This is a genomic window from Chloroflexota bacterium (assembly GCA_015478725.1).
GTDB lineage: Bacteria > Chloroflexota > Limnocylindria > Limnocylindrales > CSP1-4 > C-114.
In genome coordinates, this window is the sequence record JADMIG010000010.1 from 1 (window position 1) to 57,671 (window position 57,671).

Annotated in this window: 53 protein-coding genes and 1 riboswitch (1 of these 54 running past the window's edge); of the genes, 42 read left to right on the top strand and 11 right to left on the bottom strand. The window is 70.7% G+C overall.

Annotated elements, in window-relative coordinates; translation table 11 throughout:
• Positions 1–137: 137 nt before the first annotated feature.
• Positions 138–1,289: a Gfo/Idh/MocA family oxidoreductase gene (locus IVW53_08315; GenBank protein ID MBF6605566.1), complete on the bottom strand. Its 1,152-nt coding sequence runs from the start codon at positions 1,287–1,289 to the stop codon at positions 138–140.
• Positions 1,286–2,134, bottom strand: a complete 849-nt coding sequence (locus tag IVW53_08320) for an aldolase (GenBank protein ID MBF6605567.1) — start codon at positions 2,132–2,134, stop codon at positions 1,286–1,288. The genes IVW53_08315 and IVW53_08320 overlap by 4 nt, the downstream gene beginning before the upstream one ends.
• A 160-nt stretch (positions 2,135–2,294) precedes the next feature.
• Between IVW53_08320 and IVW53_08325 the strand changes: the two genes are divergently transcribed.
• Together IVW53_08325 and IVW53_08330 are read left to right on the top strand one after the other, a co-directional pair.
• Positions 2,295–3,251: a bifunctional hydroxymethylpyrimidine kinase/phosphomethylpyrimidine kinase gene (locus IVW53_08325; GenBank protein MBF6605568.1), complete on the top strand. Its 957-nt coding sequence runs from the start codon at positions 2,295–2,297 to the stop codon at positions 3,249–3,251.
• Positions 3,248–4,660: a hypothetical protein gene (locus tag IVW53_08330; protein ID MBF6605569.1), complete on the top strand. Its 1,413-nt coding sequence runs from the start codon at positions 3,248–3,250 to the stop codon at positions 4,658–4,660. The genes IVW53_08325 and IVW53_08330 overlap by 4 nt, the downstream gene beginning before the upstream one ends.
• A gap of 36 nt (positions 4,661–4,696) precedes the next feature.
• Here the strand turns inward: IVW53_08330 and IVW53_08335 are convergent, their stop codons facing one another.
• The gene (locus IVW53_08335; protein ID MBF6605570.1) at positions 4,697–5,608 is read right to left on the bottom strand and encodes a hypothetical protein; all 912 of its coding nucleotides are present in this window, start codon (positions 5,606–5,608) and stop codon (positions 4,697–4,699) included.
• Positions 5,609–5,971: 363 nt separating this feature from the next.
• On the opposite strand from IVW53_08335, the gene IVW53_08340 reads away from it, so the two are divergent.
• From IVW53_08340 to IVW53_08390, 11 genes are all read left to right on the top strand, one after another.
• Positions 5,972–7,012, top strand: coding sequence for a mannose-6-phosphate isomerase (locus IVW53_08340; GenBank protein ID MBF6605571.1), 1,041 nt, complete (start codon positions 5,972–5,974; stop codon positions 7,010–7,012).
• Between the two features lie 12 nt (positions 7,013–7,024).
• Positions 7,025–7,792 (top strand): sugar ABC transporter ATP-binding protein, encoded by a 768-nt coding sequence (locus IVW53_08345; GenBank protein ID MBF6605572.1) that lies wholly within the window; start codon positions 7,025–7,027, stop codon positions 7,790–7,792.
• Between the two features lie 101 nt (positions 7,793–7,893).
• On the top strand, positions 7,894–8,853 hold the full coding sequence (locus IVW53_08350) for an ABC transporter permease (protein ID MBF6605573.1): 960 nt from the start codon (positions 7,894–7,896) through the stop codon (positions 8,851–8,853).
• A gap of 62 nt (positions 8,854–8,915) precedes the next feature.
• Positions 8,916–9,908 carry a substrate-binding domain-containing protein gene (locus tag IVW53_08355; protein ID MBF6605574.1) on the top strand — a complete coding sequence of 331 codons (993 nt, stop codon included), beginning with the start codon at positions 8,916–8,918 and terminating at the stop codon, positions 9,906–9,908.
• A gap of 159 nt (positions 9,909–10,067) precedes the next feature.
• The gene (locus tag IVW53_08360) at positions 10,068–11,156 is read left to right on the top strand and encodes a LacI family DNA-binding transcriptional regulator (protein MBF6605575.1); all 1,089 of its coding nucleotides are present in this window, start codon (positions 10,068–10,070) and stop codon (positions 11,154–11,156) included.
• Positions 11,153–12,586 carry a hypothetical protein gene (locus IVW53_08365; protein MBF6605576.1) on the top strand — a complete coding sequence of 478 codons (1,434 nt, stop codon included), beginning with the start codon at positions 11,153–11,155 and terminating at the stop codon, positions 12,584–12,586. The genes IVW53_08360 and IVW53_08365 overlap by 4 nt, the downstream gene beginning before the upstream one ends.
• Before the next feature lie 3 nt (positions 12,587–12,589).
• On the top strand, positions 12,590–13,558 hold the full coding sequence (locus IVW53_08370) for a hypothetical protein (protein MBF6605577.1): 969 nt from the start codon (positions 12,590–12,592) through the stop codon (positions 13,556–13,558).
• Between the two features lie 197 nt (positions 13,559–13,755).
• Positions 13,756–14,661, top strand: coding sequence for a 6-phosphofructokinase (locus IVW53_08375; GenBank protein MBF6605578.1), 906 nt, complete (start codon positions 13,756–13,758; stop codon positions 14,659–14,661).
• 307 nt (positions 14,662–14,968) lie between these two features.
• A complete protein-coding gene (locus IVW53_08380) occupies positions 14,969–15,361 on the top strand; it encodes a metallopeptidase family protein (GenBank protein MBF6605579.1) in 393 nt (130 codons plus the stop codon).
• Positions 15,362–15,409: 48 nt separating this feature from the next.
• A complete protein-coding gene (locus IVW53_08385; protein ID MBF6605580.1) occupies positions 15,410–15,760 on the top strand; it encodes a hypothetical protein in 351 nt (116 codons plus the stop codon).
• Between the two features lie 20 nt (positions 15,761–15,780).
• The gene (locus IVW53_08390; GenBank protein ID MBF6605581.1) at positions 15,781–16,200 is read left to right on the top strand and encodes an ester cyclase; all 420 of its coding nucleotides are present in this window, start codon (positions 15,781–15,783) and stop codon (positions 16,198–16,200) included.
• 24 nt (positions 16,201–16,224) lie between these two features.
• On the opposite strand, the gene IVW53_08395 is transcribed toward IVW53_08390, so the two are convergent.
• The 6 genes from IVW53_08395 to acnA all read right to left on the bottom strand — a co-directional run bounded on the left by IVW53_08395 (position 16,225) and on the right by acnA (position 25,369).
• Positions 16,225–16,974, bottom strand: coding sequence for an ECF transporter S component (locus tag IVW53_08395; GenBank protein ID MBF6605582.1), 750 nt, complete (start codon positions 16,972–16,974; stop codon positions 16,225–16,227).
• On the bottom strand, positions 16,971–18,581 hold the full coding sequence (locus IVW53_08400) for an ATP-binding cassette domain-containing protein (protein MBF6605583.1): 1,611 nt from the start codon (positions 18,579–18,581) through the stop codon (positions 16,971–16,973). The genes IVW53_08395 and IVW53_08400 overlap by 4 nt, the downstream gene beginning before the upstream one ends.
• Complete coding sequence (locus IVW53_08405; protein ID MBF6605584.1) at positions 18,560–19,399, bottom strand: energy-coupling factor transporter transmembrane protein EcfT; 840 nt, start codon at positions 19,397–19,399, stop codon at positions 18,560–18,562. Before IVW53_08405 ends, IVW53_08400 begins: the two co-directional genes overlap by 22 nt.
• Positions 19,396–20,301: a hypothetical protein gene (locus IVW53_08410; GenBank protein MBF6605585.1), complete on the bottom strand. Its 906-nt coding sequence runs from the start codon at positions 20,299–20,301 to the stop codon at positions 19,396–19,398. The genes IVW53_08405 and IVW53_08410 overlap by 4 nt, the downstream gene beginning before the upstream one ends.
• Positions 20,298–22,325 (bottom strand): hypothetical protein, encoded by a 2,028-nt coding sequence (locus IVW53_08415; GenBank protein ID MBF6605586.1) that lies wholly within the window; start codon positions 22,323–22,325, stop codon positions 20,298–20,300. The genes IVW53_08410 and IVW53_08415 overlap by 4 nt, the downstream gene beginning before the upstream one ends.
• 108 nt (positions 22,326–22,433) lie before the next feature.
• Positions 22,434–22,560: riboswitch (cobalamin riboswitch) on the bottom strand.
• 73 nt (positions 22,561–22,633) lie between these two features.
• Entirely contained in the window at positions 22,634–25,369 is a 2,736-nt protein-coding gene (gene acnA / locus IVW53_08420) for an aconitate hydratase AcnA (GenBank protein ID MBF6605587.1), read from the bottom strand.
• 70 nt (positions 25,370–25,439) lie between these two features.
• On the opposite strand from acnA, the gene IVW53_08425 reads away from it, so the two are divergent.
• From IVW53_08425 to rsmI, 22 genes are all read left to right on the top strand, one after another.
• A complete protein-coding gene (locus IVW53_08425; protein MBF6605588.1) occupies positions 25,440–26,504 on the top strand; it encodes a DUF2520 domain-containing protein in 1,065 nt (354 codons plus the stop codon).
• 18 nt (positions 26,505–26,522) lie between these two features.
• The gene (locus tag IVW53_08430) at positions 26,523–26,846 is read left to right on the top strand and encodes a hypothetical protein (protein MBF6605589.1); all 324 of its coding nucleotides are present in this window, start codon (positions 26,523–26,525) and stop codon (positions 26,844–26,846) included.
• Positions 26,834–27,319 carry an NUDIX domain-containing protein gene (locus IVW53_08435; protein ID MBF6605590.1) on the top strand — a complete coding sequence of 162 codons (486 nt, stop codon included), beginning with the start codon at positions 26,834–26,836 and terminating at the stop codon, positions 27,317–27,319. The genes IVW53_08430 and IVW53_08435 overlap by 13 nt, the downstream gene beginning before the upstream one ends.
• A gap of 16 nt (positions 27,320–27,335) precedes the next feature.
• Complete coding sequence (gene gcvT / locus IVW53_08440; GenBank protein ID MBF6605591.1) at positions 27,336–28,451, top strand: glycine cleavage system aminomethyltransferase GcvT; 1,116 nt, start codon at positions 27,336–27,338, stop codon at positions 28,449–28,451.
• 124 nt (positions 28,452–28,575) lie between these two features.
• Positions 28,576–28,953, top strand: a complete 378-nt coding sequence (gene gcvH / locus IVW53_08445; GenBank protein MBF6605592.1) for a glycine cleavage system protein GcvH — start codon at positions 28,576–28,578, stop codon at positions 28,951–28,953.
• An 8-nt stretch (positions 28,954–28,961) separates the two neighbouring features.
• Positions 28,962–30,356: an aminomethyl-transferring glycine dehydrogenase subunit GcvPA gene (gcvPA, locus tag IVW53_08450; protein MBF6605593.1), complete on the top strand. Its 1,395-nt coding sequence runs from the start codon at positions 28,962–28,964 to the stop codon at positions 30,354–30,356.
• The gene (gene gcvPB / locus IVW53_08455; protein MBF6605594.1) at positions 30,353–31,852 is read left to right on the top strand and encodes an aminomethyl-transferring glycine dehydrogenase subunit GcvPB; all 1,500 of its coding nucleotides are present in this window, start codon (positions 30,353–30,355) and stop codon (positions 31,850–31,852) included. The genes gcvPA and gcvPB overlap by 4 nt, the downstream gene beginning before the upstream one ends.
• A gap of 61 nt (positions 31,853–31,913) precedes the next feature.
• A complete protein-coding gene (locus IVW53_08460) occupies positions 31,914–32,558 on the top strand; it encodes an RNA polymerase sigma factor (GenBank protein MBF6605595.1) in 645 nt (214 codons plus the stop codon).
• Entirely contained in the window at positions 32,555–33,151 is a 597-nt protein-coding gene (locus tag IVW53_08465) for a hypothetical protein (protein ID MBF6605596.1), read from the top strand. The genes IVW53_08460 and IVW53_08465 overlap by 4 nt, the downstream gene beginning before the upstream one ends.
• Positions 33,152–33,429: 278 nt before the next feature.
• Positions 33,430–35,268 carry a hypothetical protein gene (locus IVW53_08470; protein ID MBF6605597.1) on the top strand — a complete coding sequence of 613 codons (1,839 nt, stop codon included), beginning with the start codon at positions 33,430–33,432 and terminating at the stop codon, positions 35,266–35,268.
• A gap of 80 nt (positions 35,269–35,348) precedes the next feature.
• Entirely contained in the window at positions 35,349–36,452 is a 1,104-nt protein-coding gene (locus IVW53_08475) for an ABC transporter permease (protein MBF6605598.1), read from the top strand.
• Positions 36,453–36,462: 10 nt separating this feature from the next.
• Positions 36,463–37,437 (top strand): ABC transporter permease, encoded by a 975-nt coding sequence (locus tag IVW53_08480; GenBank protein MBF6605599.1) that lies wholly within the window; start codon positions 36,463–36,465, stop codon positions 37,435–37,437.
• A 41-nt stretch (positions 37,438–37,478) separates the two neighbouring features.
• On the top strand, positions 37,479–38,552 hold the full coding sequence (locus tag IVW53_08485; GenBank protein ID MBF6605600.1) for an ABC transporter ATP-binding protein: 1,074 nt from the start codon (positions 37,479–37,481) through the stop codon (positions 38,550–38,552).
• Between the two features lie 40 nt (positions 38,553–38,592).
• Positions 38,593–39,858, top strand: coding sequence for an ABC transporter ATP-binding protein (locus IVW53_08490; protein ID MBF6605601.1), 1,266 nt, complete (start codon positions 38,593–38,595; stop codon positions 39,856–39,858).
• A gap of 89 nt (positions 39,859–39,947) precedes the next feature.
• Entirely contained in the window at positions 39,948–41,693 is a 1,746-nt protein-coding gene (locus IVW53_08495) for a hypothetical protein (GenBank protein MBF6605602.1), read from the top strand.
• Between the two features lie 103 nt (positions 41,694–41,796).
• Positions 41,797–42,810 carry an ABC transporter permease gene (locus IVW53_08500; GenBank protein ID MBF6605603.1) on the top strand — a complete coding sequence of 338 codons (1,014 nt, stop codon included), beginning with the start codon at positions 41,797–41,799 and terminating at the stop codon, positions 42,808–42,810.
• Complete coding sequence (locus IVW53_08505; GenBank protein MBF6605604.1) at positions 42,810–43,703, top strand: ABC transporter permease; 894 nt, start codon at positions 42,810–42,812, stop codon at positions 43,701–43,703. Before IVW53_08500 ends, IVW53_08505 begins: the two co-directional genes overlap by 1 nt.
• Positions 43,704–43,732: 29 nt before the next feature.
• Positions 43,733–44,854: an ABC transporter ATP-binding protein gene (locus IVW53_08510; GenBank protein MBF6605605.1), complete on the top strand. Its 1,122-nt coding sequence runs from the start codon at positions 43,733–43,735 to the stop codon at positions 44,852–44,854.
• A gap of 5 nt (positions 44,855–44,859) precedes the next feature.
• A complete protein-coding gene (locus IVW53_08515) occupies positions 44,860–46,080 on the top strand; it encodes a dipeptide ABC transporter ATP-binding protein (GenBank protein MBF6605606.1) in 1,221 nt (406 codons plus the stop codon).
• A 9-nt stretch (positions 46,081–46,089) separates the two neighbouring features.
• Entirely contained in the window at positions 46,090–47,031 is a 942-nt protein-coding gene (locus IVW53_08520) for a carbon-nitrogen hydrolase (protein MBF6605607.1), read from the top strand.
• Positions 47,028–47,927: an NAD+ synthase gene (locus IVW53_08525; protein ID MBF6605608.1), complete on the top strand. Its 900-nt coding sequence runs from the start codon at positions 47,028–47,030 to the stop codon at positions 47,925–47,927. Before IVW53_08520 ends, IVW53_08525 begins: the two co-directional genes overlap by 4 nt.
• 19 nt (positions 47,928–47,946) lie before the next feature.
• Entirely contained in the window at positions 47,947–48,951 is a 1,005-nt protein-coding gene (rsmI, locus tag IVW53_08530; GenBank protein MBF6605609.1) for a 16S rRNA (cytidine(1402)-2'-O)-methyltransferase, read from the top strand.
• A 7-nt stretch (positions 48,952–48,958) separates the two neighbouring features.
• Here rsmI and IVW53_08535 read toward each other — a convergent pair whose 3' ends face one another.
• Positions 48,959–49,390 (bottom strand): single-stranded DNA-binding protein, encoded by a 432-nt coding sequence (locus IVW53_08535; protein ID MBF6605610.1) that lies wholly within the window; start codon positions 49,388–49,390, stop codon positions 48,959–48,961.
• A 232-nt stretch (positions 49,391–49,622) separates the two neighbouring features.
• On the bottom strand, positions 49,623–51,242 hold the full coding sequence (locus IVW53_08540) for a diguanylate cyclase (protein ID MBF6605611.1): 1,620 nt from the start codon (positions 51,240–51,242) through the stop codon (positions 49,623–49,625).
• A 358-nt stretch (positions 51,243–51,600) separates the two neighbouring features.
• On the opposite strand from IVW53_08540, the gene IVW53_08545 reads away from it, so the two are divergent.
• The 7 genes in view from IVW53_08545 to purL are tightly spaced (each overlapping or abutting the next) and all read left to right on the top strand, a layout consistent with a single transcriptional unit that may run on beyond the window.
• Positions 51,601–52,938: an adenylosuccinate synthase gene (locus IVW53_08545; GenBank protein MBF6605612.1), complete on the top strand. Its 1,338-nt coding sequence runs from the start codon at positions 51,601–51,603 to the stop codon at positions 52,936–52,938.
• Entirely contained in the window at positions 52,872–54,311 is a 1,440-nt protein-coding gene (gene purD, locus IVW53_08550) for a phosphoribosylamine--glycine ligase (protein ID MBF6605613.1), read from the top strand. The genes IVW53_08545 and purD overlap by 67 nt, the downstream gene beginning before the upstream one ends.
• Complete coding sequence (locus IVW53_08555) at positions 54,308–55,630, top strand: adenylosuccinate lyase (GenBank protein MBF6605614.1); 1,323 nt, start codon at positions 54,308–54,310, stop codon at positions 55,628–55,630. Before purD ends, IVW53_08555 begins: the two co-directional genes overlap by 4 nt.
• Complete coding sequence (locus IVW53_08560; GenBank protein ID MBF6605615.1) at positions 55,617–56,537, top strand: phosphoribosylaminoimidazolesuccinocarboxamide synthase; 921 nt, start codon at positions 55,617–55,619, stop codon at positions 56,535–56,537. The genes IVW53_08555 and IVW53_08560 overlap by 14 nt, the downstream gene beginning before the upstream one ends.
• On the top strand, positions 56,534–56,824 hold the full coding sequence (gene purS, locus IVW53_08565) for a phosphoribosylformylglycinamidine synthase subunit PurS (GenBank protein MBF6605616.1): 291 nt from the start codon (positions 56,534–56,536) through the stop codon (positions 56,822–56,824). Before IVW53_08560 ends, purS begins: the two co-directional genes overlap by 4 nt.
• Positions 56,821–57,564, top strand: coding sequence for a phosphoribosylformylglycinamidine synthase subunit PurQ (gene purQ, locus IVW53_08570; protein MBF6605617.1), 744 nt, complete (start codon positions 56,821–56,823; stop codon positions 57,562–57,564). The genes purS and purQ overlap by 4 nt, the downstream gene beginning before the upstream one ends.
• On the top strand, positions 57,561–57,671 hold the beginning of the coding sequence (gene purL / locus IVW53_08575) for a phosphoribosylformylglycinamidine synthase subunit PurL (GenBank protein ID MBF6605618.1). It continues 2,208 nt past the right edge of the window; the window shows 111 of its 2,319 coding nt (coding positions 1–111); the start codon lies at positions 57,561–57,563; its stop codon lies off the right edge, out of view. Before purQ ends, purL begins: the two co-directional genes overlap by 4 nt.

The window sequence follows — 57,671 nt, forward strand, 5'->3', positions numbered from 1 at the left end:
CACCAGCCGCTCTCGTGCTCGAATGTGCCCACCGGGCGTTGGAAGTTCGGGCTAGACTGGCCGAAGGCTGCGGAACGACGGCGCTGGTTCGGCAGCGCTCAACGTCCCTGGCACTCTGTATCCTCTTGCTGCCGCACTCAGCGGGGGCTGACGGCACTCGCGGTCTCATGCGAGCGCAGCGCCGCGTCGAAGACCCGATGCGCGGACAGGGCTTCCTCGACCGTCGCGGTTCCGAACCGGTCGCCAAGCGCGCCGGCACGCTCGGCGAGGAAGGTCGCCCACATCTGCAGGATCGCGTCGAGGAAGCCGAACTCGAAGATGGCGCCGGTGAACGTCGGCCAGACCGACCGGTAGCCTGGCTGCACCGTCTCCCACACCTGCTCCCCGTCGGCGACCCGGAAGCGCTCGACGATCGTGGATGTGCGCGTGCTGAAGCGCACACCGCCGTCCATGCCAAGCGCCTCGAACCACCATGTGTTGCCCTGTCCCGGCGCGATGCGCTTGGTCTCCCACAGCATCGGAAACGTCCGGCCGTCCGAGCGCGTGGGCTCGGCCACGCGCATTGCGAGCAGCGCGTTGTCCCATGTGTCACACGGAACAAGGAGGCCATCCGGGCCGGGCCGCTTCGGCACAACATTGTCGAGTATGGCGTAGACGCTCGCCGGCTCCCACCCCAGCCGGAGCGGTAAGTGCGCCACGTGCATCCCGAGGTCACCCATCACGCCGATTCGCCCGCACGTGGAGGCCCGGCGCTTCCAGTTGATCGGCTTGGCGCGGTCGAGGTCCGAGGAGTGGCTCAGGCCTGAGCGCACCTCGATCACCTCTCCGAGCCGTCCCGACCGCACCAGCTCCCATGCGGCGAGCGCCCCCGGGTAGAACGGCAACTCGCTGGAAACGCGTACGAACACTCCGGCACGCCGCACCGCCTCGGCGATCCGCTCGGCGGCCGCCAGGTCGATGCCGAAGGGCTTCTCGCCGAGGAAGTCCTTGCCGGCTTCGGCGGCCCCGATGTACACCTCTTCGTGCACGTCATGCGGGACCGCGAGGTAGAGAAGGTCGATCTCGGGGTCGTCGGCGAGCCGGCGCCAGTCGTCGGTCGAGATCCGCACGGTGCCCAACCGGTCGAACCAGCCGCGCGCAGCTGGCACGGGGTCGGCCACCGCGGTCACGACCGGCCGTACCGGGTGATCGACGAGCGAGATCCAACGCTCGGCAGCGGCGGCGAACTCGCGCCCCATGAGACCGGCACCGACGATGCCGATCCGCACCGGCGGCGCGGCCGCCGTCATGCGCCCGTTCCCTCGCCCACGATCGCGAGTGCGTCGGCGACGGTGGCGTTTTCGTGGAGCATCGACATGAGGGCGTGCGTCATCCGGTCCGGGTGCGGGTGCTGGATGATGTTGCGCCCGTAGACGATACCCCGGGCGCCCTGAGCGAGCACGGCGGCGGTCCGCTCGAAAAGCTCCTGATCGGAGACGCGCCCACCACCGCGGACAAGGACCGGCAGGTCGCCCGCGATCTCCACGACTCGGTGGTAGTCGTCGATGTCATCGGTCGGGTCGGCCTTGATGATGTCGGCGCCGAGTTCCACGGCCTGGCGCACGAGTGGGACGATCTGCTCAACATCGCCGTTGACGCCGTACCCGCCTGCATCCACCTCTCGCATGACGAGCGGTTCCACCATGAGCGGCATGCCGTACCGGTCGCAGTCCGCCCGCGCTGCGAGCACGTTCGCGATGCACGCTTCCCGGATCTCCGGTCGGCCCGGCAGATCGAACAGGTTCACGACGACGCAGGCGGCGTCGAGGCGGACGCCGGTCAGCGCCGGCTCGGGGATCATCCGGCTGAACATCCGGTCCGGCAGCACCTGTCCGTAGACGTTCGCCACGTCGGTGCGCAGAACGAGGGCCGGCCGGGTGCGGCCGCCGGCCGACTGCAGGAGCCGCGCCGAGCCCGGCGTGAGCTGGATGGCGTCCGGAGCGGCGTCGACGAGGCGGCGCATGGCCGAAGGAAGATCCTCGATGCCGGCGAGAAACCTGCCCTCGCCGAAGAAACCGTGGTCGATGGCGATGTCGAGGCAGCGCCCCGACCGCTCGTCGAACAACCGGCGCATCCGGTACTCGATCCCTGTCATCGGGGCTCCTGTCTTCTCCGTCGCGCCCGGTGGTGCACTGCCGCCGGACGCCCGCAGGATGGGGTTCCAACACGTTCGCCGAGAATTGACCGGCCGGCGTCGCGACGGTACCTTCAGGCTGCGGTGATATCGTTGTCAACCCACTGACCCGGAGGCTGCGGTGCTTGTGCTCGGCGCCAACCTCGCCGTGGACCGCACACTGCGGCTGTCCCGACTGGTGCCCGGCCAGGTGATCCGGCCGCGGGAGGCAGTGGCGACGGCGGGAGGCAAGGCGGTCAACGTCGTCCGGGCCGCCCGCGCCCACGGCATCCGCGCGGTCCTCATCGCCAACTTGCCCGGAAGCGCTGGGAGGCTTCTCGCCGAGCTTCTGGACGACGAGGGCCACGAGTTGCGACCGATCATCACAACCGGTGAGGCCCGCGCCGCAATCATCCTCATTGAGGACAGCGGACGGACCACTGTCCTCAACGAACCCGGCCCGGCGCTGACCCAGGACGACGCCACCCGACTTCTCGTCGCCGTCCGCGACGAGCTTGGGCCTGGCCGTCACCGGGTCGTGGTCGCCACGGGCAGCCTGCCGCCGGGTGCGCCTGTGGATCTCTACCGGCAGGTGCTCGATCTGGCCCACGCGGCCGGATCCCTGTGCATCGTGGACGCGGCTGGGGGGGCGCTCGCGGCCACGCTGCCCCACGGCCCCGACGTCGTGTCACCAAACCTCGCCGAGGCCGAGACACTGCTGTTCGGGGTGGACGGCGAAGATGTCGCGGTGGAGGGCGACGATGTCTGCGCCCGGGCGACTGCGGCGGCGGCGAAGCTGGTCGCTGCCGGGGCGCGTGCCTCGCTCGTCAGCGTCGGGCGCCACGGCGTAGCCGGGCACGACGAAGCGGGTGGGTTCTGGATCGACGCGCCTGCCGTCGCCGTGCGCAACGCGATCGGTGCCGGCGACTCGCTCGTGGCCGGTCTCAGTGCCGTACTCGAGCACGGCGGATTGCTCCGCGACGCTGCCGCGGTCGGCGTCGCCACGGCGAGCGCCTCGGTCGCTCACGACCTCGCTGGCGGGGTGGATCCGGTCTTGCTCGGCGAGCTCCTGAAGACGGTCCGGGTGGGTGCAGCGTGACCGGTCGGCAACGCGCCAGTCACGAGAAGAGTCCCGATCGCAAGCGGCGCATCGTGCCGGGCCTCGTGGGCGGCGACGGCCTGCTCGTCGGGGTCGACGTGGGAACCACGCGCGTCAAGGCGATCGCCGTGGACCTCGAGGGCGTCGTGCGCGCCGAGGCGCAGCACCCGATGCCCTGGCAGCACGATGGGAACCGTGCCTGGATTGACCCCTCGGCGATCGCACAGCTGGCCATCACCGTTGCAGCCGAGGCTGTCACCAACGCCACTACGGCCTCCGATGATGACCAGCTGGTGCTAGGCGTCGGGGTGACGAGCATGGCCGAGACCGGCGTCCTGGTCGACGGGTCCGACGTGCCCCTCGCGCCTGCCATCGCGTGGCACGATCCGCGGGGGGACGTGGAGACCGTGCGGCGTGAACTCGGCACGGAGCGATTCCAGTCGACGACGGGCATGACGCTCGGTCCACTTCCCTCGCTGGTCAAGCTGGTCTGGCTACGGCGGGAGATGCCCGAGACTGTACGCGCGGTGCGCTTCTATGCCGTGGCCGAGTGGGTCGTCCGCAGCCTTGGCGGCGAGCCGCTCGCGGAGCTGTCGCTGGCCAGCCGCACCGGCATGCTCGAGATCGCTGGCGCGCGTCCCTGGGACGAGGCGTTCGCCCTGCTTGGCTCGCCGTCGCTGATCCCCCAGCCGATGATCGCGGGCACCCCGGCTGGGACCGTGAGCGGCCCCGACGTCCCGCCCTCGCTGCGGGGCGCCGTCCTCACGGTTGCCGGCCACGACCACCAGGCCGCTGCCTACGGAGCCGGTGCGGTCGCCGACGGCGCGCTGTTCGACTCGATGGGCTCGGCCGAGGCGCTCGTGCGCACGGTCGGGGCTCCGCTGGCGCCCGAGCGAATCCACCGCCTCGCCGGCCACGGGATCACCGTCGGATGGGGAGTCGTCGAGGATCACCTCTGCATCCTCTGCGGGATCGCGACCGGTCTCACGCTCGAGCGTGTCAGCCTGATGGTCGGCGCCACGACCCGTGAGGAGCGCCGGTTGCTTGGCGAGACCGCCGCGGCGCTGCCGGCCCGCGTACCCGGCCTCCGGCTTCGCGAGCCCAGGTTTGACGGAGTCGCGGTCGAGGGGATCACGGACAGCGTGAGTCCGGCCGCCCTGTGGCGGGCCGCTGTGGAGGACATGATCGAGCTCGCCGATCACCAACTCGCGCTCGTTGGGTCCGAGGCCGGCCCCTACACGGACGTCGTCGCCGGCGGTGGGTGGTTCAACAACCCGGCTGTCTGTGCAGCGAAGCAGCGCCAGTTCCCGCACCTGCGCACCACGGACCTGACTGAACCCGGCGCCTACGGTGCCGCACTCATGGCGGCGCGGGCAGCCGGCTTCCTGAGGGACCACGCCGGGACCTGAGGCGCGAGACACCTCCGAGCCCGTGGCCCGCAGACGTCACGCCCGTGTCACCTCCTGCCAGGACCGACCTCGACCGTCGGTCGCCTCCGCGAGCCCCGCCATTCGCTCGACGGCGATCGTCTTGAGGAAGTGGCTCCGCTCCGCTCCAGGAAGGCCGACCGCCTCGCCCCACAAGGCGCGGCCGGCGATGAAGCCCGAGGCCCCGGCGTCCATCGCGGTGACGACGCGCTCGACGAACTTCTCGTATTCGATCCCGGCCGAGAGCAACGCCCAAGGCACCGAGCCGCAGACCCTGGTGATCTCGAGGCAGCCGGCGTCATCACCGGGCCACTCGAGCTTGAGCAAGTCGGGTCCCACCGTCGAGAGTAGCTCGGCAGAGCGCACGACGAGCTTCCGCTTCTGCTTGGCGGTCAGGGGTCCTTCGCCCGGCAACGCCGCGACGAGCGGCTCGATCACCGATGGCATCCCGTGCTGGCGGCACGCATCCACCACCGCCCGGACCGCGTCGAGGGCTTCCTGGGCCAGGTCGGGCTCACCCTCGCGGGGAGGACGGTCCGGGCGCCAGCGAACGAGGAACTTCAGCGCTACGCCGCCCGCCGCCTCCACGAACGCGGGGCCACGGTCCGGGGAGAACTCGGTTCGGTACTCGCTGTTCCACGTTGGCTGCGGCGAACGCTCGCTCGAGATGAGAAGGCCGGCTCCGGACGCAAGTGCGCCCGCTTGTCTCACTGCGCCGACGCCGTACTCGACATCGAGGAGAACGCCCGAGGATCTCGGGGACAGCGCCCGGACGACGTCGACCTTGAAGGAGCTGAGGTCGTCGTCGGATGAGGGCATACCGACGGTGCCGAGCATCGAGCGCAGCGTGCCTCGTTGATCCATCGCGAGGATGGCAATTTTCCCCTCGTCGTTCGCGATCTGATCGAGGTTGAAGAACATGGTCGTCACCCATTCTGTTGCCTGCTGTCGGCCGGCGACGGTCCACGCGGACCGAACGTCCATCTGGATCTTGGGCGGCACTCCTCGCCGAGCTGGACCGCACCGCAGGCGTCGAATTCCAGGCCGAGGGTCGTGCGTATCCGTGGAAAACTGGCGGTGCTTCCGGTCAGTCCACTAGCGTGACAGCGTTGTCATCGATGCTAACGGTACGAGAGCCTTTGTCAAGTTGCGTGCAGGTTCTGTGCAGGTTCCTGGCCGTCCACAAGGCGTATTCCAGGTTCTTGACAACGATACCAACCAAGGGGTAGCGTCGGCACCGCGTCGAGCCGCCCATCGCTGTCGAGATCATCCCGATGGAAGCGAGATCATCCTGTGAGACCCGTGCACCTGGCCGCCAACCAGCCGCGCCAGTTCTACCGCGGGGGCACGGCGATCGCCGAGTTCCGCTCGTTCGACGAGGGCGTCAACGTGCAGCAGGGCCCGGAAGACTGGGTCGGTTCCACGGTCACGCGGTCCGGCACCAATGAGGGCCTCAGCCGGCTCCCTGGTGGCGGCCTCCTGCGCGACGCGATCGCTGCCGATCCCTGTGGCTACCTGGGTCCCGCCCACGTCGAGGCCTACGGCGACGACCCGTCGCTTTTGGTGAAGCTCCTCGATGCCGGCGAGCGCCTGCCCGTCCACTGCCACCCCAGCCGCGAGTTCGCCCAGATGCACCTCGGCAGTCGCCACGGCAAGACGGAGGCCTGGATCGTCATCGGAACGGTCGGCTCATCGCCGACCGTGTACCTCGGGTTTTCCTCCGACGTCGGCCAGGTGGAGCTCGACTCGTGGCTCGCGGTCCAGAACTCCGAGGCGCTGCTCGGCCATCTCAACGCGATCCAGGTGAGGGCCGGCGACAGCGTGCTCGTCCCGGCCGGAACGCCGCACGCCATCGGCGAGGGTGTCTTCGTGGTCGAGCTGCAGGAGCCCACCGACTTCTCGGTGATCCTCGAGTGGAAGCGCTTCGGCCTCCCCGACATCGCCGGCGGTCAGATCGGGCTCCCTGCCGACCTCGCCATGCGCTGCCTCGACCGCACCGCGTGGCGGGCCGCGCGACGTGACGGATGCGTGACCCGGGCGGCGGCGAGCCGCGGTCTGCCGGGGTCGGCACCCGGCACGGCCCGCTTGCTGCCCGAAGCAGCAGATCCGTTCTTCCGGGCGGAGGAGGTCATCCTCGGCGCGGCGGCGCGATTGGACCCGTCCTTCGCCCTGCTCGTCGTCCTGGAGGGTGAGGGGCGCCTCGAGACCGAGAACGGGGACACGGTCGATCTGCGGACCGGTGGCACCGTTCTCGTCCCGTGGAACGCAGGGGCGACCACTATCGGCGGCTCCTGCCGTGTCGTCCGCTGCCTCCCTCCGCTCCCACCCAGCTGATCGGTGAACGCGATGGCCGAACCACTCCTGCAAGCCCGCGGCATCGTCAAGCACTACGGTCACGTCGAGGCTCTGCAGGGGGCCGATTTCGATGTCTACCCCGCCGAGATCGTCGCCCTCATCGGTGACAACGGCGCTGGCAAGAGCACGCTCGTGAGGATGCTGTCGGGCACCGAGCAGCCCGACGGCGGCGAGATCATTCTCGAGGGACGGGCCATCCAGATCGGCTCACCGGCTGTGGCGCAACAGCTTGGCATCGAGACGGTCTATCAGGACCTCGCCCTCGCCCCCGACCTCGACGGTGCGGCCAACCTGTACTTCGGCCGCGAGCTTGTTCGGTCGGGTCTGCTCGGCAAGCTGGGCTTCCTCGATGACAGGGCGATGCATGCCGGTGCCCGCAAGGTCTTTACCGAGCTGGGCGTCGACCTCCAGAACGCGTACAGCTCGGTGGCGAACCTCTCCGGAGGCCAGCGTCAGAGCGTTGCAGTGGCCCGGTCGGTTGCCTGGGCCAACAAGGTCGTGTTCCTCGACGAGCCGACCGCTGCGCTGGGCGCCGTACAGACCGCCCGCGTCCTCGACGTCATCCGGCGGATCCGGGACCGCGGCATCGCCACCGTCTTCGTCAGTCACAACATGCCCCAGGTCCTGCAGGTGGCCGACCGCGTCGAGGTGCTGCGACTCGGGCGCCGGGTGGCCCGGATGGATGCCGCCGGAACGACGGTCGAGCAGCTCGTTGCCGCGATGACCGGCGCTCTCGAGTCCCGGGAGGGCGCAGCGTGAATCGCACCATCGAAGAGCCGGACGCGTCGTCCCCGACGAACGGGCCTCAGGCACCGGTCAACGGGGCCGAGTCGACTGGACGTTCGGTCTGGCGACGACTGATGGGATCCAATACTGCCTGGATCTTCGTCGTCCTCCTCGTTCTCGTCGCCATCTTCAGCGCGATCAAGCCGGACAACTTCCCAACCGAGTTCAATATCCGGGCCATCGCGACCAACGCCTCGGTGCTCCTGATCATCGCCGTCGGCGAGACGTTCGTCATCACCACCGCGGGCATCGACCTGTCGGTGGGGTACGTGCTGCTGTTCTCCGGCGTGACGGCGGCCCAGGCGATGGCAGCCTTCGGCGACCCGACGAACAAGGGCTGGGACGTCATCCTGCTCGGTCTCCTCGTCGCGCTCGCCTCGGGACTCGCCTGGGGCATCCTCAACGGCGTCCTGGTCGCGAAGGCGAAGGTCCCCGCACTCATCGTCACCCTGGGCACGCTCGGCATGGCCTGGGGGTTGGCGCAGATCATCAGCAGCGGTCAGGACATCCGATACATCCCCCAGCAGATGGCAAACACCATCGGAAGCGGCCGGTTCTTCGCTCTGCCGTGGCTCGTGATCGTCGCGGCGCTGGTGGGGATCGCCGGCACCATCCTGCTGAACATGACGAAGTTCGGCCGGCACACCATTGGCATCGGCTCGAACCAGGAGGCTGCCAGGCGGGCCGGCATCAACGTCGAGCGGCACCTGATCAAGGTCTACGCGCTGAGCGGGCTGCTGGCGGGGCTCGGAGGCTTCCTGTCGCTGGCCTACTTCACGACGACGACGATCTCCGGCCACGCCAACGACAACCTGAACGCCATCGCCGCGGTCGTCATCGGCGGTACCAGCCTCTTCGGCGGGGTCGGCACCGTCATCGGCACCGCCATCGGCGTCTTCATCCCCGCGGTTCTTCAGAGCGGGTTCATCATCATCGGCACCCAGTCGTTCTGGCAGAACGTGGCCGTCGGCGCGGTCCTCATCGGGGCCGTGTTCGTCGACCAGCTGCGTCGCCGTTCGCGCGAACGGCCGTAGCACCAACCCACGTGCGCAAATAGCGCAGCAGTCCTTCGGGAACAGGCAGAGGAGGAGAAGTCATGCGTGCACCAGTAGCCGTAACGGCGGTCGCGGTCCTTGCTCTGGTGGCGAGCGCCTGCTCGTCGTCCGCAAGCAGCACGCCGAGCGCGGCGAGCAGCAGCACCCCGGCCGCAGGCAAGGCCTACAAGCTAACCCTGATCCAGGGCGTCAAGGGCGATCCGTTCTACGTGACCATGGGCTGCGGCGCCCAGGCTGAGGCGACCAAGGAAGGCGCCACGCTGACGATCACCGGTGGCGACAAGTGGGACGCCGCCGTCCAGACGGTGATCGTCGACTCGGTGACCGCGAGCAAGCCGGACGGCGTCATGATCGCGCCGAACGACGCCAAGGCCATGTTCGCCCCGCTCAAGGCCATGAACGACGCCGGCATCAAGGTGACCCTCGTCGACACCGGCCTCGAGGATCTCTCGTTCGCCCAGTCGTTCATCACTTCGAACAACCTGCAGGGTGGTCAGCTGGCCGCCAAGGCGCTCGCCAAGCTCATCGGCGACAAGGGCACCGTCCTGGTCGTCAACACCAATCCGGGCGTCACGACGGTCGACGCCCGCGTCAAGGGCTTCTACGACGAGCTGAAGAACCATCCGAACATCACGGCGCTCCCGGTCCAGTACGACCTGGACGACCCGACTGTGGCCACCACTATCACGACGTCCACCCTCGCTGCTCACCCCGACCTGGTCGGCATCTTCGCGACAAACGTGCAGACTGCCGAGGGCGTGGCCACAGGCCTGAAGCAGGCCGGCAACACCAGCGTCCAGGTGATCGCCTTTGACGCCGGACCCAAGCAGATCGCAGACCTCAAGAGCGGCATCGTGCAGGGTCTCATCGCCCAGGACCCGTACACCATCGGCGTGGACGGCGTTCAGCAGACGATCCTGGCGCTCAACGGCCAGCCGACGACGAAGTCTATCCAGACGGACCTCGCCGTCATCACCAAGGACAACATGAACGACCCGAGCGTCCAGAAGTTCTTCTACAAGAGCTCCTGCTGACCGACCGGAGCCGGCGTGGCCCGGACCCGGGCCACGCCGGCATTGCGCCCCGGTAGTCGCCGCCCATGCTGGCTGCTCGGTGGGCGAGTGGTCATACGAGCCTGGGAATGGTGCGGGTCACGTGCAGGATCGATTTCACGGATGGTAACGTTGTCAGAGATGTCAGGATCAACATCGGCACGGCCCATCGAGCCTGCGAATGCGCGGCGATGGAGTGCGCGCCATCCGACCATTGGTGACGTGGCGCGACTCGCACGCGTATCTGCCATCACCGCGTCCCGGGTGGTCAACGGAAGCGTGCATGTCCGGCCGGAGACCCGCTCGCGCGTGGTAGCCGCGATCGAGGAGCTCCACTACCGCCCGAACGAGCTTGCCCGAAACCTGAAGACGCGACGATCCCACGCAGTGGGTCTCTTGATTGACGTTTCCAACCCGTTCTATGCGGCTTGCGCCACCGGCGCGGAGAGTGTTCTTCGGGAACGGGGCTACGCCTTGATCCTTGCGTCTTCGCGGCCGAGCGCAGCCGAGGAGGAAGCGACGGTCGAACTATTGGGCAGCTACCAGGCCGACGGCCTCTTGATCGTCCCGACAGTAGGGTCGTATGAGTTCCTGGCTCGGCTACCGTCCGGTCAGCCTATCGTCGCTCTTGACCGTCCGTTCGATAGATTCGCTACCGATGTCGTTCTCGTCAAGAACTACGAGGGGGCACGCACAGCAGTAACGCATCTCCTCGGGCATGGCCGCGAGACGATCGCATTTGTCGGGGCAGACGAGACGGCATACACGACTCGGCTCCGCCTCGACGGGTACACCGATGCTGTCCGTGCTGCCGGCGTCCCGGACCTCATTCGGCTTGGTGCGATGGACGTCGCCGCGGCAGCATCAATCGCCCGAGAGCTCATTCACGGTGCGGATCGGCCGTCTGGGTTCTTCGCGATGAACAACCTGATCACGGTCGGGGTCCTTGAGGCGATAGCCGAGGCGGGTCTCCGGGTTCCGGACGACATCGCCGTGGTCGGCTTCGACGACGTCGTTCTGGCCGACGTTCTCCATCCGCGTCTGACAGTCGTCCGCCAGCCAGCCATGGAGATGGGGCGGCGCGCTGCCGAGCTCCTTCTGTCGCGGCTCTCCGGACACGAGCCAAGCCAACCCCAGACGATTCTCCTCGACGCGGAGCTCCTGATACGAGAGTCGTGCGGCTGCACCTCCGACCAGCAAGGCGGCGACACAACGAGAGGTGCGATATGAGAGCCAACGTGGCCACGGATCGGACGCTGGACATCCTGTGGATGGATCTCGACGAACGAGAGGCGGAACTTCGCCGGCTGGTCAAGGACGTTCTCGAGGAGAATCCTCCGCCGAGCAACCCGGACGCGGTCGTGGCCACCTACTTCCTCGCCCTTCGCTCGAAATCGCTCAAGCAGGCGGCAGAGGAGATCGCGTACCACGCGACAAGCGGGATCCACAACCCGCCTGCCGGCACCCTCCTGCAAGCATGCACGGGCTGGGCGGTCGGCACGATCCCGTTCGATTCCACCGGTCGGATCGGCCTACTGCACATGGCCTTTCCGGTCAAGATGCTCCTCCAGGCGGACGGTCATGTAACGAGCACCGACCTGCTTCACACGGTCGCGGCCGCGGTCATCTTTGACGTCTACGAGAACCAGGACGCTCGTCTCGTCGCTTTGACGATCCCATCCGAGGTCCTGCGGACCTTCCCCGGCCCAGCTCACGGGGTGGCAGGTTTCCGATCCCTTGTCAGCCTTCCCGCAGGCGCGCCTGCGTTCGGGACCATCCTCAAGCCGACGGCCGGGCTGACACCTGAGGATGTTGGCGCACTGGTCTCGCAGATAGCGGCGTCGTCGTTGTTGTCCTTCGTCAAGGAAGACGAGGACCTCTACCCGAACCTCCCGTACGCGCCGCTCCGACAAAGGACCCGGCGAGCAATGGAGGCGATCGAATCTGTCAGGTCCGAGCGGCCAGAATCCCTCCTGTTTGCACCGCATATCACAGGGTCGCCGGGGGAGCTGCTCGCGAACGTCGATGGCGCGCTCGAGGAAGGGGCTCGAGCCGTGATGTTCAGCGAAAGCTGGGCGCTGGGGGGCGTTCGACTCACTCGAGAACACACCCGACATCTGATTCGACCCCCTGCGATCTACGGACACAACGCAGGGATCGGCGTGCGCACGCGGGGGATCTGGCGCGAGGTCATCGACCTCCTTGCGCGACTCGACGGCATCGATTTCCGGCAGACGGCTCCGCTTTGCGCGGGTCCGCCATTCCTGCGTCCATATGGAGACGAATGGCGCGCGTCAGAATGGATTCTGGCGGCTCCACTCGCGGGGATACGGCCGACGGTCGTCGTCCGTGCCGGCGGGCTCGATCAAGGCAACATCGGTCCGAACCTGCGGGACGTTGAGGACCGCGGGATCGTCGACAACGTGCTGTTCCTCGCGGGCTCAGCCATCAACTCGATCAAGGACCGCACCGGACACCCGAGCCCAAGCTTGGGCGCCGAAGCGATGGTCGAGGCGATCGAGGTGCATCGATCAGGTGTGCTCCGGGACGTGTCTATCGATGATCACCCACGCGCGCTGCTCGGGGTCGCGCGCGGGCGTGGGGGCGGGCTGAGGGCGCTCGCTCAGGCCCTTCCGCAGCGCTACCCCGCCCTGCGCTGACGGATGACCAGGCGCTCGATCGACGTCCTCGGGCTTGGCGTCGTCGCGGTCGACGAGGTCCTGTACGTCGATGAGTACCCGGCCGCCGACCGAAAGGCGCCGGTTCGCGAGTGGATCCGTCGCTGCGGAGGGTTGACGGCGATCGCCCTCCAGGCGGCAGCTCAAATGGGCTCGCGGGTTGCGTACGCGGGTTGCCTCGGTACAGACCGGCTGTCACGAGATGCGATACGCCTGCTCCGTCAGGCAGGCGTCGGGACGGTACACCTCGTCATACGCCCAGAAGCCGGCCCGTATCACTCTGTCGTCCTGGTCGATCGAGCACGGAGTACGCGAAACATCTTCTTCGACTCGCGGGCGCCGGGCGGCGCCTATCCCACATCCCCTTCGGACGAGGTCATCAGATCCGCTCGGGTACTGCTCGTGGATGGTCACGGCCTGGAGGGAATGGTCCGGGCTGCATCAATCGCGCGCGACGATGGCGTCGCAGTCATCGGCGACCTGGAGAATCCTGAAGCACGCGGTGAAGCCGAGGCGCTCCTGCCGCTCGTCGACCATCTGGTCCTCTCCCTCGCGGTCGGCCAGCGTCTGACCGGAGAGACCGACCCTAACGTCGTCGCGCATGCCTTGTGGAGAGAGGGCCGTCACGCGGTCGTGCTTACGGACGGGGCGAACGGTACGTGGTTCATCTCGAGCGAACGTCAGGATCACCTGTCCCACCAGCCCGCATTTCCTGTCGACGCGGTCGACACAACGGGATGCGGAGACGTCTTTCACGGCGTATATGCACACGGCATCGCTCACGGATGGGGGATCGAAGACGCCATCCGCGCGGCGAGTGCGGCGGGTGCTGCCATGGCCGCTCGGAGCGGGACCGCTCACGTGCCGCCGAACCGCGAAATCGTAGAGCGAATGCTCTCCGCCCAGAACCTTGATGGTCGACGCGCAGTGAAGGTCGACGTGCAGCGTGGGTAGAGGGAATCGCCCGACATGATGGCGTTCGGCCATCGGTCTTCGTTTGCGATGCTAACGGTGATAGCCCGGCCGGTCGCTCACGAGCGGGCTGAAGCACGAGAGCTCAGACAGCCGAGATTCACCGCGCTTCAGGCGAGGGAGTGGTGAAAACGAAGATGCGCGTAGGCGTCCTGACAAGTGGTGGCGATGCACCGGGGATGAACGCGGTCGTCTACGGTGCGTACGAAGCGGCCGTCCGAAGATCGATCGCGATCATTGGAATCAATCTTGGCTTTGCTGGGTTGGTCGCAGGCAAGTACGTGGACCTGGGTGAGATTGGATTGGGTCTCGAGGTCATCGCTCGGGGCGGAACCCTTCTCGGCACGAGCCGGAGTCTCGACCTCCGCTCCGATGACGCGGCCGAAAGGTGCGTCGATGCGCTTGCCACTCTCGGGCTAGGAGGGCTCATCGTCATCGGAGGTACCGGGAGCTCGCGAGGAGTCGAGCGCCTGAGAGCCCGGACCGCGATCCCTATTGTGTTTGTGCCGGCGACGATCGACAACGATGTGGAAGGCTCCGACGAAACGATCGGGTTTGATAGCGCAGTGAACTACGGCGTCGCAGCTATCGACGATCTACGGGTGACGGCCGAGGCGCTTCCGCACCGTGCCTTCCTCGTCGAAGTCCTCGGCGCAGATATCGGGCGGCTTGCGGAAGCAATTCATGAGGCGGCCCCCGTCGACGCAGTCATGACGCCGGAGCACCCGCTCGATCTGGACGCGGTCGCCAGCGCGATGCGCGACGCGATGGACCGACACTACGCGATCGCGCTCATGACCGAGGGGTGTGGCGAAGCTGGCGAGATGGCACGCCGACTTGGCGAACTCATGGGTGCGCGCGTCCGCCCCTCGGTGCTCGGGCACAGCCAGCGCGGGTCACGGCCGTCGGCGCGAGACCGGCACCTTGGGTTGATGTGTGGCCGTGCGGCTATCGACATGCTCGCAACCGGAGCGGGCGGCGCCGTTCTCGTCTCCAAAGGAGTGCCATTGGTCCAGACCGTGGCACGGCGACCACGAGACCCGCGGGGGACACGGCCCAACCGGGTGAGCCAGAGTCTCGACTGAAGTCCGGGCGGTTTAGGTGGCGCCGGGACCGCAGCATCCACGCACCCTTGCGTGAAACGCTGCGTGCACGCAGGCCGATTCGGGAAGCCGGTTGCACAACGTCCCTGGGTGCGAAAACGGGCAGACGCGCGATCGGCTGACCACCTTCCGCCCGAACCGTCTCGTGCCCGACCGCCCGGGTCGCCCCATCCGTCACCTCCCCGGCCCCGACCGAGCCGGCCGTGACGAGGGCGGGAGCGATCGGGCTAGACTGGCCGAAGGTCGGGTCGGTCGATCTCGATCGCGGCAGAGGAGCCAGCCAGCAGTGATGGTGGATCCGAACGGTTCGTCGAGGTTTGACGCGATCGATGCGGCCGTCGAACGCGGGATCGATGAGGGTCTGGCGGACCTGCCGCCGGCGTTCGCGGAGCGTCTGGGCTCCGTGGCCATCGTCGTGGAGGACGAGCCGACGGTCTCCCAGCTGGCGAGCACCGGCGCCCAGGGCCTGTACGGGCTGTACCAGGGGGTGCCTCGGACCGCGTTCGCGGCGGACGGCGTCCCGATCCCGAGCAAGATCACCCTGTTCCGCGGGCCGCTGACGCGCTCCCACCCGGACCTGAACGACCTCCGCGCCGCGGTCATCGCGACCCTCCACCACGAGATCGCCCACCACTTCGGGATCTCCGACCGGCGGCTCGGTGAACTGCGGCGCGGCCGCTGAGGTATCGTCGGGCCATCGCGTCCCGTAGGCCGACCCGAGGAGATCGCCGTGTCTGAGACCCAGCCGACATCGTGGCGTTCCATCGTCTACGGGACACCGGTCACCTCGAGCGACGGCGGGCCCGTGGGCACGGTCCTCGAGGTGCTCGGGTCCGATGCCGACGACATATTCCACGGCCTCCGCGTGGCGCTGGCCGGTGGACATCGGGACGTGATGGTCTCCGTCGACGATCTCGCGACCCTGTCCGCGGACGTCGTGCGAACGAACCTCACGCGGTCCGAGCTCGAGGCACTCCCGTCGTATGACGATGAGGCGACGTACCACCTCGCCTCGGTCGGCTGGCTCCGCAAGCACATCGGCTGGCAGAGGGACTCGAAGAGCGACGAGGAGCCCGGCTGACCGGGCCTGAGAGGAGGCACGTGTCGATCGAGGAGAACAAGGCGTTGGTACGCCGGTTCATCGACGAGGTCTTCGTCGCGGGCTCCTTCGCAGCGGTCGATGAGCTCATGGTCGAGGACTTCATGCCCCACACGTGGGGATCGATGGGCTCGGGCCGGCAGGCCCTCAAGGATGCGATCACCCGCGTCTCGACTGGACTGACGGACACGAGCATGACGATCGAGGACATGATCGCCGAGGACGACCGGGTCGCCGTGCGGCTGACGTCCCGCGCGGTCCAGGTCGGCCCGTTCATGGGGCTGCCGCCGAGCGGCAAGGCGTACTCGATCGGCGAGATCCACATCTTTCGCCTCCGGGACGGCAGGGTCAGCGAGCACTGGCACGAGGCCGACTTCCTCGGCATGCTTCGCCAGCTTGGCGCGTTGCCTGAGCACTCCTGACTGGCCGGGAGTCCGCCGCTCCCGTCAGAGCGCCTGACTCCCCCCGACGACCTCGAAGGTGAGGCGCGCCCGGAGCCGGGCGAGGGCGGCGAGGACCGGCGCGCCGGCGACGACCACGAGGATCCCGTTGCCGACCGCGCGGAACGCGTCGTACGCGAACGAGGTCACGAGGTAGAACCGGCCGAACCGGGCGATCGTCTCGCCGAGCGGGGCGCCGGGCACCCAGCCGAGGTCCGGTGATCCCGCGAAGAACGTCCAGTCCCAGACGTCCATGAGCGCACCGAAGGCGAAGCCGGTGACCACCCCCACGGCGGCGAGGAGGACGAGGTCGCGACGGCTCGGCGCGGTCGTGAGGCGCCCGCCGACCACTCCCGCGGTGACGCCGACCCATCCCGCCGCGAACAGCTGGTACGGCAGCCACGGCCCGACGCCGCCGGTCGCGATCGCCGAGACGAGCATCGCGAGCGCGCCGGCCTCGAACCCGAAGGCCGGTCCGAACACGTAGCCGGCACACAGGATGAGGAAGAAGATCGGGCTGAATCCGCCGATCCCGGACACGAGGGCGAGCCGGAGCGCCGCGTCGATCGCGGCGATCGCCGCCAGGAGCGCGAGCGCCCGCACATCGAGCCGGCGGGCGCCGAGCTCGATGAGCAAGAGCCCGCCGAGGGCCCCGAGCGCGACGGCGATCGCCGGGCTGTCCGACGGCATTCCGGCGCCGGCGAACGGCCAGAGGAAGAGGGCGAGGCCGCCGAGGGAGAGGATCACGAGCGTCATCGGCGGACGAGGAGGCCGTGGCCGGGGGCCACGTCGTCGCGGCCAAGGACGTCGCCGCGCTCGAGGGCGCCGAGGCGTTCGAGGACGTCGCGGACCGCGACGGGACCGCCCGGGTAGAGCTGGCCGATCTGTGTCGTGTGGCGGCTCGGGGAGGAGAGGGAGCGGTCCGGCGGGCCGAGCTCCACGATGCGGCCGTCGGCGACCTCGACGACGCGGTCCGCGATCTCCGCGGCGAGATCGAGATCGTGGGTCGCCACGACCACCGAACCGCCGTCCGCCCGGAGTCGGGCGATGAGGCGGCCGATCGCGTCGCGGGCCGGCCGGTCCATCCCGCGCGTCGGCTCGTCGAGCAGGGCGAGCCGCGGCGAACCGGCGAGCACGGCCGCGATGGCGCCGCGCTGCCGCTCGCCGGCGCTCAGGTCGCGTGGGTAGCGCTCGGCGAGCCGGTCGAGGCCGAGGTCGGCGAGGATCGCCGTCGCCGGCTCGCGGCTCCCACTCCGCCTGAGCGTCAGCTCCACCTCGGCGCGGAGGGTCGGTCGATGGAGGAGGGACGTGGGGTCCTGGGGAACATACGCGGCGCGGCCCGCGGCTCGCTCGAGACGGCCGGCGAGCGGCGGGAGGAGACCGGCGAGTGTCCGCAGGATCGTCGTCTTGCCGCCCCCGTTCGGGCCGACGAGGACGACCACCTCGCCGCCGTGCCCGGCGAGATCGACCCGATCGAGGACGACCGTTCCGCGCGGGCCGAGGCTCGCCGCCGTGAGCGTCCAGGCAACCGGTCCGCCGGACGTCGAACCTCCGGTCGGGGCCGGGTCGGCGAGCCGCGGCGCTCGCGCTCGGGCGGCCTCCACGGTGAGCGGCAGCGGCGTCCAGCCGAGCCGGAGTCCGAGCTCGACGATCGGCGGCGGTGATGCGATCCGCCCCGACCCAGCCGCCGCCGCGGCGGACACGTGCTCGACCCGGCCATGATCCACGAGGAGGACCCCGGACGCCGCCGGCAGAAGGCGCTCGAGACGGTGCTCGGCCACGACGACGGCGAGACCGCCGGCCGCAAGCTCGATACAGGCCTCGACGACGGAGGCCGCCCCGGCCGCGTCGAGCTGCGAGGTGGGCTCGTCGAGGACGAGCAGTCCGGGTCGCGGGGCGAGGGCGGCGGCGAGGGCGACGCGCTGTCGCTCTCCGCCGGACAGCGTCGCGACCCGCCGGTCGCGGAGGTTGGGGATCGCAAGCCGCTCGAGCGACTCCTCCACCCGGGCGTGCATCTCGGGTGCTGCGACGCCGAGGTTCTCGAGGCTGAATGCGATCTCCCGCTCGACGGTTCCGTAGACGAACGACCGCTCCGGGTCCTGGAAGACGAAGCCGACGTGCGTCGCGAGGTGGCGTGTCGGGGTGACGATGACGTCGTGACCGGCCACCGTTGCCGTGCCGGCGATGCGGCCGCCGTGGAACTGCGGCACGAGTCCGTTGAGCAGGCGGAGGAGCGACGACTTGCCGCTTCCCGAGCCGCCGGCCACGATCGTCAGCCCGGCACCGATCTCGACGGATACGGCATCGAGGGCCGGATCGACGCTCCCGGGATACCAGTAGCTCAGATCGTCGAGGCGGACCATCGTCGACCGATGAGCGGGGCCGCGAGGAGGAGGATGGCGCCGATGAGGACGGGCTCGACCGCGGGTGCGACGAGCGTGGGATACGGCCGCCAGTCGAGCGACGCGCCGGCGATCCGCCCGACGATGAAGCAACCGGCCGCCGCGATCGCCGCGACGACGACGAGCGCGTCGCCCCGGTTCCAGCGGCCCGGCGCGTAGCGCGTCCGCGGTCCGCTCCCGAATGCGCGCGACTCCATCGCCTCGGCGAGGCCGAGCGAATCCTCGATCGCACCGAGCATCGTCGGGACGAGGATCTCCGCCCATGACCGGGGGCCGCGAGGTCGCCAGCCGCGCATCGTCTCGGCGTCGCGGATGGCGACCGCGCTCCGCCCGATCGCCGGGGCGAGGTTGAGGGCGGACGCGACGACGAGGGCGCTCCGCTCGAGGCCACGGGGCAGGGCGTCGACGAGCTCGTGGGTCTCGAGGACGAGCGAGATCGGCGCCACCGCGAAGACCGCCCCGGCGATCCCGAGTCCGGCGGCGAGGCCGTACGCCGCCGCCTCCAGCGTGATCGGACCGCCGAGGAGGGGCCAGTCGACCGGCATCTCGACGAGGACATGGGTCCCGGTGTGGCTGAGCGCGAGGTTGAGACCGACGGCGAGGACGCCGATGACGACGACGACGGTGATGAGGGGTCGGAGCGACCGTGACGGCGGGACGAGGGCGAGCAGGACGTCGACGCACACGAGCAGGAGCGTCGCGCGATAGACCGGGTCGTTCGTGGCGAGATCGACCGTGAGGGCAGCCGCGGACCAGACGACGACGACGCGCGCGTTCATCGACCGCTCGCCCCGCGGCGGCGTGCGAGCGCGATCCCGGCGACGACGAGGACCGTGAACGCCGCGACGGCGAGGGCGACTACGTCCCACGAGGGGCCATCGCCAGTCGCTCCGCTGCCGGCCCCGGACGATCCGGCGTCCAGCAGTGGCGCGCCCGCGATTCCCGCTCCGCTGTTCCCCGCGACTCCCGCCGAGTCGGTCGCTGCTCCGGGATCGCTCGCTGGCGACGTCGCGGGACCGGTCGCGGCGCCTGTCGTCGTCGCCGGGGTGACGGAAGCGGTCCGCGTCGGGCCCGCGACCCCGCCGGCCGCCGGGCGAGCGGTCGACGGGGCGACCGTCGCCGATGGCGCCGTGGTCGCGGGTGCCGATGTGAGCCGCGGCGGGGTCGGACCAGGCGTCGGGCCCGGCGTCGCGTCCGGACAGTGGCCGGGTGCGTCCGGCGGGGCGGCTGTCCCCGACTGCGGGTCATAGCGGAATCCCTCGGCGTCGCCATCGCGGAGACGCAGGCTGCTCACCCCCAGGCTCGAGAGGCTCCACGACGCCCCGCTCCGAGCCACGAAGATGGCCCAGTAGGAGCCCCCTGTCCCGAAGCAGCTCGAGGGGTACGTGGCCGGCTCGCCATCGAGCTGGCAGACGGCCTGACCGAACCCGCCGAATCCCTCCGTCGCGTATCCGATGCCGCTCGAGGCGAGGGCGTCGATCCCGGAGATCGCGTCGGTCGCGAAGCCGACGCAGGCGGTCACGATCGTCCCGTCGCCGTGCTCGACGACGATCGCGACCCGATGCGAAGCGCCGGCCGCGGCGCACGCCGGCGGTCCGGCGCCGACCGGTGCAACGACGCCGAGGCCCGCGACCGCGACCGCGACGAGGCAGCCGCCGAGCCGGCGTCCGAACCGGGTCATGCGCGGCGCGGTCGGCGGAGCGCGAGGATCGAGCCGAGGATGGCGGCGAGGATCGCGACGATCCACCCCGGTCCCGTGGTCGAGGTCGCCGGCGGCGCGACCGTCGAGGTGGGCGGCGGAGTCGATCCGCCGGGCGGAGTCACGGCCCCGGGGCAGGCCCGTCCCGGGACCGCGAGGCCGGACGTCCAGCGGTCCGTGCCAGGGAACGGCACCCGCTCGAGAGCCATCGGGACCTGGCTCGTGGTGAACGCGTCCGGTGCGGTGTTGCCGGGGAAGACGAAGCCGCCGTTCGTCGCCTGGTGGCGGACGATGTCGTCGAGCAGGGTGTGACCGCCGATCGTCCAGCTTGGGGCGGTCGGCGACTCGCGGAGCGCCGTGAGCGCCTCGAGGACGAGTGCGTCCGAATCCGGGTCGCTCGTCGCGCCCGGTCCAGCCCGGTAGGGGAACCCGCCGTCCGCACCCTGCTGGCGGTGGAGCCAGGCGAGTCCGGCCGCGACCCGACTGCGGTCGCCGACGGCGGCGAGCGCCATGAGCGCGATCGCCGTCGAATTCGTGTCACCGGCCGTCCCGTTGGCGACGGCCTGGTAGTTCCAGCTTCCGTCGGTGCCCTGGAGACCGTTCAGGTGGGCGACGGCGGCGGCCGGCACCGGTCGGCCGGTCCCGGTGAGGGTGAGGATCGCGAGCGACTGGCCGAATGTCGAACCGTCGCCGTACCTGCCGGTCGCCGGATCGTAGAAGCCGTCGAGTCGGCCGAAGAGGTCGCGACCACCGAACGTGCCCGGGTTCCAGCGTCCGGCCACGACGGCGAGGATGAGCTTCGCTGTGGATCCCGCGTCCGCCGTGACGTGGTCGACAGCCGAGGCGAGGTAGCTGTACGACGACCGTCCGCCGCATGTCCGAACAGTCGACGGGTCGTAGCCGGCGGCCGCCGCTCCGAGGAGGAGATCCTCCGTCGCGCCGGTCGAGCCGTCCAGCGAACCGTCACTCTTCAGCGCGCCCTCGAGATAGCGGAGCGCCGCTGTCGCGCGACTGCTGTACGTGGTGAGGCCCGCGCCGGCGGCGAAATGGCCCACCACGGGCAGCGGCGCCTGGGCGAGGCCCTGCGGCACCTCGCTCGTGGTGAACGTATCCGGGGCGGTCTTGCCGGGATAGTGGAAGCCGCCGCTCGCGGCGTCCTGGAAACGCAGGAGGTCGCCATACGGCGTGGCCGTCCCGACGGTCCAGGCCGGGCCGGCCGCGTCGGCTCCGAGCGCGGCGAGGGCCTCGAGGACGAGGGCGTCGGAGTCCGGATCGCTCACGGCACCGGCCCCACCCTGGTAGGGAAAGCCGCCGTCCGGCTGCTGGACGCTGTGGAGGTAGCCCGTGGCGGCGGTGAGGGGGGCAGAGGTCGCCACGCGACCACCGGCCACGAGGGCCATGATCGCCACGGCGGTCGAATTCGAGTCGCCGCCGAGCGGGGCGTCCCTGAAGCCGGTGTAGTTCCAGCTGCCGTCGCCATCCTGGGCCGCGACGAGCGCATCCAGCGCTCGGGTCGGGAGCGGCACGTCCGGCGCCGCCGCGCCCGCGAGGGCGAGGATCGCGAGTGCCTGGGTGAACGTCGACCCGTCGCCGAAGTGGCCGCTCGTGGCGTCGTATGCCGCGCCGAGGCGGGCGACGAGGTCGAGGCCGCCGAAGGTCCGCGGGTCGCGTCCGCCGGCGATGAGGGCGAGGATGAGCTTGGCCGTCCCGCCGGCGTCGGCCGTGGCGGCGGGGAGCCTGGTCGCGAGGTAGTCGAACGGCGTCTTCCCAGCGGTCGACGTGAGGGTCGCCGGATCGTAGCCGCTGGCGGCCGCGCCGAGGACGAGGTCCTCCGTCTCGCCGATCGAACCGTCGAGAGAGCCGTCGGCCGCCTGGTGGGCCGCGAGGTAGCTGACGGCCCGCGATCCGGGGTCGACCTGGGCCCGGGTGGCCGGGGCGAAGACGAAGACGGCGAGGAGAGCGGAAGTGGCCAGTATCGCGCTGGCCCTGCCCGTTCGGGCACGCATGAGCGGTCCTCCAGCGGCGGTGCGATCCACCTGCCGATGGGGGGCCCTGCCACGGGAGCCTCCCTTCGCCGATCCGCGCAGGCGGGGGGAATCAGGCCGCCATGGACCGGGTCTCCTGACTCGCGGATCGACGCTTCGGGCCGCCTTCCCGGGTGGATGAGACCCAGTGGCAGATGGCCGGTCGCTCCCCGCTCACAGTTGCGCGACAGTGCCGGATTCGCACCGGCTTCCCCGTCTCCGAGCGGCTCTTCGGTTGTCCGCGGATGATAGTCCGCGGCGAGGCGCGGTGTTGTGCGCCGACGGGACGCTCAGGCCCCGGCGAGTCGGCGGAGCACGGTCGGCAGGATGCCGCCGCCCCGGAAATATTCGACATCGATGTCGCCGTCGAGCCGCGCGATGGCGGTGAAGCGGCGCTCTTCCCCGTCGTCGGAGCGGGTCGCGACCTCGACCCGCTCGCGGGGGCCGATCTGGTCGAGACCCTCGATCGTGTAGCGTTCGCGCCCGCTCAGTCGCAGCGAGGCGGCGCTCTCGCCGGGCTCGAACTGCAGCGGCAGGACGCCCATCCCGACGAGATTCGAGCGGTGGATCCGCTCGTAGCTCTCGGCGAGCACCGCCCTGATGCCGAGGAGGGCGGTACCCTTCGCCGCCCAGTCGCGCGATGAGCCGGAGCCGTACTCCCTGCCGGCGATGACGAGCAGCGGCGTTCCCTCGTCCCGATAGCGCATGGCGGTCTCGTAGATCGTCCCGGGTGTGTCGTCCGGGAGGTGGACCGTGAACGGCCCCTCACGCCCGCCGGCCAGCGCGTTCCGAAGGCGGATGTTCGCGAACGTCCCCCGGATCATGACCTCGTGATGGCCGCGCCGGGCGCCGTAGGAGTTGAAGTCGAGCGGCCCGACGCCGTGCTCCTGGAGCCACCTCCCGGCGGGGGACGACGGGGCGATCGAGCCCGCCGGGCTGATGTGATCCGTGGTCACCGAATCGCCGAGTACCGCGAGGACCCGCCCATTCTCGATGTCGGCGACCGGCGCCGGTGTCGCCGCCAGGCCATCGAAGAACGGCGAGCGGGCGATGTACGTCGAGGCGGGGTCCCAGTCGTACCGCGAGCCGGCCGGGATCGGCAGCGCCCGCCAGCGGTCGTCGCCGTCGAAGACGGTCGCGTAGGTCCGTTCGAAGAGGGCCGGATCGATCGCCGTCCGGATGACCTCGCGGATCTCGGTCGCCGACGGCCACAGGTCGGCGAGGAAGACGGGCCGTCCGTCGCGATCGATGCCGAGCGGCTCGCTCGTGAGGTCGATGTCCACCCTGCCGGCGAGCGCGAAGGCGACGACGAGCGGCGGAGACGCGAGGTACGACGCTCGGGCGAGGGGATGGATCCGCCCCTCGAAGTTCCGGTTGCCGGAGAGGACGGCGGCGACGACGAGGTCGTGTCCCTCGATCGCCCGGGCGACGGCCTCCTCGAGCGGCCCGGAGTTGCCGATGCACGTCGTGCAGCCGTAACCGGTGAGCCCGAACCCGAGGGCCTCGAGCGACGTCATGAGCCCGGCGGCCTCGAGATACGCGGTCACCGCCTTCGATCCGGGCGCGAGCGAGGTCTTCACGACGGGGCTGACCGAGAGCCCGCGCGCGACGGCGTTCCGGGCGAGGAGGGCGGCACCCACCATGACCGTCGGGTTCGAGGTGTTCGTGCACGAGGTGATCGCGGCGATGGCGACCGAGCCGGCCCGCACGACCGCGGACCGTCCGCCGATCTCGATGGCGACCGCCCCATTCTCCGTCGAGCCGGTGAGGCCGCCCTCGTCGGCGAGGCGCGACTGGTCGGCCGTGCTCTCCGCGGTCGGTGCGGCCGACGGAAACGCCGCCCGGAAGTTCGCCGGCAGGTCGGCGAGGACGACCCGGTCCTGCGGCCGACGTGGTCCCGCCACGGACGGGACGATGGACGACAGGTCGAGCTCGACGACGTCGTCGAAGTCCGGTCCGGGGCCCGGCTCCCGCCACAGCCCCTGGCGCCTGGCGTAGCGCTCGACGAGATCGACGAGCGCGGCCGGGCGGCCGGTGAGGCGGAGGTAGGCGAGCGTCTCCTCGTCGATCGGGAAGAGGGTCGCGGTGGCCCCGAATTCGGGACTCATGTTCGCGATCGTCGCCCGGTCGGCCAGGCCCAGGCCGGCGAGCCCGTCGCCGGCGAACTCGACGAACGCGCCGACCACGCCGAACGCCCGCAGCTGCTCCGTCACGACGAGGACGAGGTCGGTCGCCGTGGAGCCGCTCGGGAGCTCGCCGCGCAGTCGGACGCCGACGATCCGCGGCATCGGCTGGTACAGCGGCTGGCCGAGGAGCACGGCCTCGGCCTCGATCCCGCCGACGCCGTAGCCGAGGACGCCGAGGCCGTTGATCATCGTCGTGTGCGAGTCCGTCCCGACGAGCGTGTCCGGGAAGGCCACGCCGTCGCGGGTCGTGACGACGGAGGCGAGGTACTCGAGGTTCACCTGGTGGACGATGCCGGTGCCCGGCGGCACGACGCGGAGGCCGCGGAACGCCGTCTGGGCCCACCGGAGGAACTGGTACCGCTCGGTGTTCCGCTCATACTCGCGAGCGACGTTGAAGAGGAACGCGGCCGGCGTGCCGTACGCATCCACCTGGACGGAATGATCGATGACGAGATCGGCCGGGACGAGCGGGTCGACCCGGGTGGGATCCCCGCCCAGGGCGGCCATGGCATCCCGCATGACCGCCAGGTCCACGACGGCCGGAACGCCGGTGAAGTCCTGGAGGATGACCCGCGACGGCATGAACGGGATCTCGGCCTCGGCTGCGCGGCCCGGCTTCCAGGCCACGAGGGTCGCGACGTCCGCTTCACGGACGATGCCGCCGCCGGCGTGGCGGAGGAGGTTCTCGAGGAGGATTCGCCAGGTCACGGGCGCCCGCCCGAGCTCGACGCCGAGCTCGAGGCCCGAGCGCTCAATCGCATCGAGGGCGAAGATGTCCGGCCACCCGGCACCGAGACTCGTCCGTGCCCCGAATGGGTCCGTGCCTGCCACCGCGTCCATCCCTCGCTGAGTACACTCGTGGAGTGGAACAGTATCGCGCGAACCGGCCCGGACGTCGCCGGAGGACCCGGTGAGGGCCTGGCGCGAGGAACGGCCGCGCGGACCGGGCGGCCACGTCGACCCGGAGGTGCTCGCGGACATCGAGGCGGCCGGCATCGACCTCGATCCGGCGACCCCGGCGGACCGCCGTGAGCGGGTCGACGGCCCCGATCATCCGCCCGGCCTCGACGTCGTCCACGCCCATCCGCACCAGCACGCGGAACCCGGCCAGCCGCCGCTCATCGGGATCGTCGGCGCCGGTGCGGTCGGCACGGCGCTCGGCGTGGCGCTCACCCGGGCAGGCTGGCCGATCGCCGCCGTCGCGAGTCGCGATCCGGCACGGCGCGAGCGATTCCGGTCCCTCGTCGGTGGGACCCGCGCCTTCGCCGAGGCGACCGCGCTGCTCGACGAGGTCGAGCTCGTCGTCGTCGCCGTGCCGGACGACGCGATCGCGTCCGTCGCCGGGACGATCCAGCTGTACAGCGGGCAGGCGATCGTCCACACGAGTGGCCTTCTCGGCGCCGAGGTGCTCGCTCCGACAATGGCGGCCGGGACACAGATCGGCGCGTTCCACCCGCTCGTCGCCTTCGCCGATCTCGAGCGGGCCGTCGAGGGGCTCCACGGTGCGACGATCGCGATCGAGGGCGACGATCAGCTCGGCGACCTGCTCGCCCGGATGGCGGAGGCGATCGGCGGCGTGCCCGTCCGGCTGGCGCCCGGCTCGAAGGCGGCGTACCACGCCGCCGCGGTCCTCGCGGCTGGAGGCGTCGTCGCGCTCCTCGACGCGATCGCCGAGCTCGGTCGGGTCGCCGGCCTCGATGAGCCCGCGGCCCTCGCCGTCTACTCGCCGCTCATCCTCCAGACGCTCGGCAACGCCTCGGCCGTCGGCATCCGGGCGGCGCTCACGGGCCCCATGACCCGAGGCGACGTCGGAACCCTGCGGGCGCACCTCGCGGAGCTGCGACTGGACGCGCCGGGTGTCCTCGAGGTGTATCTCGCCCTGGCCCGCCGCGAGGTCGCGCTCGCCGAAGACCGTGGCGCCCTCGCACCGGACGTCGCGGCGCGGCTCCGGGCGTCACTTGCAAACCCGGCCTGACAGGATAGGATTGCCGCCATGCAGCACAGCATCGCCGCGAAGTACACGGCACGACCCGCGGCGAGCTTCGTCCGTCCCTCCGCGCGCGTCCGCGAACGGCAGCTCGGCCTCCGCGCCCGCGGGACGTTCCAGCCCGCGTCGCCGTGGCCGACCGTCCTCCGGCGCACGGACCTTCCGCCCCTCGTCCGGTTGCGGGCGAGTTGGCGGGCGGTGCGTCCGGCACGCTCGAGCCGGGCATCCAGCGGCCGGCTCGCTCCGGTCGCCCGGATGTCGTGGGCGAGGTCCGACCGCCCGGGTGCCGGCCGGCGCAGGGGCGCGGCCGCGGCTCCGTGGCTCGGCTGAGGACCGCCACCGCCACCTCCGCCGGCGGCATCGTCATCTCGTACGAGTCGGGACGCCCGAGCTTCGTCGCGGGCCGCCGGCGACGCGACCGCGATGTGGTCACCTGGACGCTTCCCAAGGGCACCCCGAAAGCCGGTGAGACGACGGAGGAGACGGCCCTCCGGGAGGTGACCGAGGAGACCGGGCTGGCCGTCAGGATCACGGCGCCGTTCGAATCGATCGCCTACACGTTCGTCCAGCACGGAACGCGGATCCAGAAGACGGTCCACTACTTCCTCATGGAGCCGACCGGGGGCGATCTCGCTGACCACGATCACGAATTCGACGAGGTCCGCTGGGTGCCGTTCACGGACGCGCACGGTCTGCTCACGTTCGAGACCGAACGTGAACTCGTCGGGCGGGCCGCGGCAGGCATCGCCGCGGTGGATCCAGCCACGACGACCGGCCCCGCCGGATCGGGCGGCGAGCGATGACCGTCGACCCCCGCCCGTGACGGACGCCGCAGAGTCGTCGCCGCGACCGACGCCGCTCGCCGACCGGCACGCTGCCCTCGGGGCGAAGCTCATCGAATTCAGCGGCTGGCTCATGCCGGTCCAGTACCGCGGCATCATCGAGGAGCATCGCGCGGTCCGCGAACGGGCCGGCGTCTTCGACCTCTCGCACATGGGCGAGCTGTTCATCGAGGGTCCGGAGGCCGGTGCCGGCCTCGCAGCCGCGCTCGTGAGCGACCCGCCGAGCCTCGCCGAAGGCCGGGCCCACTATTCGATGATCTGCGCCGAGGACGGCGGGATCCTCGACGATCTGATCGTCTACCGCCTCGCCGACGAACGCTTCCTCGTGGTCGCCAACGCGGGCAACGCGCAGCTCGTGAGTGACGCCCTCGCCGAGCGGCTCGAGGGATTCCGGGCGGTCCTCGACGATCGCTCACTGGCGACCGCACTGTGTGCGATCCAGGGTCCGCTCGCGGCGGCCATCCTCCAGCCGTTGACCGACGTCGACGTCGCTGCGCTGCGCTACTACGCGATCGCCGAAGGCGCGGTCGCCGGCATCCCGTCCCTCGTCGCGCGCACCGGATACACCGGCGAGGACGGTTTCGAGGTCTTCGTCGACGCGGCTCGCGGCGGCGAGTTGTGGGACGCTCTCCTCTCCGCCGGGGAGCCACGAGGCGCGATGCCCGTCGGACTCGGGGCCCGCGACACCCTTCGCCTCGAGGCGGGCATGCCGCTCTACGGGAACGATCTCGACCGCTCCACGAACCCGTACGAGGCGAACCTCGGCCGCGTGGTCCGGCTCGGGAAGCCCGCTGACTTCGTGGGTCGGGCGGCGCTCGAACGCGTGGCGGGCGAGGGCCCCGGGCGGCTGCTCGTCGGCCTCGTCGTCCGCGGCCGGGGCATCGCCCGGCACGGCTACCCGGTGGTCGCCGGGGACCGCCCGAGTGGGGTCGTCACGAGCGGCACCCAGTCTCCGACCCTCGGCCTGCCGATCGCGATGGCCTACGTCGCGCCGGGCGACGCGCGACCGGGTACGATGCTCGGCGTCGAGATCCGCGAGCGAGCCGTCGAGGCGGAGGTCGTCCCGCTGCCGTTCTATCGACGGGCCCGCTGACGAGATCGGAGCCGTCCGCGAGTCCGGCCGGACGGACACCACGAACCATGACGGTGCGACCCAGGAGAGGGTCCACGGTCCAAGGAGCCGCGGTGTGACCGTGGCGAGGAGGGTTTCCCGCGCGATGGTCCCGCCGGATCTCCGCTACACGAAGGACCATGAGTGGGTCCGCCTCGCCGGCGACGAGGCGATCGTCGGCATCACCGCCTTCGCCGCCGGGCAGCTTGGTGACATCGTCTTCGTCGAGCTGCCGGACGCCGGCCGGGTCCTCGAGCAGTTCGCGACCTTCGGGGTCGTCGAGTCCGTGAAGGCCGTGAGCGACCTGTTCGCGCCGATCGGCGGGGAGGTCCTCGAGACGAACGGAGCGCTGGCCGCCCGCCCTGAGCTGGTGAACGAGGAGCCGTACGGCGGCGGCTGGATGCTCCGCGTCCGGGTCGCCGATCGACGCCAGTTCGACGAGCTGCTCGAACCGGCCGCGTACGACGCGCTCGTCGCCGGCTGACCGCCGCGATGCCGTACGGACCGCACACCGCCGAGGCCCGCGAACGGATGCTCCGGACCATCGGCGTCCCGGACGTCGAGGCCCTCTTCGCCGACATCCCGGGCGAGCTGCGGGCAAGCGCGCTCCGCCTTCCCGGGCCCGTCCCGGAGCTCGAGCTCGCGGCCCGGCTCGAGGCCCTCGCGGCGCGAAACCGGACGGATCTCGCCTCGTTCCTCGGCGCGGGCGTCTACCGCCACTGGACGCCGCCGGCAGTGGATCAGCTCCTCCTCCGCGGCGAGTGGTACACGGCATACACCCCGTACCAGCCGGAGGTGAGCCAGGGGACGCTCCAGTCGATCTACGAGTACGAGTCACTCCTCGCCGAGCTGACCGGCCTCGACGTCGTGTCCGCCTCGCACTATGACGGCGCTGCCGCCACGGCGGAGGCGGCCCTCATGGCGTGTCGCCAGACGCGCCGCGAACGGGTCCTCGTCTCGCGCGGTGTCCATCGCCACTACCGCGAGACACTCGCGACGTACTTCGGCGGTGGCGGCCTCCTTGCCGAGGAGATCCCGCTCGTCGTGGGCGGTCCGGATGCCGGCACGACGGATCTCGTCGCGCTCGAGCGCCGGCTCGCCGATGGGGACCGCCCGGTCGCCGCTGTCGTGGCGGCCCAGCCGAACGTCCTCGGCCTCCTCGAGCCGATGGCCGAGATCGGCCGGCTCGCCCACACCGCCGGCGCGCTCTTCGTCGCCGTCGTGGAGCCGGTGAGCCTCGCTGTCCTCGCGCCGCCCGGGTCCTACGGCGCCGACATCGCGGCCGGCGAGGGTCAGCCGCTCGGGATCGCGCCGCAGTATGGCGGGCCGTACCTCGGGATCCTCGCCACGTCGGACGCGCTCGTCCGCCAGATCCCCGGCCGCCTCGTGGGGATGACCACGGACCTCGACGGCCGGCGCGCGTTCGTCATGACCATGCGCGCTCGCGAGCAGGACATCCGCCGCGACCGGGCGGCGAGCAACATCTGCACGAACCAGGCGCTCCTCGCCCTGGCGGCGTCCATCTACCTCGCCACGATCGGGCCGCACGGGCTGCGCGACGTCGCTGCCGGCGGCGCGGCCCGCGCGACCGCCCTCGAGACCGCCCTGTCCGCAGCCGGCGCGCCACGGCTCCATCCGGGTCCGTACCTCAACGAGTTCGCGATCCGGGTCCCGGACGCGCCGGATGTCCATCGCCGGCTCCTCGACCGGGGGATCCTCGCCGGCGTCCCGCTCGCCGACCTGGAACCGGACGACGCCGACCTCGAGGACGGGCTCCTCGTCTGCGCGACAGAGGTGACGACGGAGGCGGAGATCGAGCGCTTCGCCGCTGCGCTCCGGATCGAGCTCGCCGCGGCCCGCTCCCGCGAGACGGCGGCCGTCCGATGAGCGTCACCGGCGAGCGCCTCCAGCCGACGCTCTTCGAGCGATCCAGACCCGGGCGCGGCGGCGGGAAGATCCCGCATCCGCCGGCGGATGCCCTCGATCGGATCCCGGCGGCGGCGCGCCGAACGCGGCCACCCGCGCTCCCCGAGCTCAACGAGCCGGACGTCGTCCGCCACTACGTCAACCTCAGCCAGCTCAACTACGCGGTCGACACGGGTTTCTACCCGCTCGGGTCGTGCACCATGAAGTTCAACCCGAAGCTCAACGAGTGGGCCGCACGACTGCCCGGCTTCGCGAACCTGCACCCGCTCGTCCCGGATGCCCTCGCCCAGGGGACGCTCGATCTCCTGTGGAGCCTCGAGGGGTCGCTCGCCGAGATCGGCGGGATGGACGCGGTGACCCTCCAGCCCGCCGCCGGTGCCCAGGGCGAGCTGACCGGGATCCTCATGATCCGGGCCTACCATCGGGCCCGCGGCGACACCGATCGCTCGGAGGTCCTCGTCCCGGATAGTTCGCACGGAACGAACCCGGCGACCGCGTCCATGGCCGGCTTCCGGACCGTGACGATCCCCTCCGCGGCGGACGGCGGCGTCGATCTCGACGCGTTCCGGGCGGCGCTCGGACCGCGGACGGCGGCGGTCATGATCACGAATCCGTCGACCCTCGGCCTCTTCGAGCGACGGATCGGTGAGCTCCTCCGGGAGGTCCACGCCGTGGGGGCCCTCGCCTACATGGACGGTGCGAACCTCAACGCGATCCTCGGCCGGTTCAAGCCAGGCGAGGCGGGATTCGACGTCATGCATTTCAACGTCCACAAGACGTTCAGCACGCCGCATGGAGGTGGCGGTCCGGGCGCCGGTCCCGTCGGCGTGCGGGCGACGCTCGCTCCCTTCCTGCCCGGGCCCCGCGTCCTTCGCGAGGCGGACGGGACGTTCCGGCTCGAGCGGCCGGGTGAGCGACCCACGAGCATCGGCCGCCTCCGCAGCTTCGTCGGCAACACCGGCGTCCTCGTCCGGGCCTGGACGTACATCGCGGCGCATGGGGCGAGCGGCCTGCGGGAGGTGAGCGACGACGCCGTCCTCGCCGCCAACTACCTGAAGGCGCGGCTCGCGGGGGCCTACGACATCCCGTACGACCGGCCGTGCAAGCACGAGTTCGTCGCCTCCGCGGCGACGATCAGGCGGGAGACGGGAGTCCGGACACTCGACATCGCGAAACGGCTCATCGACCACGGCTTCCATCCGCCGACGATCTACTTTCCCCTCATCACGGAGGAGGGGATGCTCATCGAGCCGACCGAGACCGAGTCGATCGAGACCCTCGACGCGTTCGCCGAGGCGCTCATCGAGATCGCCGCCGAGGCATACAAGGCGCCCGAGCTCGTGACCGGGGCCCCGCACACGGCTCCCGTCCGGCGGCTCGACGAGGCGACGGCGGCGCGCCAGCCGAACCTGCGCTGGCGACCGATGGCGGGGGCCGAGACCCCGTGCCCGGATTGAACCTCCCGGCCCATCCCGGCGTATCGTCATGCGGGGCTCGGACCGGGGTCGCGGAGTCGGGATGACGACGACGGACGAACCGCTGGCGGCGACGCGCGACGAGTCGATGGTGGCGGACGACCGCGAGCTGGTCCGCCGGATGCAGGGGGACGACCTGGACGCGTTCGAGGCACTGTTCCGCCGTCACCGCCTGGCCATCCTGCGGACGGCGTACGGACTCACCGGCGACCGGCTCGCCGCCGAGGAGGTCCTCCAGGACACCTTCGCGCGAGCGTATCTGCGCCGCTCGATCCTCCGGGCGGACGTGTCGCCCGCGCCGTGGCTCCACCGCGTCGCGATGAACCTCTGCTACTCGCGGCTCGGTCGCCGGCGCCTGATCTCGGGACCGATCGAGGAGGCCGAGGCGCGACCGTCCCGCGACGATCTCGGGCAGCCTGCCGAGCGAGCCGAACAGGCCGAGCTCCGGCGGATCGTCCGTGAGGGCGTCGCCGCACTTCCCGAGAAGCAACAGCGCGTCGTGGTCCTCTACTACCTTCAGGGCCTGTCGCTGCGGGAGACGGCGGTCGCGCTCGACCTGCGTCTCGGCACCGTGAAGTCGAGACTCCACTACGCCCTCCGGAGCCTACGCTCGCGACTCGAGCAGGACGATCGCTTCGGCGGCGCGTACGGTCCGACCGGCGAGCCGGTCCGGGAGGTCGGACGATGATCGGACCGCGAGACGCCTGTTCCCGGCATCGAGCGGCCCTCGAGGCGTTCGTCGAGCGTCGCGAGATCGACTCCTCGACCGGCGCCGCGCTCGCCCACCTCGCGACGTGCCGCCGCTGCGATGCCGAGCTCGCGGCGTTCGCCCTGACGGCGACGGCGCTCAGGCGGCTCGCCGCGGACGCCGCGGCCGGGTCGCGGTCGAGGCCGTCGACCGCTGCCGGCGACGGGTCCATCGGTTGGCCCGAGCTGCGGGCGCAGATCGAGCGAGGTCGGGAGCCCCGCTGGCGGTGGCGGAGTCAGCTCGGCGGCGCCGTCGCGGCCATCGGGCTGGTCGCGGCCCTCATCGGCCCGGCATCGATCCTGTCCGTCGCCCAGCCGTCGCTCGACGAGGCGGGCGCGGTGGCGGTCGCGAGCGCGGACGCCGGGCGCCATGACGCAGCGGTCGAAGCCGCCTGGATCCGCCAGAACATCAGGGTAGGAAAGGAGGCCGCGATCGACGGGGCCGCCCCCGCGCCGCGCCCGAACGCGGCGGTCTTCGGACCGGAGGCGCGCCCGCTGCCGCCGCCCGCGCCGATCGGGCCGGTCGCCCGCTGATGCCGCGCCAGCGGTTCGGCGACGGACCCGGTGACACCGCCCGGCGGGGTCCCGTCGGAAAGTTGACACGCCTCTGACGCGTCCGCATAGTACCGCCAGCGTAGTGACCGCCGTGCATCGTGCCACGTCGCTCGCCCCCCCCGATCGTCCGTGTCGGCGACGGTCCCGCCCAAAGCGGGACCGTCGGGAATGATCGCAGGAGCGCCGCGACCCGCCGATGCAGCGCGGTTGTCATCAGTGGGAGTGACAGGGTAGGAAACCCGTTGGGAGGATCTTGCATGCACAAGCGTCTATTCGGGCTGCTCGCGAGCGCGGGAATCGTGTTCGCGGCCTGCTCCGGCAGTGCGACCCCGTCGCCGTCGGCGAGCAGCGCTCCGTCGGCCGCGCCCGCGACCGCATCCACCGCGCCGACCCCCGTGCCGACGGCGCCGCCGATCGACCTCGGCAAGACGGACTACTTCACGAAGGTGACGCCGGCCGCCCACACGGGCGGGGTCCTCGTCATGGCCGAGTGGCAGACGGTCTCGACGTTCAACCCGTACTACGCCCAGGCGAACGCCGACGTCGAGGCCCAGGCCCCCTCGTTCGACTCGCTCCTCACCGTCGGCTACGACCTCAGCTACATCCCGGACATGGCGACGGGCATCCCGACCGTGGCCAACGGGGGCGTCGTCCTCAACGGGGCCGGCATGGACGTCACGTGGACGCTCAAGACCGGGATGAAGTGGTCGGACGGCCAGCCGATCACGTGCGACGACCTCACCGCCACCTGGCAATGGGTCATGGACAAGGCGAACACCGGCCTCTCCGCCGGGACGACCGGCTGGGACCAGATCACCGGCATCGATGGTGGCACCGGCACGACGTGCGTCATGCACTTCAAGAGCACGTACAGCGCGTACCTCCTCCTCTACACCGCCGTCCTGCCGAAGCACTACATCACGACGGTCGCGGTGAAGGACGCCCCGAAGAAGCTCTATCCGCTCATCGCCCCCAAGACCGCCGTCTTCAGCGGGCCGTACATCCCGACGGACATCAAGCCGGACGCGCAGATCACCTACGCCCCGAACCCGAACTGGCAGACCATCGGCTACGGCGCCGACACCTCCAAGAACCACGCGCCGTACCTCGACAAGCTCATCTTCCAGTACTTCGGTGACTCGCCGGGAATGATCGCGGCCTTCCGCAACGGCTCGATCGACCTCGCGATGGACCTCTCGGACTCGGACATCGACTCGGTCAAGGACATCCCGGCGAGCCAGCAGCTCATCCAGGATGCTCTGTTCAGCGAGCTGAACGCGTTCAACCACGCGAGCTTCGCGAAGAAGTTCGGCGCGGACGCCGACGCGATCATCCGGTCGCTCATGGAGGCGACGAACGTCGACGCCATCATCGCCGGACCGATGGGTGGCTCCGTCACCCGTTCGTGCGAGAGCATCGCCTCACCGCTCGTCTGGTTCTACAAGAAGGTGGCCTGCATCCAGCAGAACCCGCAGGATGCTGCCGCCAAGCTCGACGCCCTCGGCTGGGCCGTTGACCCGAGCAGCGGCATCCGGACCAAGAACGGCGTCAAGCTCGTCGTCGACTACTGCACGACGAACCGGCCATACCGCGCCGACGCGATCACGCTCATCAGCTCGCAGCTGAAGGCGATCGGCATCCAGGCCAACGTCCTCGTCAAGCCGGCCGTGCCCGACGTGTTCGGCGGCTGGAACGATGTCCCGGCCGACGCGAAGTGCAACCTCGTCCACGGCAACTTTGACGTGGCGATGTTCGGCTACGTCAGCAGCCCGGACCCGACGGCGGGCTACAACGTGTATACGACCCAGGGGATCCCGGACGCCGCGCCGCACAACGGCCAGAACGTTACGCGGACCTCCATCCCCGCCCTCGACGCCGCCTACCAGATCGTCAACACGTCGCTCGATCCGCAGAAGATCCGCGACGCCATGGGGACGATCCAGGACATCTACGCGTCCGATCAGAACACGTTCGAGCTGCCGCTCTTCAACCACCGGAACCTCTGGCTCGTCGGCTCGAGGGTCCACAACTTCTTCGGCAACCCGTCCAACACGACCGGTAACTGGAATGCCGGTGACTGGTGGGTCAGCCAGTAGACCGACCCCGTCGGTAGGTACTGGGGGCTGCGGCGCCGCTCGTCGGCGCCGCAGCCCTTCCCACATCGGGACCGAGGACCATGGGCAAGTACATCCTGCGGCGGCTCATCCAGACGATCCCCGTCCTCATCGGCATCTCCCTCGTCACGTACGGCATCCTCCGCATCGCGCCGGGTGGCCCGACGTCCCGCTTCGCCCAGAATCCCCGCATCACGCAGGCCCAGATCGACGCCTTCAAGCACCGCTGGGGCCTCGACGATCCGATCCCCATCGCGTATCTCAAGTGGCTCGGTGTGCTCGGCGATCAGCCGCCGCTCATCAACGCCCTGCCCGGCGGCACGCTCAACATCGCGGGCCTCTCGATCACCCTGCCGGGCGGCGACAACGGGATCCTTCACGGTGACTTCGGCTTCAGCGTCGCGGACGGGCGCCCGGTCACCGCGGTCATCGCGGACCGGTTGTGGCCGACCGTCATCCTCGCCGGGACGGCCTACGTGATCTGGGTCCTCCTCGCCCTCATCCTCGGCGTCTACGCGGCCGTCCGGCGGTACAGCTTCTTCGACTCGGCGCTGACGATCTTCAACTACATCGGGTACTCGCTGCCGACCTTCTGGCTCGGCCTCATCCTCATCACGTTGTTCAGCCAGGGCACGCCGTTCAAATGGTTCCCTGCCGGCGGCATGTGGGACCCGCGGACCGTGCCGATCTTCGGGACCTCGGACTACTGGGCGTTCTTCGGCCAGAAGCCGTTCGCCGCGCTGGGCGACCTCGCCTACCACCTCGCGCTGCCGGTGTTCACGCTCGTGATCGTCAACATCGCCTTCGACTCGCGGTTCATCCGGGCGAGCATGCTCGACGCGCTCAACCAGGATTTCGTGCGGACCGCCCGGGCGAAGGGTGTCACGGAACGGCGGGTCATCTTCCGCCACGCGCTGCGGAACGCGCTCCTGCCGGTCGTCACGAACATCGGGCTGGAGATCCCGTTCCTCTTCACCGGCGCCATCGTCACCGAGACGATCTTCAGCTGGCCGGGGATGGGTCGACAGTTCATCGAGGCGGTCGGCCACTTCGACTACCCGGTGCTCATGGGCATCCTCATCGTGACCGCGGTCATCGTCGTCGGGGCGAACCTCGTGGCGGACATCGCGTACGCGATCGTCGACCCGCGCGTCCAGTACGACTGAGGAGCGATCCGTGGATCCCGCCCTGTCCGTGATCCCGGCTCCCGGTGCCGGGACATCGCCGAGCCCGACGCCGGGCGAGGACTACGAGGTCAACCTCGTCTCCCTCAACCAGTGGCAGATCGCCTGGCGGCGCTTCAAGCGCCACCGGCTCGCCGTCTTCGGCGCGGTCCTGTTCCTTTCGATCTGCGTCATCGCGATCGTGGGTCCGTTCATCCTCCCGTACGACTTCCAGAAGATTCCGACCCCGCAGCTCAAGTGCGCCGGGACGGAGATCAAGGCGACGTACGGCTGTCCGCCGTCGCTCGACCATCTCATGGGCACCACCGCCCGTCTCCAGCGCGACGTCCTCACCCTCGTCGTGAACGGAGCCCGCATCTCGCTCGCGATCGGTGTCGGCGCCTCCGTCTTCTCGGCGATCATCGGGGCCATCGTCGGCGGGATCGCCGGGTACTTCGGCGGCTGGATCGACAACCTCCTCATGCGGATCGTCGACGTCCTCCTCAGCCTGCCGCTCCTCTTCGTCATCCTCGTCGTCGCGAAGTTCATCGGCTCGGGGAACTGGGTCATCATCCTCGTCGTCTTCGCCGCCTTCGGCTGGCCGGGCATCGCGAGGCTCGTTCGGAGTCTCTTCCTGTCGCTCCGGGGCGAGGTGTTCGTGGAGGCCGCCCGCGCCGTCGGTGTGAGCAACCTGCGGATCATCTTCCGCCATATCCTCCCCAACGCCGTGAGCCCGATCATCGTTGCCACGACCCTCTCGGTGGCCGGCGTCATCGTCGGCGAGGCGTTCGTCAGCTACCTCGGCTTCGGTGTCGATATCACCCAGCCGACGTGGGGGAACGCCCTCTCGGACTCGCAGAGCTCGATCATCAACGGCGACTGGTGGTGGCCGTTCTTCCCGGGCATGGCGATCGTGCTCACGGTCCTCGGCATCAACTTCATGGGCGACGGTCTCCGCGACGCCCTCGACCCGAAGTCCCGGGTGTGACCGGCACGGGTGGGTCGATCGGCATGCGCGATGGGGAGACCATGAGCGATCCGGTGGGATCGGCGGCTGTCGGCCGCGATCCGAACCTGCTCCTCGACGTCCGGAACCTGCGGACCTATTTCCACGTGATGGACGGCACGGTGAAGGCCGTCGACGGCGTGGACTTCCGGCTCGGCCGCGGCGAGACGCTCGGCATCGTCGGCGAGTCGGGCTGCGGAAAGAGCGTCACCGCCCACACGATCATGCGTCTCATCGAGATGCCACCCGGCGAGATCGTCGACGGCGAGATCTGGTTCGACGGCCGCGACCTGCTCGAGCTGCCGATGGACGAGATGCGCAAGGTCCGCGGCAACGACATCGCGATGATCTTCCAGGAACCGATGACGAGCCTCAACCCGGTCTTCACGGTCGGCGACCAGATCTCGGAGGCCGTGAAGCTCCACCAGCGGGTGAGCCGCAAGGAGGCGTGGGATCGCGCGGTCGACTCGCTGCGGCTCGTCGGCGTTTCCGCCCCCGAGCGGCGGGCGAAACAGTACCCGCACGAGATGTCCGGCGGGATGCGGCAGCGGGTCATGATCGCGATGGCGCTGTCGTGCAACCCGAAGCTGCTCATCGCGGACGAGCCCACGACCGCCCTCGATGTGACGATCCAGGCCCAGATCCTCGAGCTCATCAAGAAGCTCCAGGAGGACACCGGGACCGCGCTCCTCCTCATCACCCACGACCTCGCCGTGGTGGCGGAGACGGTCCAGCACATCGCTGTCATGTACGCCGGCCGGGTGGTCGAGACCGGGACCGTGGAGGAGGTCCTGCTCCACCCGAAGCACCCGTACACGCAGGGGCTCCTCAACTCGATCCCTGGCGAGAAGAAGCGCGGCAGGGAGCTGACGGCGATCAGCGGGGTCGTGCCGAACCCGTTCCGGATGCCGCCGGGATGCAAGTTCCAGCCGCGCTGCCCATACGCCTGGGAGCGCTGCGCGACCGAGCCGGAGCTCATCCAGGTCGGCGGACCGGATCGCCGGGCCCGCTGCTGGATCCAGGCCCCGGAGGAGATGGAACGCCGTCGAGCGTACGAGGTGGCGGCCGCCGCGACGGTGAACGATGTCGTCGGTTGACGTGGGTGGCACCGGTGACCGCACGCTGCAGGGAGCGAGCATGACGGGACCCGCGACGGGTCCGACCGCGGACTCCTCGGACTCCCGTGCGGCCCGCGCCGCATGGCGGGCGGCCGGGCGCGCCGAGGACACGCTCCTCTCGATCCGCGGGCTGAAGAAGTACTTCCCGATCACGGGCGGGATCCTCAAGCGGACCCTCGGCCAGGTGTACGCGGTGGACGACGTGAGCCTCGACATCCGGCGCGGGGAGACGTTCGGCCTCGTCGGCGAATCCGGCTGCGGCAAGACGACACTCGGCCGGACGGTCATCAAGCTGGTTCCGCCGAGCGCGGGCGAGGTCGTGTTCGACGGCGTCGACGTCTTCACGCTTCGCGGCGAGGCGCTCAAGCGGATGCGTCGCCGGATGCAGATCATCTTCCAGGACCCGGTCGCCTCACTCAATCCGCGGATGCCGGTGAGCGATCTCATCGGCGAGGGGCTCCTCGCCCAGGCGGATCGCGAGAACGGCTGGGGCAGGCGCAGCGTCCGCGACCAGCGGGTCGGCGATTACCTCGAGGCGGTGGGGCTGCGTCGCGACTACGCCAGACGCTACCCGCACGAGTTCTCCGGCGGTCAGCGCCAGCGGATCGGGATCGCCCGGGCACTCGCCCTCGAGCCGGAGTTCATCGTCTGCGACGAGCCGGTCTCCGCCCTCGACGTGTCGATCCAGAGCCAGATCATCAACCTCCTCGTGGATCTCCGGACACGGTTCAACCTGACGTACCTGTTCGTTGCCCACAACCTCTCGGTCATCGAGTACATCAGCGACCGGGTCGGCGTGATGTACCTCGGCAAGCTCGCCGAGCTGGCCGACGTCGTCGAGCTGTACAAGCGGCCTCGCCACCCGTACACCATCGCCCTCCTGTCAGCGGTGCCGAACCCGGATCCGCGGGTCCGCAAGAAGCGCCTCGTGCTCGAGGGGGACGTCCCGTCACCGGCGAACCCGCCGTCGGGTTGCCGCTTCCACACCCGCTGCTGGCTCCGGACGAGGCTCGGCAACCCCGAGAACTGTGCGACGGATGAGCCGGCCTTCCGAGATATCGGCGCGGGCCACCGGGTCGCCTGTCACTATTCCGAGCAGATCACGGACGCGACGGTCGCGGAGCTCGTGCCGATCGCGAGATTCGCCACCGCGACGCCCGCCGACGATGGCGGGGCGGGAGAGATCGGCGCGGTGCGCGGAGGAGCACCGATCGCCGGACCGGGCGGGTCGGCGCTGCCGGCCGTGCCTCCGACGAGGCCCGACGTCGCCGCCGGCGGCGTGTGAGTATGATGCCCGCGGCGCGGGGAGCGCCGGGAGCGCAAGGGATGGTCGGCCGCCGAACGGATTGGCGGCCGCAGGCAGGAGGAGACCACATGGTTCGGTTCCGCATGGGCGCGCTCGTCGCGACCGCCGCGATGCTCTTCGCGGCGTGTTCGGGCGCTGCGACCCCCAGTCCATCGACGAGTTCGGCCGCCCCGAGCGCGGCCGCCCCGAGCGCGGGGACATCCAGCGCGCCGAGCCCGAGCGGGCCGACGCCGGTCAACGGCGGGACGTGGATCTTCGGCTCTGCGTCCGACCCGGCGACACTCGACGCGATCCTCATCCAGGACGGCGAGTCGTTCCGGATCGCCCAGCAGATCTACGAGACCCTCATCAAGCTCAAGCCCGGCACGACGTCCGATCTCGTGCCCGGTCTCGCGAAGTCGTGGGACGTGAGCGCGGACGGCCTGACCTACACGTTCCATCTCCAGTCGCCGGTCACGTTCAGTGACGGCACGCCGTTCAACGCGGATGCCGCCGTCTACAACGTCAACCGCTGGAAGAACCTGCCGGTGCCGCTCCAGGGTGACGACTACTACGACGTCACCGTCTTCGGCGGCTACGGCGCGAAATCGCTCATCAGCAGCGTCCAGAAGGTCGATGACACGACGTTCTCGATGACGCTGACGACCAGGAAGGCGGACTTCCTCACGGCGATGACGCTCGCTCCGTTCGCCATGCAGAGCCCGACCGCGCTCAAGGCGCACAATGCCGACCTCGGGTCGAAGGATCCGAAGAACGACTACTGGCAGAAGGCCCCGACGGGCACCGGGCCGTTCATGTTCAGCGGCGACTTCGTTCCCGGCGACCACTACACGATCGTCAAGAACCCGAACTACTGGGACGCGGCGAACGCCGCTCACCTCGACAAGATCATCTTCAAGCCGATCGCCGACGCCGCCTCGCGCCTCGCCGCGCTCAAGTCCGGCACGGTCGACACGATCGACTTCGTCGACGCGAACCAGGTCAACGACATCAAGAGCGACCCGACCCTCCAGCTTCTCACCCGGACGCCGCTTGCCATCGGGAAGCTCGCCTTCAACCAGACCCACAAGCCGTTCAACGACATCAAGGTCCGCCAGGCGATCGCCTACGCCATCGACAAGAACGCGCTCGTCCAGGCGTTCTTCCCCAACGGTGCCGGCTCCGTGGCCGACTCGGACCTCATCAACACGATGCCGGCGTACGAGCCGAACGCGACGATCAGTGGCTACGACCCGGCGAAGGCGAAGAGCCTCCTCGCGAGCTCGAGCTGCCCCGCGCCGTGCGCGGTCGACTTCTGGTACCCGGACAGCGTCTCGCGGCCGTACATGGTCGATCCCAAGGGCGAGTTCGAGGCGATCCGGACGATGCTCGAGGCGGTCGGCTTCAAGGTCACCCCGCAGCACAAGCCGTGGCGCGGCGGCTACCTCACCGATGAGGCGAACGGCGTCTACGGCATGTTCTTCATCGGCTGGATCTACGACTATGCGGACCCGGCAGACGGTCCGGGCCTGTTCTACGCGACCTCAACGTCGGACTGCAACGGGGTGAAGGTGACGACCCCCCACAACTGCGAGTTCGGCGAGGACAATCCGGCTGTCGCCGCGGCGATCGCCAAGGCGATCTCCGAGACCGACCTGGCCACCCGGACGCAGGACTGGAAGGACGCGATGAAGCTCATCAACGCGGACGTCACGGACGTGCCGCTCGTGTGGGCCGGCTCGTTCCTTGGCGCGACGATCCACGTCCACGGGTACATCCCGAGCCCGACCCAGTCGGAGTACTTCAACCTCGTCTGGAAGGACGCGGGCTCCTGAGCCCCGCCTGACCTCGCGATCATCCATCCCCGGGGGAGCCGCCGGCTCCCCCGGGGATGTTGTTCATCCACCCACCGTGTGCGCGAGGACCTGAGCTTCGTCCGTGCTGAAGTACATCCTCCGCCGGCTGCTGCTCCTCATCCCGATCCTGCTCGGGCTGTCCGTGTTCATGATCGTGTTCGTGCACGCCCTGCCCGGTGATCCGTGCGCCTCGATCCTCGGCGAGCACACGAACACGGATCGGCTCGCCGCGTGTCGTCACGGACTCGGCCTCGACAAGCCCCTCTGGCAGCAGTACCTCGACTACATGGCGGGCGTCCTCCACGGCGACCTCGGCACGTCGGCAACGAACCGCCTGCCGATCCTCGGCACGTTCCTCACGCGGTTCCCGGCGACCGTCGAACTGACCCTCGCCGCGATGACCGTCGCGCTCGGGATCGGGATCCCGCTCGGCATCGCCGCCGCGAAGCGGCAGGGATCCCTGTTCGACAACTTCGCGACCGTCACCTCGCTCATCGGGATCAGCATCCCGATCTTCTTCCTCGGCCTGCTCCTCGCGTACATCTTCGGGGTCTGGCTCCACTGGCTCCCCACAGCGGGCCGCTACGACCTGCGGGTCTACAACTTCGACGGCGCCGGGACGAACTTCCTCCTCTGGGAGTCGCTCGTCATCGATCACAACCTCGGCAAGTTCGCCGACGTCGTGCGGCACCTCATCCTGCCCGCCCTTGCCCTCGGCACGATCCCGCTCGCGGTCGTCGCGCGGATCACCCGCTCGGCGGTCATCGAGGTCCTCAACGAGGACTACGTCCGGACGGCGCGTGCGAAGGGCCTGACGAGCCGCCGCATCGACGACCGCCACATCCTCCGCAACGCGATGCTCCCGATCTCGACCGTCATCGGCCTCCAGACGGGGCTGCTCCTCGGCGGCGCCGTCCTCACCGAGACGATCTTCTCGTGGGGCGGCATCGGATCGTGGCTGTTCGAGGCCGCTGTCGACAAGGACTTCCTCGTCATCCAGAGCGGGACGCTCATCCTCGCGACGCTGTTCGTCCTCGTGAATCTCAGCGTCGACGTGAGCTATGCCTACCTCAATCCGCGGATCCGCTACACCTGATGGCCGAGATCGCGCTGCCGTCCGCCGCCGAGCCGGCCGTCCGCGGGACGAGCCTCTGGCGCGATGCCGCCCACCGGCTCCTCCGCAATCGGGCCGCGCTCGTCGGCATCGGCCTCATCGGGTTGTTCGTCGTGGTGGCCGTGGCGGCGCCGCTCCTCGCCCCGTACAGCCCGACGGACGGCTCGATCGTGAACCGCTTCAAGCCGCCGAGCCTCAGCCACCTCCTCGGCACGGACCTCCAGGGTCGCGACATCCTCAGCCGGATCATCTGGGGCGCCCGCTCGTCCCTGTGGGTCGCGGTCCTCTCCGTCGCCTCGGGCCTGTCCATCGGCGTGGTCTATGGCTCGATCAGCGGCTTTGTCGGCGGCTGGCTGGACTTCTGGCTCATGCGCGTCGTCGATATCGTCCTCGCCCTGCCAGGCCTGCTCCTCACGATCACGATCGTGCTCTTCCTCGGCCCGGGCCTCAACACGATCGCCTTCGCGATCGCGGTGGAGAACATCCCGATCTTCGCCCGGATCCTCCGCTCGAGCATCCTCGGCCTCAAGGAGAGCGACTACGTCCTCGCGGCACGGGCGATCGGGGTGCCGCGCCGGCGGATCCTCCTCGCCCACATCCTCCCGAACGCCCTCACCCCGGTCATCGTGGCGGCGACCCTTGCCCTCGCCACGGCGATCGTGGACGCGGCCGGCCTCGGCTTCCTCGGCTTCGGCCCGCAGGACCCGGCGACGCCGGAATGGGGGACGATGCTCACCGACACGTATCGCTACCTCACCTCCGGGGCGGCGTTCACCGCCCTGTTCCCGGGCATCGCGATCATCCTGTCGGTCCTCGGCTTCAACCTCCTCGGCGACGGACTCCGCGAGGCCCTCGACCCGAGGCTCCGCCGATGACGGCGATCGGCGCGCGGGCCCGAGGCTGGATGGATGGGTCGCGCGAGGCCCTCCTGTCCGTCCGCGACCTGCGGGTCGAGTTCTCGTCCTCATCGGGCCGGGTCCGCGCGGTGAACGGCGTGAGCTTCGACCTCGAGCCGCACGAGATGCTCGGGATCGTCGGGGAATCGGGCTGCGGCAAGAGCGTCACCTCGCTCGCCATCCTCCGCCTGCTCCCCAAGCCGGCCGGGCGGATCGTCGGCGGGTCCGTCGAGTTCGAAGGGCGCGACCTCGTTGACCTGTCGGAGAACGACATCCGCGATCTTCGCGGTCGTGACGTGGCGATGATCTTCCAGGACCCGATGACCTCGCTCAACCCGGTCATCACGATCGGGGAACAGCTCGTCGAGGTGATCCTCGCTCATCGGTCCATGAAACGCGCCGATGCGGAGCGCCGGGCGGTGGAGATGCTCGAGCTCGTCGGAATCCCGAATGCCCGACCCCGTCTGCGGAGCTTCCCCCACCAGTTCAGCGGCGGCATGCGCCAGCGGGTGATGATCGCGATGGCCCTCGCCCTCGGACCCAAGCTCCTCATCGCGGACGAGCCCACGACGGCCCTCGACGTGACGATCCAGGCCCAGATCCTCGATCTCATCCGGAAGGTCGCCGCCGAGACGGGAACGGCCGTCATGCTCATCACCCATGACCTCGGCGTCGTCGCCGGAATGACCCAGCGGATCCAGGTGATGTACGCGGGACGGATCGTCGAGACGGCGACGACCGGCGAGCTCTTCGCCCATCCGCGACACCCGTACACGGTCGGCCTCCTCCGATCCATCCCGCGGCTCGACGACGACGGCGCGACCCGCGAGCTCATCTCGATCGAGGGGCTGCCGCCCGATCTCACGAGATTGCCGCCTGGGTGCCCGTTCGCGCCGCGCTGCGCGTGGGCGATCGAACGCTGTGGGACGGACGACCCGGCACTCACCCCGGTCGTTCCCGGCGAGCGGGTCGTCGTGTCCGGTCCCGAGGCGACCCACCGAGTCGCCTGCTGGAACCCGGCCACCGACGAGGAGGCCCGGGAGGGCGCGCCGGCGAGCGGCAGGATCTCCGCCGCGGCCGCCGCAGTGGCCGAGCGCGCTCGACGCGCCGGTCTCGGCGACACCCGATGACCGGCATGCCCCAGGCCGTCGAGGACCCGGACCGGCCGCCGGCCGACCCGACGGTGACGGGGTCCGACGCAGCCTCCGGCGCCGCAGCGGCATCGAAGGCGGATGCGGGCCACCCGCTCCTCTCGGTCACCGATCTCCGGATGTGGTTCCCGGTCACCGAGGGGCTGATCTTCGAACGTCATGTCGGCGACGTGCGGGCGGTGGACGACGTGACCTTCGATGTGCGGCGGGGCGAGACCCTCGGCCTCGTCGGCGAGTCCGGCTGCGGCAAGTCGACGACCGGCCGGACGGTCCTCCGCCTCTACCGGCCGACGGCCGGCCGGATCGAGTTCGACGGGCAGGACATCACGCGCCTCGAGGGAGAGGCGCTTCGCCGCATCCGCCGCCGGATGCAGATGATCTTCCAGGATCCGTATGCGAGCCTCAACCCGCGCCAGACCGTGGGCGGCATCGTCGGCGAACCGCTCCTCGTCCACGGCATGGGATCGTCGGCCGAACGGCGCGAGAAGATCGCGGACCTGCTCGACGTGGTGGGGCTCAACCCGGAGTTCCTCAACCGCTATCCGCACGAGTTCAGTGGCGGCCAGCGGCAGCGGATCGGCGTCGCCCGCGCGCTCGCCCTCAATCCGGAGCTCATCGTCGCCGACGAGCCGATCAGCGCCCTCGACGTGAGCATCCAGGCCCAGATCATCAATCTCCTCGTGCGGCTCCAGGACCGCTTCGGCCTCACCTACCTCTTCATCGCCCACGATCTCTCGGTCGTCCGCCACGTGAGCGACCGCATCGCCGTCATGTATCTCGGGCGGATCGTCGAGATCGCCTCTTCGCGGGAGCTGTACGAGCGGCCGCTCCATCCATATGCCGTCGCCCTCCTCTCGGCGGTGCCGATCCCGGACCCGGTCGTCGAGTCGCGGCGGCGGCGGATCATCCTCAGCGGCGACGTGCCGAGTCCGCTCTCACCACCCTCCGGCTGTCGATTCCACACGCGCTGCTGGCTGCGCGAGCGGCTCGGGAACCCGGAGCGATGCGTGGCGGAGGACCCGGCGCTCCGCCCGCTCGCGACGGGTCACAGCGTCGCCTGCCACTTCGCCGAGCAGGTGGACGACTCGCCGGAGCAGCTCCAGGTCACCGGCCGGCCGGTCGCTCGCGGCCGGGCCGACGGCGCAGCGGTGGACCCGGCGCCGGACGGGGAGGGGACCGCGGGAGCGTCGCCGGCCGCGGGGTAGACTCCGGACGTGCAACCACTTCGCATCGCACTCGCCCAGATCGCTCCGCGCCTCGGCGACCTGGAGGCGAATCTCGATCGGCACCGCTCGATCCTCGAGACGGCGCGGTCCGAGGGGGCCGGACTGGTCGTCTTTCCCGAGCTCGGCCTCACGGGATACCTCCTCCAGGACCTTGCCGCGGAGGTGGCGATGCGGCGCGACGATCCGCGCCTCATCGCGCTCGCGGCCGCAGCCGACGGACTCTCCGCGATCGTCTCGTTCGTCGAGGAATCGGCGGACCACCGGCTCTACATCGCCGTGGCCCTCCTCGAGGAGGGCGAGGTCCGGCACGTCCACCGGAAGCTCTTCCTCCCGACCTACGGCCTCTTCGACGAACGGCGATTCTTCGCCGCCGGCGACGCGATCCGTGCCGTGCCGTCGCGACTCGGCGTCCAGCTTGGGCTCTCCGTCTGCGAGGACTTCTGGCATCTCGGGGTCCCGAACGTGCTCGCCCTCGATGGTGCCCAGATCCTCGTCAACGTCTCGTCGTCGCCCGGTCGCGACCTCGCGGCCACGAACGCGGTCGGCCTCGGAACGGCCGCCTCGTGGCAGACGATCATGCGGACGTACGCCCAGCTGACGACGAGCCTCGTGGTCTTCTGCAACCGCGTCGGGGTGGACGAGTCGATCAGCTTCTGGGGCGGCTCGGAGGTCGTCGCGCCGTCCGGTCGGCCCATCTTCAGTGCCCCGCTGTGGGACGAGGGGCTGTTCACGGTGGACGTCGACCTCGCGGACCTCCGGCGCGAGCGGATCGCGCTGCCGATCCTCCGCGACGAGCGCCCGGAACTCATGGCGCGCGAGCTCGAACGGATCGTCGCGATGCGGGCGGATCTCCGCACCGCCGACGACACGGACGGTGGTCCGGTGAGCCAGGCTCGCCGGCCGGCTGTCGCGGGCGGGAAGCGGCGATGAACGGATCCTCGGCGACGGGTCGGGCGTCCTCCGTCGCGGCCCGGGCGCCACGCTTCGAGCTGCCGGCGGAGCTCGCGATCGATGCGGCGGTCGCCCGGCGGGTCATCGTCGCCTTCATCCGGGGTCAGCTCGAGCAGGCGGGCTTCGAGCGGGCGGTCCTCGGCCTGTCCGGGGGGATCGATTCGGCGCTCGTCGCCCACCTGACCGCCGAGGCGATCGGGCCGGCGCGCCTCCTGGCGGTCCTCATGCCGTACCGGACATCGGCGGCCACCTCCGCCGCGGACGCCCTGGACGTCGTTCGCGGACTCGACTGCGCGAGCGAGATCGTCGACATCAGCCCGATGGTCGACGGCTATCTCGCCGCTCGCCCGGACGCGGGTCCGCTCCGCCGCGGGAACTTCATGGCCCGCCAGCGGATGGCCGTCCTCTACGACCGCTCGGCGGTATGGGGCGGGCTCGTCGTCGGGACTGGCAACAAGACCGAGACGCTCATCGGCTACACGACGCTCTTCGGCGACTCGGCCTGCGCGTTCAACCCGATCGGAGACCTGTACAAGAGCCAGGTCCGCCAGCTCGCCGCCGCGATGGGGGTCCCCGACGCCATCATCGGCAAGGCCCCCTCGGCGGACCTCTGGCCGGGCCAGACGGACGAGGCAGAGGCGGAATTCAGCTATCCCGAGCTCGATCGACTCCTGTTCTGGATGATCGATCGCCGGCGGGACCGCGACGAGCTCGCGGCGATGGGCTTCGATCCCGCGTTCATCGAGCGCGTCGAGCGGATGGTAGCGGTGTCCGAGTTCAAGCGGCAGGTGCCGCCGGTCGCCAAGCTTGGGCCACGGACGGCGGGCGTGGACTATCTCTATCCGCGACGGCGGCCGGGTTCGGCGCGCGCTTGATCGCGGAGCCGACGGGCGCGTGACGGGATCGGTCGGCGGTCGGCTCTACCTCGTCGCGACACCGATCGGCAATCTCGGCGACGTCACCCACCGGGCCCTCGAGGTCCTCGCCGCCGTGCCCCTCATCGCCGCCGAGGACACGCGGGTCAGCCGGCGGCTGCTCGACCGGTACGCGATCGCCACCCGCCTCACGAGCTACCACGCCCGCAGCACCCCGGGACGGACGATGGTGCTGCTCGAGCACCTGCGGGGCGGCGCGGATCTCGCCCTCGTGACGGATGCCGGGACGCCAGGCGTCTCGGATCCGGGAGAGCGTCTCGCCCGTGCGTGGGTCGAGGAGGGCGGACTCGTCGTCCCGATCCCCGGCCCGTCCGCGGTCGTCGCCGCGATCGTCGCGAGCGCCATCGCCGGGCCGCGCTGGGCATTCGAGGGGTTCCTGCCACGGCACGGCCGGGAGCGACGGGCGCGCCTGGCGGCGATCGCCGCCGACGAGCGGGCGACCGCCGTCTTCGAGGCACCCGGCCGGATCGCGGCAACGCTCGCCGACCTCGCCGCGACCTGCGGTCCGGACCGGCCCGCGGCCGTCTGCCGCGAGCTGACGAAACTCCACGAGGAGATCCGGCGCGCTTCGCTCGGCGAGCTCGCCGCCGCGGCCGCGGCCGGCACGCTGACGCTCCGCGGCGAATTCGTCATCGTCGTCGGCGCCGCGGCCGCTCCGACGGCGGTAACCGACCCGTCGGCGGCGGTCGGGGCGGGGACCGGACACGATCCGGCCGGGCCCCCTACGGCACTGGCGGCGGCTCGCGAAGAGGTTGGCCGGCTCGTCGACGCGGGCATCGCCCGAGGCGAGGCGGCTCGGCGCGCCGCCGCCGCCCACGGCGTCCCGCGGCGTCGCCTCTACGACGCGCCGGATCGGGTCGATCGCGGAGCCGGCGGCCCGCCCGTGCGTGAGACAGGTGGGAGCGCGGGTGGAGAGGACGGCGGCGGGCGAGAGGGGGAGCGCCCGCCGCCGTCGAGGGGATGAGCGTCTGTCAGGCTGCCTCGGCGGCCGGCCCCGGCGCTTCGGCGATCGGTTCGGACGCCTCGACGCCGAGAGAGCTCGCCTGCGCCGCCAGCGCCTCGGCCGAGGCCTCCGCCTCGTAGTCCTTCTTGCGGCGACCGGAGAGCATCTCGACGTGCGTCGCGACGACCTCCGTCTTCCAGTGCCGGGCACCGCGCTCGTCGTCCCAGGAACGGGTCTGGAGGCGGCCCTCGAGGGCGACCTGCTGGCCCTTCCCGAGATAGGTGCCGCAGATCTCGGCGAGCCGATCCCAGGTGACGATGCTGTGGAACTCCGACTTCTCCTGGCCGTTGGTCCGGTACTCGTTCGTCGCGACGTTGAACTGGGTGACGGTCTTGCCGCTGGCAAGACTCCGCAGTTCGGGGTCGCGCGTGAGGCGACCGGTGAGGAGGACCTTGTTCACGGTCCGGGTCTCCTTCCCGGCCGGCCGACGGGGATCGGGCCGGCCCTGCGTGGCGGGTGTGTCACGGCGGGAACAGATCGGACGGTACGACGCGCCCCTCACCACCCACTCATCGCCCGGGCGTGCCGCGAGGTCGTCTCCTCACCGCCGACTCAACCAAGCGGGTCGGGCCGGGCGCGGTCCGGGGATCTGGCCCGGTCCGGACGCGGACCCGGGCCGAGCTGCGGGGACGTCAGCCGGTGGCGATGGTGGGCCCCGGATGGAGGGTGGTGGCGGGATCCGTCGCTCGGTGGCCTCGACGCGGCAATGAGCTCGTGCCGACGGACACGGTCGCCGGCTCGTGGGTTCGCTCGCTGCCGGTGATCAGGCCGACCGTCGCGTCGGCCACCGGCGCGCTGTCTGCGTAGAGGTCGCAGAAGAGCTGGACGAGTTCCGGGTCGAACTGGGTCCCGGCATGCTGGCGCAGCTCGCGGAGCGCGGCGACGTGGCCGATCGCCCGTTTGTACGGCCGATCGTGAGTCATCGCGTCGTAGGCGTCGGCGATCGCCACGATCCGCGCCCCGAGCGGGATGTCGTTGCCGCGCAGTCCGTACGGGTACCCGTGGCCGCTGAACCGTTCATGGTGATGGAGGATGATCGGGACAGCGTCGCGGAGCGCCGTCGCGTGCTCGAGGATCACCTGGCCGATGCGCGGATGCTGGACGACGGTCCGCCACTCGGCCGCCGTGAGGGCCCCCGGCTTCTCGAGGATCTCCTCGGGGACGGCGAGCTTGCCGACGTCGTGGAGGAGGGCGGCGACCCGGATCCGATCGACCTCCGCGTCCGGCAGGTCGAGGTGCCTCGCGAGCTCGACGACGATCGTCGCGATGAGGGCGGACGGTTGACCGCGGTAGTGGGGGAGCGGGTCGATGAACGCCGCGAGCGCGGACTGGGTCGCATCCCGCGCCGAACGGCCGACCTCCTGGGCGCGCGAGCGGCCGCTCTGCGAGATCGAGGCACGCGGGACCCGGGCGTCATCGTCCGGCTCGGCGAACACGTACGTCTGGTTTCGACCGAGGCCCTTCGCCGAGTACATCGCCGCGTCGGCGTCGCGGACGAGGTCGTCGACTCGGAGCTGGCGGCCCTGGCCGCCGGCGAGCCCGATCGAGACGGTGACCGAGAGGCCCGTGTTGCCGTCGACATCGAACCGCTCACGCTGGACGAGGCCGCGGATCTTCTCGGCGAGAGCCGTCGCGTCGTCGATGGCGGTTTCCGCGAGCAGGACCATGAACTCCTCGCCGCCGTAGCGTCCGAGGACGTCGCTGCTCCGGAGGTTCGAGCGGATGGTCTCGGCGACCCCCCGCAGGACGACGTCGCCGGCGTGGTGGCCGTACGTGTCGTTCACCTGCTTGAAATGATCGATGTCGACGAAGGCGACGGACAATGGCCGGTTGTAGCGACTCGAACGCTCGACCTCGGAGAAGAGGGCGGCGAGGAGCGCCTGACGGTTCCAGACTCCGGTCAGGCGATCGACCGTCGCCGCGGTGTGCGTCTCCGTGAGCGCCGCCGACAACGCGGCGAGGGCGACCGCGAGGCGGCGTTCGACGCCCCGACCGTGGATCACGACGGGAGCATCGAGATCGCCGGCGGCGAGCCGTTCGGCGGTGCGAACGAGCGGGTCGAGGCGGAGCCGGACGAAGTACCACGATACGGCGGCTGCCAGGGCCAGGGCGAAGACGACCGCGGTCAGTCGCGCGAGCCCGCCGCGCATCCACGCATCGCCGGCCGGCCCGAATACACCGGGAGCGAAGGAGAGGAGCCCGAGCACGACCGTCGCGACGGTCAGGCCGACGCCCGTCAGGGAACGGATCACCGGGGCATCGTACCGACGCGAGGTACCCCTGCGGAGCGCCACGAAAGTACCGCACACCGGGCCGAAAGGTCCGGCCCGTCGCCTCGGCCGGTGGTCCGAGGTCGGCTCCGTCCGCCATCCGGCTGGCGAATGCGCGGCTGGCGGGTGCGCCGTTCGGCGCTGGTATACTCCGCGGGTCATCGATGCCTGCGGGTCCGCCCGCGACGGAGGAGAACGACGATCGCCCGATGCGCCACGTCCGCCCCGTGAGACGGACGCGCACCGCCGACGAGCCGCAGCGCCGCACGGACGGCGACTCGAGGGGGCAGTCTACCCAGGTCCCGAGCCGAACGGCCGGGGCCTTTTCGTTGGCCCGCTGATGCCGGCCACCGTCATCGTCGGCCTCCAGTGGGGCGACGAGGGGAAGGGCAAGACGACCGACTTCCTCGCCGAGCAGGTGGCGATGACCGTCCGCTACCAGGGCGGCGACAACGCCGGTCACACGATCGTGCTCGGTGACGAGGTCTTCAAGCTCCACCTCGTCCCGTCGGGGGTCCTCTACCCGCACATCGCCTGCGTCATCGGGCCCGGCGTCGTCGTGAATCCGGCGACGCTCATCGGCGAGCTCGACGGACTCGCCGCCCGGGGGATCGACGTCTCGCAGGTCCGGGTGAGCCGCAGCGCCCACGTCATCATGCCGTACCATCCGGCGCTCGACCGCCTGTCGGAGGCCCGGCTCGGCGGCGAGGCGGTCGGCACGACGCATCGCGGGATCGGCCCGGCCTATGCCGATCGCGCGGCCCGGATCGGGCTGCGCATGGAGGACCTCCTCGACGAGGGGGTGCTCCGACACAAGCTCGAGCGAGTCCTGCCGGACAAGAACCTGCTCCTCGGGACGGCCCCTGATGCGCCGCGCTTCGAGCTCGAACCCCTCGTCGCGGCGGCCGCCGCCTGGGGCAGGCGCCTGCAGCCGCACATGGCCGACACGACGCGTCTCGTCCAGGACGCGCTCCGCCGCGGCGAACACGTCCTCCTCGAAGGCGCCCAGGGCACGCTCCTCGATCTCGACCACGGGAGCTATCCGTTCGTCACCTCTTCGAGCCCGATCGCCGGCGGGGCGTGCACCGGTGGCGGCATCGGGCCCCTCCAGGTCGACGAGGTCATCGGCGTCATGAAGGCGTACTCGACACGGGTCGGGGCCGGTCCGTTCCCGACGGAGCTGGCAGACGCGACCGGCGACGGCATCGCCGAGCGCGGTCGCGAGGTCGGCACCACGACCGGGCGCCGTCGACGGGTCGGCTGGTTCGACGCGGTGCCGCTCCACTACGCGGTGGAGGTCAACTCGGTGAGCGCGATCATGCTCAACAAGCTCGACATCCTGTCCGGCCTCGACGCGATCCGGCTATGTGTCGCCTATGAGATCGACGGTGAGCGGGTGGACGCCTGGCCGACGTCGGCCGATGTCCTCGCCCGGGCGCGCCCCGTGTACGAGACCTTCCCCGGCTGGCCGGAGCCGCTCCACGACGTCCGTGCGCTCGCCGATCTGCCCGAGCCCGCCCGCCGCTATGTCGCGGCGCTCGAGGAGCACGCCGGCGTGCCGATCGTCCTCGTCTCCGTCGGCCCCGAGCGGACGCAGACGATCGAACGGGCATGGCGACCGATGCGCCGATCCGCCGCGCTGTTTGGCGCCGGCCGGCCTGTCGGGCCGGTGAGCTGACCGCGACGATGGCGCTGCCCGTCATGCCGACCCGGATCCTCATCGTCGGCGGTGGCGCGCGCGAGCATGCCCTGGCCTGGAAGCTCGCCGCGGAGCCGGGGGTGAACGAGGTCGTCGTGGCCCCCGGAAATGACGCGATGGCGGCCGAACCCCGGGTCCGCTGCGTCGCCCTGCCGACGACCGACGCGCGGCAGGCCGTCGTCGGACTCGCCCGCCGCGAGGCGATCGAGCTCGTCGTCGTCGGCCCCGAGGAGCCGCTCGCGGACGGGCTCGTGGACGCCCTCGAGGCGGCCGGCGTCCTCGCCTTCGGCCCGACGGCGGCCGCCGCCCGGATCGAGACGTCGAAGTCGTTCTGCCACGAGATCGCCGCGGCCGCCGGGGTCCGGATGGCGTCGGCCGTCGTGGCCCGCTCGCGCGCCGAGGCCGGAGCCGCCGTCGAGGCGCTCCGTGGCGATGGCCGTGGCTACGTCCTCAAGGAGGACGGCCTTGCCGCGGGCAAGGGCGTGGCGGTCTTCGGTCCGCACGAGGCGGACCGTGCGGCCGCCGCCGACCGGCTCGACGCGCTCTTCGCCGCTCCGGGTCAGGTCGTGCTCGTCGAGGAGCGCCTCGACGGACCCGAGGCGAGCGTCATCGCCCTGTGCGACGGCCGCACCGCGCTCGGGCTGCCGGCGGCCCGCGACCACAAGCGGCTGGGCGACGGGGATGACGGACCGAACACCGGCGGCATGGGCGCGTATTCGCCGCTCCCCGATCTCTCGGCTTCGGACGTCGAGCGGATCCTCGCGACGGTCCACCGGCCGATCCTCGCCGAGCTCGCCCGTCGCGGGACGCCGTTCCGTGGCGCCCTGTACGCCGGCCTCATCCTCACCGTCGAAGGCCCGGCGCTCCTCGAATGCAACGCCCGCTTCGGCGATCCGGAGACGGAGGCGATCGTGCCGCGGCTGGCCGTCCCGCTCGGGCCGCTCCTCCGGGCCGCCGCCGCCGGTGCCCTCCCGCCGACGATCGACGACCGGCCCATCGTCCCGGCGCTGCCCGGCGCGACCGTCGCGATCGTCCTCGCCGGCCGGGACTATCCCGCAGGTTCTGCCGATGGCGACGCGATCTCCGGGCTGGAGGAGGCAGCGGTGCTCGGTGGCATCGTCTTCCACGCCGGAACCCGCCGCACGGGTGACGGTGGTTTCGTCACCCACGGCGGTCGAATCGTCACCGTCGTCGGCCGAGGACCGGATCTCGCGGCGGCCCGCGCTGTCGCCGAACGGGCGACCGGCGCGATCGCGTTCGCGGGCCTCCAGCGTCGCCATGACATCGGGCTCCCGGTGGACGCGGATCGACAGCTCCACATGGCCCCCGTCGCGGCCGGAGGCGGCCGATGATCCCGCGCTACACGCTCCCCGAGATGGGCGCGATCTGGACGGACGAGGCTCGCTTCGCGGCGATGCTCAGGGTGGAGATCGCCGTCGCTCGGGCGGAGGCGGGACGGGGCCTCGTCCCGGCCGAGGCGCTCGCCGCCATCGAGGGCCGGGCGCGCGTGGATCCGTCCCGCATCGCCGAGATCGAGCGGATCACCGATCACGACGTCATCGCCTTCGTCAGCGCCGTCGCGGAGACCGTCGGGCCGGCAGGTCGCTATCTTCACCTCGGGCTCACGAGCAGCGATGTCGTGGACACGGCGCTCGCGCTCCAGCTTCGGGCGGCCGGCGACCGTCTTCTCGCCGACTGCGACGCACTCGTCCGGGTGCTCGTCCGGCGGGCCCGTGCCGAGGCGGGGACGACGATCATGGGACGGACCCACAGCGTCCACGCCGAACCGACGACGTTCGGGGCGAAGCTCGCCGGCTGGGCCTTCGAGGTCGACCGGGGTCGACGCCGCCTGGCGGCCGCGGTGGACGAGATCGGGACCGGGAAGATCAGCGGTCCCGTCGGGACGTACAGCCACCTCGATCCCGACGTCGAGGCGGAGGTCCTCGCCGCCCTCGGTCTGCATGCCGATCCGGTGAGCACCCAGATCGTGCAGCGCGACCGCCACGCCGCGCTCCTTGCCGCGATCGCCATCCTCGGCGGATCCCTCGAGCGGTTCGCGACGGAGATCCGCAACCTCCAGCACACGGAGATCGGCGAGGTCCAGGAACCGTTCCGGTCGGGTCAGAAGGGTTCGAGCGCGATGCCGCACAAGCGGAACCCGATCCTCAGCGAGCGGGTGGCGGGCCTCGCCAGGCTGCTCCGCGGCTACGCCCAGACCGCGTTCGAGGACCAGCCGCTGTGGCACGAGCGGGACATCAGCCACAGCTCGGCGGAGCGCGTCATCCTCCCCGACGCGACGATCGTCCTCGACTATCTGCTCGTGAAGATGGCCGGCCTGGTGGACGGCCTCGTCGTCCGGGCCGACCGGATGCGGGAGAACATCGAACGGGGTCTCGGGCTCCATGCGAGCGGTCGCGTCCTCCTCGCCCTCGTGGAGTCCGGCGGGCGCTCCCGCGAGGAGGCGTACGCGATCGTCCAGGCGGCGGCGATCCGAGCGGCCGACGAGCGCCGGCCCCTCCGCGATCTCCTGGCGCTCGATCCAGCCGTCGCCGGCCGACTCCCGCTCGCGACGCTCGACGCGTGCTTCGACGAAGCGACGACCCTGCGGCACGTGCCGGCGATCATTGCCCGCCTGGACCGCCTGGAGGCTTCGACCGATGTCGCTCGCTGAGCGATTCGTCCGCTCCGGCAAGGTTCGCGACCTCTACCGGCTCGGCGACGGTCGCCTCCTCCTCGTCGCCTCCGACCGGCTGTCCGCCTTCGACGTCGTCCTGCCGACGCCGATCGCGGATAAGGGTCGCGTCCTCACCGGCCTCTCCCGGTTCTGGTTTGCGGAGACGGCTCCGATCGTGCCGAACCATCTCGTCGCGACCGATCCGGCGGTCCTTCCCGAAGGTCTCGCGTCAGCCGACGCGCTGCGGGGCCGGATCATGGTCTGTCAGGAGGTCGAGATCCTGCCGGTCGAGGTCATCGTGCGGGGCTATCTCGCCGGGAGCGGCTGGGCCGCGTATCGGGCGACCGGCGAGCTGTGCGGGATCCGCTTGCCGGCCGGGCTCCGCGAGAGCGAGCGACTCCCGGAGCCGATCCTCACACCGTCCACCAAGGCACTCCCCGGCACCCACGACGAGAACATCCCGTTCGACGCCATGGTGAGTCTCCTCGGCGGCGACCGGGCGGCCGGCGAGCTCGCCGAGCAGGTGCGAGCCACCGCCATCGCGCTGTACCGCCGCACTGCCGCCGTCGCAGCGCGTGGCGGCATCCTCGTCGCCGACACGAAGTTCGAGTTCGGCCTGGATGCGGCGACCGGTGAGCTCGTCCTCGCCGACGAGGTCCTCACCCCGGACTCGTCGCGGTTCTGGGACGCCGCGACGTACGAGGCGGGCCGCCCGCAGGCGAGCTTCGACAAGCAGTACGTGCGGGACTGGCTCGATGCGACCGGCTGGGCCCGGACCGCGCCGGGCCCCGATCTTCCGCCGGAGGTCGTGGCCGGCACCCGGGCCCGCTACGTCGCCGCCTTCGAGCGAATCACGGGCGCGAGCTTCGGACGATATCTGAGGGAGGACGTGATCGCCCCATGACCGTGCCGATTCGCTACCGCTTCGCCGTCAACGTCGTCCCGCGAGCGGGGATCCTCGATCCCCAGGGTCGGGCGGTGGAGGGCAGCCTCGTCCACCTCGGGCTCGCCGGGATCTCGGAGATCCGGGTGGGGCGGCGGGTGGAGCTCACCGTCGAGGCGGACACCGAGGACGACGCGCGGCGGACGGTCGATCGGCTCGCCGGCGAACTCCTCGCGAATCCGCTCATCGAGGCATACGCGATCGAGCTGCTCGGCGCGATCGCTCCGCTCGCCGAGGCCGGTCGATGACCGTGCGGATCGGGGTCGTCGTCTTCCCGGGCAGCAACTGCGACGCCGACACGCTCCACGCCCTCACGATCGTCGGGGCGGAAGCCGTGCCCCTGTGGCACGAGTCCGTCGACCTCGGCGGTGCGGCGGCGGTCGTCCTGCCGGGTGGCTTCGCCTATGGCGACTACCTCCGCGCCGGCGTCATCGCCCGATTCAGCCCGGTCATGCGGAGCGTGGCCGCCTTCGCGTCCGGCGGCGGCCTCGTCCTCGGCATCTGCAACGGCTTCCAGGTCCTCGCGGAGGCGGGCCTCGTGCCGGGAGCCCTGCTCCGCAATCGCGGCCTGCGCTTCCTCGGACGGGACGTCCACGTCGTGCCGGAGCGCCTCGACACGCCGTTCACCCGCGCCCTCCCGGATCGCCGGCCGCTCCGCCTCCCGATCGCCCACGGCGAGGGGGCGTATTTCGCGGACGAGGCGTCGCTTGACGCGATCGAGGCGGCCGGCGGCGTCCTCTTCCGGTATGCGACCGCCGACGGACGAGCCGTCGCCGCGGATGACCGGGAGGCGAATCCGAACGGCTCGCTCCGCGCGATCGCCGGCGTCGTCGCCCCGAACGGCAACGTCGCCGGCCTCATGCCGCACCCGGAGCGCGCCACGGAGGCGGTCCTCGGCTCGGATGACGGTCGGCTCCTCCTGCGGTCCCTCGTCGAGGCGGCGGCCGAACGAGCGTCCGGTGCGGCGGTCGCCGTGGGCGCCCGATGACAATCGCCTCGGCGGCCGAGCCGCTGCACCGGACGCTCGGCCTCACGGACGAGGAGCTCGAGGCGATCCGCGAGCGCATCGGGCGTGATCCGAACGAGCTCGAGCTC

What these genes read in the sequence shown, in the direction of transcription:
- IVW53_08315 (MBF6605566.1), bottom strand. Translation starts at nt 1,289, where the DNA reads ATGACGGCGGCCGCGCCGCCGGTGCGGATCGGCATCGTCGGTGCCGGT.
- IVW53_08320 (MBF6605567.1), bottom strand. Translation starts at nt 2,134, where the DNA reads ATGACAGGGATCGAGTACCGGATGCGCCGGTTGTTCGACGAGCGGTCG.
- IVW53_08345 (MBF6605572.1), top strand. Translation starts at nt 7,025, where the DNA reads ATGGCCGAACCACTCCTGCAAGCCCGCGGCATCGTCAAGCACTACGGT.
- IVW53_08350 (MBF6605573.1), top strand. Translation starts at nt 7,894, where the DNA reads ATGGGATCCAATACTGCCTGGATCTTCGTCGTCCTCCTCGTTCTCGTC.
- IVW53_08355 (MBF6605574.1), top strand. Translation starts at nt 8,916, where the DNA reads ATGCGTGCACCAGTAGCCGTAACGGCGGTCGCGGTCCTTGCTCTGGTG.
- IVW53_08360 (MBF6605575.1), top strand. Translation starts at nt 10,068, where the DNA reads ATGTCAGGATCAACATCGGCACGGCCCATCGAGCCTGCGAATGCGCGG.
- IVW53_08365 (MBF6605576.1), top strand. Translation starts at nt 11,153, where the DNA reads ATGAGAGCCAACGTGGCCACGGATCGGACGCTGGACATCCTGTGGATG.
- IVW53_08370 (MBF6605577.1), top strand. Translation starts at nt 12,590, where the DNA reads ATGACCAGGCGCTCGATCGACGTCCTCGGGCTTGGCGTCGTCGCGGTC.
- IVW53_08375 (MBF6605578.1), top strand. Translation starts at nt 13,756, where the DNA reads ATGAACGCGGTCGTCTACGGTGCGTACGAAGCGGCCGTCCGAAGATCG.
- IVW53_08380 (MBF6605579.1), top strand. Translation starts at nt 14,969, where the DNA reads ATGGTGGATCCGAACGGTTCGTCGAGGTTTGACGCGATCGATGCGGCC.
- IVW53_08395 (MBF6605582.1), bottom strand. Translation starts at nt 16,974, where the DNA reads ATGACGCTCGTGATCCTCTCCCTCGGCGGCCTCGCCCTCTTCCTCTGG.
- IVW53_08400 (MBF6605583.1), bottom strand. Translation starts at nt 18,581, where the DNA reads ATGGTCCGCCTCGACGATCTGAGCTACTGGTATCCCGGGAGCGTCGAT.
- IVW53_08405 (MBF6605584.1), bottom strand. Translation starts at nt 19,399, where the DNA reads ATGAACGCGCGCGTCGTCGTCGTCTGGTCCGCGGCTGCCCTCACGGTC.
- IVW53_08410 (MBF6605585.1), bottom strand. Translation starts at nt 20,301, where the DNA reads ATGACCCGGTTCGGACGCCGGCTCGGCGGCTGCCTCGTCGCGGTCGCG.
- IVW53_08415 (MBF6605586.1), bottom strand. Translation starts at nt 22,325, where the DNA reads ATGCGTGCCCGAACGGGCAGGGCCAGCGCGATACTGGCCACTTCCGCT.
- acnA (MBF6605587.1), bottom strand. Translation starts at nt 25,369, where the DNA reads ATGGACGCGGTGGCAGGCACGGACCCATTCGGGGCACGGACGAGTCTC.
- IVW53_08430 (MBF6605589.1), top strand. Translation starts at nt 26,523, where the DNA reads ATGCAGCACAGCATCGCCGCGAAGTACACGGCACGACCCGCGGCGAGC.
- gcvH (MBF6605592.1), top strand. Translation starts at nt 28,576, where the DNA reads ATGGTCCCGCCGGATCTCCGCTACACGAAGGACCATGAGTGGGTCCGC.
- gcvPA (MBF6605593.1), top strand. Translation starts at nt 28,962, where the DNA reads ATGCCGTACGGACCGCACACCGCCGAGGCCCGCGAACGGATGCTCCGG.
- gcvPB (MBF6605594.1), top strand. Translation starts at nt 30,353, where the DNA reads ATGAGCGTCACCGGCGAGCGCCTCCAGCCGACGCTCTTCGAGCGATCC.
- IVW53_08460 (MBF6605595.1), top strand. Translation starts at nt 31,914, where the DNA reads ATGACGACGACGGACGAACCGCTGGCGGCGACGCGCGACGAGTCGATG.
- IVW53_08465 (MBF6605596.1), top strand. Translation starts at nt 32,555, where the DNA reads ATGATCGGACCGCGAGACGCCTGTTCCCGGCATCGAGCGGCCCTCGAG.
- IVW53_08470 (MBF6605597.1), top strand. Translation starts at nt 33,430, where the DNA reads ATGCACAAGCGTCTATTCGGGCTGCTCGCGAGCGCGGGAATCGTGTTC.
- IVW53_08475 (MBF6605598.1), top strand. Translation starts at nt 35,349, where the DNA reads ATGGGCAAGTACATCCTGCGGCGGCTCATCCAGACGATCCCCGTCCTC.
- IVW53_08485 (MBF6605600.1), top strand. Translation starts at nt 37,479, where the DNA reads ATGAGCGATCCGGTGGGATCGGCGGCTGTCGGCCGCGATCCGAACCTG.
- IVW53_08490 (MBF6605601.1), top strand. Translation starts at nt 38,593, where the DNA reads ATGACGGGACCCGCGACGGGTCCGACCGCGGACTCCTCGGACTCCCGT.
- IVW53_08495 (MBF6605602.1), top strand. Translation starts at nt 39,948, where the DNA reads ATGGTTCGGTTCCGCATGGGCGCGCTCGTCGCGACCGCCGCGATGCTC.
- IVW53_08505 (MBF6605604.1), top strand. Translation starts at nt 42,810, where the DNA reads ATGGCCGAGATCGCGCTGCCGTCCGCCGCCGAGCCGGCCGTCCGCGGG.
- IVW53_08510 (MBF6605605.1), top strand. Translation starts at nt 43,733, where the DNA reads ATGGATGGGTCGCGCGAGGCCCTCCTGTCCGTCCGCGACCTGCGGGTC.
- IVW53_08515 (MBF6605606.1), top strand. Translation starts at nt 44,860, where the DNA reads ATGCCCCAGGCCGTCGAGGACCCGGACCGGCCGCCGGCCGACCCGACG.
- IVW53_08525 (MBF6605608.1), top strand. Translation starts at nt 47,028, where the DNA reads ATGAACGGATCCTCGGCGACGGGTCGGGCGTCCTCCGTCGCGGCCCGG.
- IVW53_08545 (MBF6605612.1), top strand. Translation starts at nt 51,601, where the DNA reads ATGCCGGCCACCGTCATCGTCGGCCTCCAGTGGGGCGACGAGGGGAAG.
- purD (MBF6605613.1), top strand. Translation starts at nt 52,872, where the DNA reads ATGGCGACCGATGCGCCGATCCGCCGCGCTGTTTGGCGCCGGCCGGCC.
- IVW53_08555 (MBF6605614.1), top strand. Translation starts at nt 54,308, where the DNA reads ATGATCCCGCGCTACACGCTCCCCGAGATGGGCGCGATCTGGACGGAC.
- IVW53_08560 (MBF6605615.1), top strand. Translation starts at nt 55,617, where the DNA reads ATGTCGCTCGCTGAGCGATTCGTCCGCTCCGGCAAGGTTCGCGACCTC.
- purS (MBF6605616.1), top strand. Translation starts at nt 56,534, where the DNA reads ATGACCGTGCCGATTCGCTACCGCTTCGCCGTCAACGTCGTCCCGCGA.
- purQ (MBF6605617.1), top strand. Translation starts at nt 56,821, where the DNA reads ATGACCGTGCGGATCGGGGTCGTCGTCTTCCCGGGCAGCAACTGCGAC.